The sequence below is a fragment of the Microbacterium sp. Gd 4-13 genome, from assembly GCF_003095395.1.
Taxonomy (GTDB): Bacteria; Actinomycetota; Actinomycetes; order Actinomycetales; family Microbacteriaceae; genus Microbacterium.
In genome coordinates this window covers 568,016-624,209 of the sequence record NZ_QEIJ01000001.1, presented here as the reverse complement: position 1 = coordinate 624,209, position 56,194 = coordinate 568,016, and the positions used below count along the sequence as shown (strand labels likewise).

Genomic DNA, 56,194 nt, shown 5'->3' with positions numbered 1-56,194 from the left:
CCGCCGAGGAAGACCACGATCGACTCGAAGCCGAGCACGACCGAACCGAGCGACTCCTGCGCGCCGCGCTGACGCCGCACCCGCGGCGTGCGCTCGCGGGGGCTCATTCCTGCCACCCGTTCTTCCAGTCCTCTGCTTCGGAGAGGCGCAGCGCCTCGCCGGCCAGCACGACGGAACCGGCGATGACCACGGCCCGGCGATCGGATGCTGCGGCCCACTCGCGTGCGGCCTCCGCCGCGTCGTCGAGCCCCGGGTGCACCGAGACCGTCGCGCCGCGAGCCTCGGCGAGGTCGGCCACGAGGTCGGGGTCGCTGGCGCGTTCAGATTCCGGGGCTGTCGCGAACACGCGCGCCGCCACCGGCGCCAGCGCATCCACGATGCCGGCGGCGTCCTTGTCTCCGAGCACGCCGACCACGACGCCCCACTCGTCGACGTCGAACGTCTCGCGCAGGCCCGCGACGAGCGCCCGCGCGCCGTGCGGGTTGTGGGCGGCGTCCGCGACGACGATGGGGTGCGATCCGACGAGCTGCAGGCGCCCCGGCGATGTCGCCTGGGCGAGTCCGTCGGTGACGACCTCGGCGCCGATGCTTCCGAAGAGCGACTCGACGGCGGCGATCGCGAGAGCGGCGTTCGCGCCCTGATGGAAGCCGTAGAGCGGGAGGTACTGCTCATCGAAGGTGCCGGACAGACCGCGCACCGAGATGAGCTGTCCACCGACCGCGAGCCGCTGGGACGAGAGGCCGAACTCCTCGCCCTCGAAGGCGATCGTGGCCCCGCGGGCAGCAGCAGCGGCGCGCAGCACGGCTGCCGCCTCGGGTTCCTGGCGGGCGGAGACCACAGCCGCACCGTCCTTGACGATCCCCGCCTTGACGGTCGCGATCTCGCGGATGGAGGAGCCGAGGCGGTCGGCGTGGTCGAGCGCGATCGGGGCGAACACGGCGACGTCTCCATCGGCCGTGTTGGTCGAGTCCCAGGCACCGCCCATGCCGACCTCGAGCACGAGGACGTCCACCGGCGCATCGGCGAAGACGACGAAGCCGAGAACCGTCAAGAGCTCGAAGAAGGTGAGTGCGGCGTCGCCCGCCGCGGCCAGCTCGGCGTCGACGAGCTCGACGAACGGTGCGATCTCATCCCACGCATCGGCGACGGCCGCGTCGGAGACGGGCTCGCCATCGATCATGATCCGCTCGGTGAAGCGCACGAGATGCGGGCTCGTGAACAGACCGGTGCGCAGCCCGGTCGACCTGACGAGACTCTCGATCATGCGGCTGGTCGAGGTCTTGCCGTTCGTCCCCGTAACGTGGATCACCCGGTAGGTGCGCTGGGGGTCTGCGAGCATCTCCAGCACCCGCCGCGTCCGCTCGATGCGGGGCTGGACCCACTGCTCGCCCTGCCGCGTCAGCAGGGCCGCATACACGGCATCGGCGCGGTCGCGGTCGCTCATTCGCCACTCTCCTCGTTCAAACGGGTCACCGAGACGGTGAATGCGCCGGCGTTGGCGAAGGTGCCCTTCGCGAACTCGGCCTGGTGTTCGGGCGTCTCCGACGGCGTGCCGCGCAGCGTACCCCTCGACAGGGTGGTCGCGCCGTCGGATCCGACGATCGCGGCTTCTCGGGCGAGGGTCTCCCCGGCGACGTCCGCGATGTCGAACGCGGCCGATACCGCCGCTGCGTCATCCTCGTCGCTGAAGCTCAGCATCAACCGGATGCGATCGCTCACGTCGAATCCTGCCGCCTTGCGGGTGTCCTGCACCGCGCGGACGACGTCGCGCGCGAGACCCTCCGCCTCGAGCGCGTCGTCGGTCGTCGTGTCGAGGAGCACGAACCCGCCACCGGCGAGCACGGCGAGCGCTTCACCGTCGGGGCGACCGGACGTCTCGACCACCAGCTCGTACTCTCCGGTCTGCAGTTCCACGCCACCCGCGACGACGACGCCATCGGTCTCCGACCAGTCTCCGGCGCGCGCGGCCTGGATGACCTGCTGCACCTGCTTTCCGAGACGGGGTCCCAGGACGCGTGCGTTCACCGTCAGGCGATGCGAGATGCCGTACGAGGCCGACGCCCCGTCGACGAGTTCGACCAGTTCGACCGACTTGATGTTGAGCTCGTCACGGAGGATGTCTTCGAACTGGCCGAGGGCGGCAGCATCCGCCACGACCACCGTGAGACGGGGAAGCGGCAGCCGCACGCGCTTGCCCTCGCGCTTGCGCAGCGCGTTGGCGACGCTCGACACCTCACGAACGGCGTCCATCGCGACTCGGATGTCGGCCGACGTCGGGAAGGCGTCGGCATCGGGCCAGTCGGTGAGGTGCACGCTGCGTCCACCCGTAAGCCCCTGCCACACCTGCTCGGAGACGAGAGGGATGAGGGGGGCGGCGACGCGCGTGAGGGTCTCGAGCACGGTGTAGAGCGTGTCGAACGCCTCCGTCGACGACGCGTCGTCGTCGCGCACTCCGACCCAGAACCGGTCGCGCGAGCGACGGATGTACCAGTTGGTCAGCACCTCGGCGAAGTCGCGAAGTCGCTCCGCGGCGGTGGTCGAGTCGAGACCGTCGAGGTCGGCGGCGACGCCGCGCACGAGATCACCCGTGAGGGCGAGGATGTAACGATCCAGCACGTCGGTCGAGTCGGTGCGCCAGGATGCGTCGTATCCCGACTCCGCACCCGCAGACCGACCGGTGGTAGCCCGCGCGGCGTTGGCGTAGGTCGAGAAGAAGTACCACGTGTTCCACAGGGGAAGCAGGAACTCGCGCACGCCCGCTCGAATGCCCTCCTCGGTGACCACGAGGTTGCCACCGCGCAGCACCGAGCTCGACATGAGGAACCAGCGCATCGCATCGGATCCGTCGCGGTCGAACACCTCGCGCACGTCGGGATAGTTGCGCAACGATTTCGACATCTTCTGACCGTCGCTGCCGAGCACGATCCCGTGCGCCGAGACAGCGCGGAACGCCGGGCGGTCGAACAGCGCGGTCGACAGCACGTGCATGACGTAGAACCAGCCCCGCGTCTGGCCGATGTACTCCACGATGAAGTCGGCGGGCGCGTGCTGCTCGAACCAGTCGTGGTTCTCGAACGGGTAGTGCACCTGGGCGAACGGCATCGAGCCGGAGTCGAACCAGACGTCGAGCACGTCCTCGACGCGGCGCATCACGCTCTGCCCCGTCGGATCGTCGGGGTTCGGGCGGGTGAGGTCGTCGATGAACGGACGGTGCAGGTCGACCTCGCCCTCGGTGTTACGCGGCAGTCGACCGAAGTCGGCCTCCATCTCGGCCAGCGAACCGTAGACGTCCAGACGCGGGTACTCCGGGTCGTCGCTCTTCCACACCGGGATCGGCGAGCCCCAGTAACGGTTGCGGCTGATCGACCAGTCGCGGGCGCCCTCGATCCACTTGCCGAACTGGCCCTCCTTGACGTTCTCGGGAACCCAGGTGATCTCGGCGTTGCCCGAGATCATGCGTTCCTTCACGTCGGTGACGCGGATGAACCAGCTCGAGACAGCCTTGTAGATGAGGGGGTTCCGGCATCGCCAGCAGTGCGGGTACGAGTGCTCGTAGCTCGCCATGCGCAGCAGGCGTCCGTTCTGGCGCAGGATACGGATGAGCGGGGTGTTCGCGTCGAGCCAGAGCTCTCCCGCCACATCGCTCACGTCGGAGAGGAACCGGCCGCCGTCATCGAGCGACAGGATGGTGGGCAGGCCCGCAGCATCCGCCAGCCGCTTGTCGTCCTCGCCGTAGGCGGGCGCCTGGTGCACGATGCCGGTGCCGTCGCTGGTCGTGACGTAGTCGTCGACGAGGATGCGCCACGCGTTCTGCGTGCCCCACTCGTCGGCGTCGGCGTAGTAGTCGAACAGACGGTCGTACGCGACGCCCTCCAGCTCGGAGCCGAGGACCGTCTGCTGCACGGCGTCGCGGGCGGCGTCGGCCGACTCGTACCCGAGATCCTTGGCGTAGCCACCCAGGAGGTCTTCGGCCAGGAGGTAGCGGTGAGCGGTGGCCTCGATCGCGTCGTCGGCGAGCCCATCGGGAGTGTGGTGCACGTCGGCGGCGCCCGCCGGCCCGCCGGGGACGACGACGTAACGGATGGCGGGGCCGACAGCGAGCGCGAGGTTCGTCGGCAGGGTCCAGGGCGTGGTCGTCCAGGCGAGCGCACGCACGCCCGTCAGTCCGAGCGCTTCGGCCTTGGCGCCCACGAGCGGGAAGGTGACGGTGACCGACGGGTCCTGACGCATCTTGTAGACGTCGTCGTCCATACGCAGTTCGTGGCTCGACAGCGGCGTCTCATCACGCCAGCAGTAGGGCAGCACGCGGTAGCCCTCGTAGGCGAGCCCCTTCTCGTGCAGGGTCTTGAAAGCCCACAGCACCGACTCCATGTAGGTGGTGTCGAGCGTCTTGTAGCCGTTGTCGAAGTCGACCCACCGCGCCTGGCGGGTCACGTAGTCCTGCCAGTCGCGCGTGTACTCGAGCACCGACTCGCGGGCCTTGGCGTTGAAGGTCGCCACGCCCATGCGCTCGATGTCGTCCTTCTCGGTGATGCCGAGCTGCTTCATCGCCTCGAGCTCGGCCGGCAGACCGTGCGTGTCCCAGCCGAAGACGCGGTCGACCTTCTTGCCCCGCATGGTCTGGAAGCGGGGGAAGACGTCCTTGGCGTAGCCCGTGAGCAGGTGACCGTAGTGCGGCAGGCCGTTCGCGAACGGAGGTCCGTCGTAGAACACCCACTCCTCGGCGCCCTCACGCTGGGCGATGGACGCGCGGAACGTGTCGTCGGAGGCCCAGAACGCGAGTGTCTGCTCTTCGAGCGAGGGGAAGCGCGGGCTCGGAACGATTCCGGGCGCCGCGCTCGCCGACGCATCGGCAGCGGGTCCGAACGAGGACTTGGGGTAGGTCATGTCACTCCAGCAGGTCGAGGATCAGCCTGCGAGGACGACTCCATCGAGCCGCGGTACCACCCCGCGTGACGTCTCGGGCCCTTCGACAGGCTCACGGACCGAGTCGTCCACTTTCACAGCGGCTGTGACGGGCCTGCCCCGCCCGGTTCTACTGACGCGACTCGGGAGTCGACGCGTTCTTCCGGGAGCTCCCCGGTGATGGCCGGATCGAAACTCGTCCTCGAAGTCTACGCGTCTCGCCCTGCCGCGGCATCCCGCGGCAGGGCGGCCGCGAGCAGCTCGCGCGTGAACGGGTGGCGCGCGGCGCCGAACACCTCCGCCGTCGGTCCCGCCTCCACCACGGAACCGTCCTGCATGACGAGCACGTCGTCGGCGATCGCCGCGATGACGTCGAGGTCGTGCGAGACGAACACCATCGTGAGTCCGCGATCGGCCTGCAGCCGGCGGAGGAGGGCGAGGATGCGCTCGCGCACCGTCGGATCGAGGGCCGAGACGGGCTCGTCGAGCACGAGTACGTCGGGGTCGGTGGCGAGAGCACGCGCGATGGCGGCGCGCTGACGCTGCCCGCCCGACAGGCGAGAAGGGCGCCGACGCCCAAGCGCACCCGAGAGCCCCACCTCTTCGAGGAGCGCCGCGGCCGCCGCCGAGCGACCGGCACGCGGCACGCGCCCTGCCGCGAGTGCTTCGCGCAGCGATCGATCGATCGACCAGCGCGGGTCGAACGCGGCCAGCGGGTTCTGATGCACGAGCTGCACGCGGCGACGAAGACGCGCCTCGTGCGCGCGCGTCCATCCGACGCCGTCGATCTCCACGGTTCCGCCGTCGGGCCGCTCGACGCCCACGATCATCCGCGCGAGCGTGGTCTTGCCCGATCCCGATTCGCCGACCACGCCGAGCGTGCGGCCTCGGTGCAGCGCGAACGACGCGTCTCGCACGGCCGGTCGGTCGAAGGTCTTCGACAGACCGCGCGCGACCAGGAGCGCGGGGGCGCCGGTCACCGGGGTCGCGACCCGCGACTCGTGGCCCGACGCCGCGACGAGCTCGCGGGTGTACGGATGCTGCGGGGAGTCGAGCACGTCGACGACGGCTCCCTCTTCGACGAACCGTCCGTCGCGCATGACGGCGACGCGATCGGCGACCCGTCGTACGGCGGCGAAATCGTGGCTCACGAAGACCACCGCGACGCCCTCGTCGGCGATGCGCCGGAGAAGATCGAGCACCTTCGCCTGCACCGTGGCATCGAGCGCGGTCGTAGGCTCATCGGCCACGATCACCACCGGGTTCGCCGCGAGCGCGGAGGCGATGAGCGCACGTTGCCGCAGCCCGCCCGACAGCTCGTGCGGGTACTGGTGCGCGCGTCGGTCTGGATCGGGCATCGCGACCCGCGAGAGCAGTTCGGCGACCCGCGCACGGCGGGCGGCCCGCGGCATCCGGTGCTCATGGATCTGCAGTGCCTCGCCGACCTCGGAGCCGACCCGCCGCAGGGGGTCGAGCGAGACGAGCGCATCCTGTGAGACGAACGCGATCCGAGCTCCTCGGAGGCGGCGCCACCCGCGCTCGCCGAGGCGGCGCGCATCGACGCCGTCGACGGTGAGTTCGTCGGCGTCGACGCGGGCGCCCTCGGGCACGAGGCCCAGGAGCGCCCGGGCCGTGAGCGACTTGCCGGCTCCCGACTCGCCGATGATGGCGAAGCACTCGCCCGCCGCGACCGTCAGGTCGACCCCCTCCACGACGGGGGCGTCACCGAAGGCGATCCGCAGACCCGCCACCCGCAGAACGCTCATGAGGTCCTTCCCTCCGCGCGTGCGCGCACGATGCGTCCGACCACGCTCGCGGCGAGCACGGTGAGGGTGATCGCCGCGCCGGGGAAGACCGCGACCCACCAGGCCTGGCCGATCACGTTACGGCCGCCGGCGAGCATCAGTCCCCATTCCGGTGTCGGCTCGGTCGGCCCCAGCCCGAGGAAGCTGAGCCCGGCGGCGGCCAGGATGCTGGAGCCGATCCCGATCGTGGCGAGCACGCTCAGGGAGCCGACCACGCCCGGCACGACGTGGCGGGTGAAGGCCAGCGGCGCCGGCACGCCCAGGATCCGCGCGGCCTCGACATGCTCGGCGCCCACGAGGGTGCGGGTCCGGGAGCGGGCCTGCCGCACATAGACGGGCACGGCTGCGATCGTCACGGCCACCGCCACGTTCGCGGAACCGGGGCCGAGGACGGCGACGACGACGAGGGCGACGAGGAACTCAGGAAAGGCGAGCAGCACGTCGGTGACGCGCATGGCGACCGCGTCGACGGCCCGGGGGGCGATGCCCGAGAGCGAACCCGCCACGACCCCGACCACGAACGCGAGGCCCGTGGCGAGAAGGGCGATGCTGACGGAGGCCGCGGCTCCGTACACGACACGGGAGTACACGTCGCGCCCGCTCTGATCGGTGCCGAACCAGTGATCGGTGCTGGGGGGCAGAAGAGCGGACCGCACGTCGGTGAGCACCGGATCGTGAGTGGCAAGCAGGTGGGGGGCGAGCGCCGCCACCGCCACCGTCGCGAGCATGACCACCGCCGCGGCGAGGGCCACGCGGCGCGCGCGGCTCACGCGGTCACCTCGGGGCGTCGCGCCCGCACCGACGGCGTGCGTCGCAGCCGCGGGTCGATCAGCGGATACGCGAGCTCGACGAGGAGGTTGACGACGACGAAGACCGCCGCGCTGAGCAGGATCACACCGGTGACGACGGGGAGATCGCGGTCGGTGATCGCGGTCAGTGTGACCCGGCCGATCCCCGGCCGGGCGAAGACCGTCTCGACCAGCACCGCGCCTCCCAGCAGCGACCCCACGAAGTAGGCAGCGAGGGTGATGGCGCCGCTCGCCCCGTGGCGCAGGGTGTGGCGCAGGGTCAGTCGGGTCCACCCTGCCCCGCGCGCGCGAACGGTGGTGGCGAACGGTTGCCTCTCGGCGTCTTCCATCCCGTCCCGCAGCACCTGCCCGAGCAACGCCGCGACGGGGAGAGCGAGCGTGACGGCGGGGAGCACGATCGTGGCCGGATCCCTCGATCCCGAGACGGGGAACCATCCGAGCCCGAACGCGAAGATCGTCAGCAGCAGCAGCCCGATCCAGAAGACCGGCGACGACAGCACCACCAGCTCGACCGCCGCGGCGGCCGTGCGCGCGGGCACGGAGCGCGCGAGGAGGGCGACGGCGAGGGCGAGCACGATCGCGAAGACCAGCGCGAGCGACGTGAGCTGAACCGTCGCGCCGAGCTGGCGGCCGATCACCTCGGTCACGGGCATCCGCAGCTGATAGGACTCGCCGAGATCACCGCGCAGAAGCTGCCCGAGATAGGTCAGGTACTGCTCCAGAACGGGGCGATCGAGGCCGAGATCGGCTCGCAGGGCGTCTTTGACCGCGTCGCTCACCTGCGCCTGCGGGCCGAGCATGACGTCGACGGGGTCGCCCGGGATCAATCGAAAGGCCACGAAGGCCACCGTGGCCGCGCCCCACAACACGAGCACCATCGAGACGACGAGGCCGCCCGCGCGCAGCAGGATGCCGCGCGCGGTGCGCGATCGTGCGGTCATCGTGTCCCCCGCGCCCGGTCGGGGCGCCCGATCAGCGGACGGTGACGTCGAAGAACAGCGGACGTCCGTACAGGTCGTAGCTCAGCCCTGACACCGTATCGCCGACGGCCGTGATCAGCGCGGGGCTGTACAGCGGCACGATCGCAACGTGCTCGCCGTTCCACTGCTGCAGTTCGCCGTACACCGCCGCCCGCGCGTCAGGGTCGACCGTGGCCACACCCGTCTCGAGCAGCTCATCGATCGCAGGATCGGAGACCTGCGAGGCGTTCTGGAAGCCATCCGTGTGCAGGTGGCTGCGCAGCAGGTCGGGATCGACGCCCGAGAACCCCCAGTCGGTGAGGTCGAAGGTCTTCGGGCCGTACTGCTCGTTGTATGCGCCCGGTTCGAGCACCTCGCGTACCAGATCGAAACCCACGGCTTTCAGGTCGGACTGGATGGTGTTCGCCAGCGCTGTCCGGTCGTCGGGAACGGGCGTGTACGCGATCCAGCGTGCCGACAACCGCTGGCCGTCCTTGGTGCGGTAGCCGTCAGCATCCCGCCCGGTCCATCCCGCCTCGTCGAGCAGCTGGTTGGCGACGTTCGGGTCGAAGGGCCACGTGCCCTCGAGAGACGCGTCGTACCCCGGTGTCGTCGCACCGAGGATGCTCCATGCGCGCGGGAACTGCCCGTAGAAGATCTCCTCGACCGCCGTATCGATGTCGATCGCACGGCTGAACGCCTGGCGAACGCGCTCGTCGGCGAAGACCCCGTACTTCTCGTTGAGGTACAGCGAGTACGGCAGACCCGGGTACTCCTTCGCCTCGACGGTCAGCGGTTCGCCGAGGTCCTTGGCCAGGTTGGGGGGCAGGTTGCTGGCGAGATCGGCCTCGCCGCTCTCGACGACCCCGGCCCGAACGGTGGCTTCCGGGAGGATCTCGACCCGCAGCGTGTCGAACCCCGGCGCCCCATGACTCTCCGGGGCCCACGCGTACGCATCGTTGCGCGTGTAGACGATCTCCTGGTCGGGGGTGTACTCGGTCAGCTCGAACGGCCCGGTGCCGACGGTCACATCCGGGCCGCCGGCTTTGAGCAGATCAGCCGAATCGGAGAGCACCGCGGGCGAGTAGAACCCGAGCAGCGCCGTGCTGGCCGCCTGGAGGAACGGTGCGAACGGCTGAGTGAAATCGACGCGAACGGTGTACTCGTCGACGACCTCCGTACCGGCATAGAACTCGCCGCCCAACATCGTCGCCGCCTGTGCCGACGCCGTCGCCGGGTCGGCGATGCGGTCGAAGTTCGCCTTCACGGCGGCGGCGTTGAACGGCTCGCCGTCATGGAAAACGACATCGTCGCGCAGGCGGAACGTGTAGCTGGTGCTGTCGTCGGAGATCTCCCACGACTCGGCGAGCCAGGGCGAGTACGACCCGTCCGGTTCTTCGAACACGAGCGAATCGAGCACGACCCGCTGCACCATGGCCGACACGTCGAGCTGGCTCGTCTGCGGGTCCATGTGGCCCGCCGACAGATTCGCCCCTTCGATCGCCCAGACGACCTCGCCGCCCGCCGCTTCGTCGTCACCGGGCGCTGCGCAGGCGCTGAGCGCCAAGCCGGGCACGAGCGCGATCGCCGCAAGCGCGACAAGCCTGCGGGAGAAGGAAGAAGGCATGCAGGACCTCGGTCTCGATTCGGAGGGGAAGAGGCAATTCTATCCAGTTCTTGGACTGGGTGGATTAACGCCCGACGTCGACCGGGTCGTTCTGCGCCGTGACGCGCCGCTCTATCGTCGGAGGATGACGCGCCCTCTGCCCGCCACCGACCGGCTGCTCCTTCGCGAGATGGGCCCCGACGACCTCTCGTCGCTCACGGCCATCATGGGTGACGCCGAGACGATGACCGCCTACGAGGGGCCGTTCGACGCGACCGAGATCGCCACCTGGCTCGCTCGATCGCAACAGCGCTACGCCGACGACGGGTTCGCACTCTGGGCGGTGACTCTGCGGGAGACGGGCGAGATGATCGGCCAATGCGGACCGACCCGCCAGCTCATCGACGGGCGATCCATGGTGGAGATCGGCTATCTCTTCGACCGCCGTTGGTGGCACCGCGGATTCGCGCTGGAGGCCGCCCGGGCCTGCCGCGACTGGGCTTTCCGCAACCTGCCGGTCGACGTGGTGTGCTCCAAGATCCGCGACACGAACCTCGCCAGCATGAACGTCGCGATCCGCAACGGCATGTCGGTGCGTCAGCGCACCGTGACCCACTACCGCGGCGTCGACATGCCCCACCTCGTCTTCGAGATCACGCGGGACGAATGGATGCTGCAGCTGAGGCCCGACCCCTGACACCGAGCGGGAATGACTCCTGCGCACCCGCCGGTAGACTGGCGGCGACCCACACTCAGGCACGCTCACACAGTGCCGCACATACCGAGGAGCTCTCGATGTCCGACGCGCAGATCCCCGACAAGCCCGTACTCGAAGGCCTCGAAGCGAAGTGGGATGCGGCATGGACCGCAGCCGGAACCTACGACTTCGATCGCGCGAAGGCCGCCGAGGTCGGACGCGCCGGCGTCTTCTCGGTAGACACTCCCCCGCCCACCGCATCGGGGAGTCTTCACATCGGTCATGTGTTCAGCTACACGCACACCGACGTCAAGGTGCGCTTCGAGCGCATGCGCGGGAAGACCGTGTTCTACCCGATGGGCTGGGACGACAACGGTCTGCCGACCGAGCGGCGTGTGCAGAACTACTACGGCGTGCGGTGCGACCCGTCGCTGCCCTACGACGCCGACTTCACTCCCCCGTTCGAGGGCGGCGACAACAAGAGCACGAAGGCAGCCGACCAGCGCCCGATCAGCCGCCGCAACTTCATCGAGCTCTGCGAGAAGCTGACCGCCGAAGACGAGAAGGCGTTCGAGGCGCTCTGGCGCGATCTCGGCCTCAGCGTCGATTGGACGCAGACCTACCGCACGATCTCCGGCGACACGATCCGCACCAGCCAGTCCGCGTTCCTTCAGAACCTCGACCGTGGCGAGGCGTACCAGGCGCTCGCTCCCACCCTCTGGGACGTCGACTTCCGCTCGGCTATCGCGCAGGCTGAGCTCGAGGATCGCGATCAGCCGGCCGCCTACCACCGCCTCGGCTTCCACAAGGTCGACGGCTCGGGCGATGTCCACATCGAGACCACCCGTCCCGAGCTGCTCGCCGCCTGCGTCGCGCTCGTCGCACACCCGGATGACGAGCGTTACCAGCCGCTGTTCGGCACGACGGTGCGCACCCCGCTGTTCGACGTCGAGGTGCCGGTGCTCGCACACCCGCTGGCCCAGCCCGACAAGGGCTCCGGCATCGCCATGATCTGCACCTTCGGCGACGTGACCGACATCATCTGGTGGCGCGAACTCGATCTGCCCAACCGCACGATCATCGGCAAGGACGGCCGCATCGTCGCCGAGGCCCCCGACGCGATCGAGACGGATGCCGCGAAGGCCGCCTATGCCGAGCTCGCCGGCAAGACCGTGTTCAGCGCCAAGAAGCGTGTGGTCGAGCTGCTGCAGGAGTCCGGTGAGATGGAGGGCGATCCCCGCCCGTTCACGCACGCCGTGAAGTTCTTCGAGAAGGGCGACCGTCCGCTCGAGATCGTCTCGACCCGTCAGTGGTATCTGCGAAACGGCGCCCGCGACGAGTCGCTCCGCGATCGCCTCCTCGGACTCGGCCGCGAGATCTCCTGGCACCCCGACTTCATGCGCGTTCGCTACGAGAACTGGACCAACGGCCTCACCGGCGACTGGCTCGTGTCGCGTCAGCGGTTCTTCGGGGTGCCGATCCCGGTCTGGTACGCGCTCGACGAGAACGGTGACCGCGACTACGCCCGCGTGCTGACGCCCGATGCTGCGTCCCTGCCGGTCGATCCCACGACCGACGTCCCCCCGGGGTACACCGAAGACCAGCGAGGCGTGCCGGGTGGTTTCGACGCCGAGCGCGACATCTTCGACACGTGGGCGACGTCGTCGCTCACCCCGCAGCTCGCCGGCGGCTGGCAGCGCGACGAAGACCTCTGGAAGCTCGTCGCCCCGTTCGACCTCCGCCCGCAGGGGCAGGACATCATCCGCACCTGGCTGTTCTCCACCCTGCTGCGCAGCGCGCTGCAGGACGACCGCTCACCGTGGTCGGACGCCGCGATCTCCGGCTTCATCGTCGACCCCGACCGCAAGAAGATGTCGAAGTCGAAGGGCAACGTGGTCACCCCGGCCGACGTCCTCCACCAGCATGGTTCGGATGCCGTGCGCTACTGGGCGGCGTCGAGCCGCCTGGGCACGGACGCCGCCTTCGACCCACAGAACCCGACCCAGATCAAGATCGGGCGGCGCCTCGCCATCAAGATCCTGAACGCGGCGAAGTTCGTGCTGTCGTTCCCGGTGCCCGATGACGCCGAGGTCACGCATGCCCTCGACGCGTCGATGCTCGCGACGCTCGACCAGGTGGTGCGTGATGCGACGAAGGCCCTCGAGGCCTACGATCACGCCCGCGCCCTGGAGATCACCGAGTCGTTCTTCTGGACCTTCTGCGACGACTACCTCGAACTGGTGAAGGAGCGCGCGTACGACCAGACCGACGTCGGACAGGCATCGGCCGCGCTCTCGCTGAGGGTCGCGCTCTCGACGCTTCTGCGCCTGTTCGCGCCGGTCGTGTCGTTCGCCTCGGAGGAGGCCTGGTCGTGGTTCAACGAGGGCTCGGTGCACCACGCCGAGTGGCCAGTACCGGTCGGCTCCCCGGGCGACCCGGCAGTACTGAGCGCCGTCGGCGAGGCGCTCATCGGTATCCGCCGGGCCAAGACCGAGGCGAAGGTCTCGCAGAAGACCGTGGTGGCCGTCGCCACGGTCGCCTCCCCGCATACCGCTGCGCTGAAATCGGCCGAGGGCGACCTCAAGGCCGTCGGCCGCATCGAGACGATCGTTTTCGAAGACGCCGAGACGACCGCCGTCACGGGCATCGAACTCGCCCCCCAGGAGGCCTGATATGCAACTCGGTACACGCTGGACCTCAGGATCCACTCCCCCGTCGGCGGTCCCGGCCAGCCTGCATGCCCAGATCGCCGCGGTCGAGAACTCGCTCCCGGCCGACCAGTTCGGCCAGCCGGCACCGCGGTGGACGCTCACCTGGCTCGAGGGGCGTCCGGTCGTCGAGCTCGATACGGGCATCATCGTCACGCTGGATCGTTCGGGTGAGGCGGTCGTCACGCACGACGAGCACGAGCAGTTCTCCGACCGGGACTACTCCGGACAGGACTGACCGTCGGGCCGAGGTTCTGGCACGATGGCGGCATGGCCAGCATCCCCGACCCGCGGCTCGATGAGCTGACGCGGCTTCGAAGGGTGCGCGACCGTATCGACCGCGAGCACGGCCGCCCCCTCGACGTCGAAGCCCTCGCTCGCGGGGCGAACATGTCGGCGGGCCACCTCAGTCGCCAGTTCCGTCTCGCCTACGGCGAATCGCCCTACGCGTACCTCCTGACACGGCGCATCGAGCGCGCCATGGCGCTGCTGCGACGCGGCGACCTCTCGGTGACCGAGGTGTGCTTCGCGGTGGGTTTCTCCTCGCTCGGCACGTTCAGCACGAGGTTCACCGAGATCGTCGGCACGTCGCCGAGCGTCTACCGCCGCGAAACGGCGGGGATCGCTGCGGAGCTGCCCAGCTGCGTCACGCGATTCGTCATGCGACCGGTCAGGAATCGAGAAGCGTCCGTCGTGCCGGCGCTCTAGCGTGAGCGACATGGACATCACGATTCGCGAGTCATACCTGCCGCACACCGATCCCGAGGCGTCTGTGCGGTTCTACCGCGACCTCCTCGGTTTCGAGGTGCGTACCGACGTCGGGTACGAGGGGATGCGGTGGCTCACCGTCGGTCCGGCCGGACAGCCGGACACCGCGATCGTGCTGCACCCGCCGACGGCCAACCCCGATCTCACCGAGGAAGAGAGCCGGATCCTGCTCGACCTCATCGCCAAGGGAAGCTACTTCGGCATCAACCTCGCGACGCCCGACCTGCTGGCGACCTTCGAGACGCTGGAGGCATCGGGGGTCGAGATCGTGCAGGAGCCGACCGAGCAGCCTTACGGCATCTTCGACTGCGCGGTGCGCGACCCCGCAGGCAACATGGTGCGCATCCAGCAGCCCGGCTCCTGATCAGCCCGGCCGAGAGCGCCGCCACGGCGGGATGTCACCGCGGCATCCGCTGCATGGCGACCGAGCCGCGTGTTCGCGGTGGACAGGATCACCGCATCGCGCCACTCGGCCGTTTCCGCGTCGATCCCGCGTTCGGAGAATTCCGCCAGCTGCTCGTGACGGTTGCGGAGAAACTCGCTCATCACCATCTGGGAGACGGCCCTCCGCTGCGTGTGCGCATCTTCGACATGCCCGCAACGGCGGTCATCGACCTCCGACGTAGGGTGGACGAATGGCTGCTGATAACCCCTTGCTGCGCCCGCCCACCCTTCCCTTCGGGCTTCCCGACTACGGGTCGATCGACACGGATCACTACCTCCCGGCTTTCGCGGAGGGGTTCTCCCGGCACCGCGGCGAGGTCGAGCGCATCGCCACGAACACCGATGCGCCGTCTTTCGAGAACACGATGGTCGCCCTGGAAAAGAGTGGAGAACTCCTTGGACGGGTGGCCAGCGCCTTCTATACGATCGCCTCCGCGGATGCCACGGCTGCAGTGCAGGAGATCGAGGAGGCCCTCGCGCCCCAGATGTCTGCCCACCACGATGCGATCGAACTCGACGTGCGACTGTTCGATCGCGTGCGTACCCTTCACGATCAGCTCGGCGATCTCGACCTCTCCGGAGAGCAGCGCTACCTCGTCGAGCGTCGCTTCCGCGAGATGTCGCGTGCCGGAGCCGGCCTCGGCGAGACCGACAAGACGCGGCTCACGGCCGTCAACGAACGGCTCGCCATCCTCACCACCACGTTCGAGAAGAACCTTCTCTCCGATACGAACGCTCTCGCCGTCGTCTTCGACTCCGCCGCCGAGCTCGACGGACTCAACGCGGGCCAGTTGTCGGCCGCCTCGCAGGCGGCGTCGGATCGCGGCCTCGACGGTCGGTACGTCGTGACACTCCCCTTGTTCACCGGACACCCCTACCTCGCGGCCCTGACGAACCGCGAGAGTCGTCGCCGCATTCTCGACGCATCCCGGTTGCGCGGCCGCCGCCCGGGCGCGCATGACAACCGTCCCGTGCTCCTCGAGATCGTGCGGCTCCGCGCCGAGCGGGCGGCGCTGCTCGGTTTCGACAGCCACGCCGCCTACGTGACGGCGGATGAGACGGCCGGCTCACCTGCTGCGGTGCACGACCTGCTGCGCCGCCTCGCCGCTCCCGCCGCGCGCAACGCGCAGGTCGAACGCGAGAAGCTGCGGGCCATCGCCGCCGCCGACGGCGTCGAGGTCGAAGCCCACGACTGGGCGTTCTATACCGAAAAAGTGCGTCAGGCCGAGTACGACCTCGACACCGCTGCGCTTCGACCGTGGTTCGAGGCAGAGCGCGTTCTGAAGGACGGCGTCTTCTTCGCGGCCGAGAAGCTCTACGGCATCACGATCTCCGAGCGCCACGATCTCGCCGCCTATCACCCCGAGGCCCGGGTCTTCGAGGTGACGAACCCCGCCGGTTCCGCTCTCGGCCTGTTCATCCTCGACCTCTACACCCGCGACACCAAACGCGGCGGGGCCTGGATGAACTCGATCGTGGTCCAGTCCGTCCTGCGGGGCACCTCGCCCGTCGTCGTGAACAACCTCAACGTCAACCGCCCTGCCGCCGGCCAGCCCACTCTGCTCTCGCTCGACGAGGTCACCACGCTGTTCCACGAGTTCGGGCACGCTCTGCACGGGCTGTTCGCGACGGTCACCTATCCGTCGTTCGGCGGTACTGCTGTCTTCCGCGACTTCGTCGAGTTCCCCAGCCAGGTCAACGAGATGTGGATCTTCTGGCCCGAGGTGCTGGCGAACTACGCCCGCCACCACGAGACGGGCGAGCCGCTCCCTTCCACTGTGGTCGCCAAACTCGCGGCGACCGAGGCCTTCAACCAGGGCTTCGCGACCAGCGAGTACCTCGCCGCATCCTGGATCGATCAGGCGTGGCATTCCCTGTCGGCCGCGGAGTCGTCGCGAGAGATTGATGTGGCTGACTTCGAACGAGCGGCTCTCGCCGATATCGGCCTCGACGAGCCGACCGTGCCACCGCGCTACTCATCGACCTACTTCGCGCACGTCTTCTCGGGCGGCTACAGCGCGGGCTACTACTCGTACATCTGGAGCGAGGTGCTCGATGCTGACACCGTCGAATGGTTCCGTGAGAACGGTGGGCTGACGAGGGAGAACGGCGACCGCTTCCGCGACCGCCTGCTCGGCGTCGGCGGGTCGAAGGACCCGCTCGAGGCTTACCGCGACTTCCGTGGGCGAACCGCCGAGATCGCGCCGCTCCTGAAGCGCCGCGGCCTGGAGGACTGAAAGTGAAGAGCGGCCGGGAATCCCCCGGCCGCTCTCATCTTCGCGATGTCGTCAGGCGCTCTTGCGCTTCTGCTCGAGCACCATCGTCGGGGCGGCGCCGTCCTCGACGCAGGCCCGCGTGATGATGACCTTCGAGACATCGTCGGACGACGGCACGTCGAACATGATCGGTCCGAGGACGTCTTCGAGGATCGCGCGGAGACCGCGTGCACCGGTCTTGCGCCCGACGGCGCGGTCAGCGATGGCGAGCAATGCGTCGCGCTCGAACTCGAGCTCGACCCCGTCGATCTCGAACATGCGCTGATACTGCTTCACGAGCGCATTCTTGGGCTCCGTGAGGATTTCCATGAGCGCGTTCTGGTCGAGCGGCGATACCGACGCGACCACGGGAAGACGCCCGATGAACTCGGGGATCAGTCCGAACTTGTGGAGGTCTTCGGGCAGCACTTCGCTGAAGAGGTTCAGGTCTTCGCCCTTGCTGTGCAGGGGGGCGCCGAAGCCGACACCGTGCTTGCCCACGCGCGCCGAGATGATGTCTTCGAGACCGGCGAACGCACCCGCCACGATGAACAGGACGTTCGTCGTGTCGATCTGGATGAACTCCTGGTGCGGATGCTTGCGGCCGCCCTGCGGGGGCACCGACGCAACAGTGCCCTCGAGGATCTTCAGCAGTGCCTGCTGCACGCCCTCGCCCGAGACGTCGCGGGTGATCGAGGGGTTCTCGGCCTTGCGGGCGATCTTGTCGACCTCGTCGATGTAGATGATGCCGGTCTCAGCGCGCTTGGTGTCGAAGTCTGCGGCCTGCAACAGCTTCAAGAGGATGTTCTCGACGTCTTCGCCGACGTAGCCCGCCTCGGTGAGAGCCGTCGCATCGGCCACGGCGAACGGAACGTTGAGTCGTTTCGCCAAGGTCTGCGCGAGATAGGTCTTGCCGGTACCGGTCGGCCCGAGGATGAGGATGTTGCTCTTGGCGATCTCGATCTCGTCGGCGCGCTGCTCGGCGGGCTGGATCGTTCCGTGCGCGCGGACACGCTTGTAGTGGTTGTAGACGGCGACAGCCAGGGAGCGCTTGGCATCTTCCTGCCCGACGACGTATTCCTCGAGGAACGCGAAGATCTCGCGCGGCTTGGGCAGATCGAAGTCGGAGACCACGCCGGCGGACGACTCGGCCATGCGCTCTTCGATGATCTCGTTGCACAGCTCGACGCACTCGTCGCAGATGTACACGCCGGGTCCAGCGATGAGCTGCTGCACCTGCTTCTGGCTCTTCCCGCAGAAGGAGCACTTGAACAGGTCGGCGCTCTCACCGATACGTGCCATTGCGGCTCCTCCTCGCCACCACGGGAGCCACTCCCCCGTGCGCACTCACGAGCCTAACCTCTGCCCGCGACATCGGATGGCATTGGAGATCGACTGTTCCTCCCGCCGTCGGCGAACACGACGAAGCCCCCGCCGCGAGCTGCGACGGGGGCTTCGAAGCATCCGATCAGGAGGTGAGTGCCGCCGGAGTGCGCTTGCGCGTGGTCAGCACCTGGTCGATGAGGCCGTACGCCACGGCCTCCTCGCCCGAGAGGATCTTGTCGCGGTCGATGTCTTTGTTGACCTCTTCCGGCGTCTTGTTCGAGTGCTTGGAGAGGGTGGCCTCCAACCAGGTGCGCATGCGGAGGATCTCCGCGGCCTGGATCTCGATGTCGGATGCCTGCCCGTGACCCGACTCGCCCACGGCGGGCTGGTGGATGAGGATACGGGCGTTCGGCAGCGCGAGACGCTTGCCGGGCGCACCCGCGGCGAGGAGCACCGACGCCGCCGACGCCGCCTGGCCGAGCACGACCGTCTGGATCTGCGGCGAGACGTACTGCATCGTGTCGTAGATCGCCGTCATGGCCGTGAACGAGCCGCCGGGCGAGTTGATGTACATGATGATGTCGCGGTCGGGATCCTGGCTCTCGAGCACGAGCAGCTGTGCCATCACGTCGTCGGCCGACGCGTCGTCGACCTGCACGCCGAGGAAGATCACGCGGTCTTCGAACAGCTTGTTGTAGGGGTCCTGGCGCTTGTACCCGTAGGCCGTGCGCTCTTCGAACTGCGGCAGGATGTAACGGCTGCCGGGCATCTGGATGCCCTGGCCGGCCGCGGCTCCGAAGGTGGGGGTGTGCATGTGGGTTCTCTCTCTTTCGCCTTCGGGTGCGTTACTCGGCGGTCGTTCCGCCGCCGCCGGTCACGTCGAGCGCGCTGGAGCGGATGTGGTCGACGAAGCCGTACTCGAGTGCTTCCTCGGCCGAGAACCAACGGTCGCGGTCGCCGTCGGCGTTGATCTGCTCGACGTCCTTGCCCGTCTGGCCCGCCGTGATCTCGGCCAGGCGACGCTTCATGTCGAGGATGAGCTGGGCCTGGGTCTGGATGTCGCTTGACGTGCCGCCGAACCCGCCGTGCGGCTGGTGCAGGAGCACGCGCGCGTTGGGGGTGATGTACCGCTTCCCCTTTGTGCCGCTGGTGAGCAGCAGCTGGCCCATCGAGGCCGCCATGCCGATACCGACGGTCACGATGTCGTTCGGCACGAACTGCATCGTGTCGTAGATCGCCATACCCGCGGTGATCGATCCGCCGGGCGAGTTGATGTACAGGAAGATGTCCTTTTCCTGGTCTTCGGCGGCGAGCAACAGGATCTTGGCGCAGATCTCGTTGGCGTTCTCGTCACGCACCTCTGAGCCCAGCCAGATGATGCGGTCTTTGAGGAGCCTGTCGAAGACGCTGGTTGCCATTAGTGGTTCGGCCATGAATACTCCTGATTCCTCGGGGTCGGCTTCGAATCTACCGGCGCGGTTTCAGGCCCGAGGTCGTGTTCGCCGTGGGCAGATCAAGCGTGTCCATTCACGATCTCCTCGGCGTAGCCCCGCACTGACCGCGTGTAACGCGGGAGGTGCGGGGCGAGCGCACGAAGCGCGACGGATGCCGCGCGGTCGGCCTGCCCCGCCGAGACCAGCGCCAGTGCGTAGAACGCCGCGGCGGCGTCGTTCATCGGCGTGCCGGGGGCGCGTTCGTACTCCTCACGCAGAAGGGCGAGTGCCTCCGGCACCTGACCGAGATTGCGGATCGTGCTCGCGAGCTGGATGGTCGCGCGTGCGCGGCGCTCATCATCCAGCCCGAGCTCGAGCGCGCGCCGGTACAGCGTCTCGGCCTCGGACTCCCGGCCGGCCGAGTCGCGGGCACCGGCTCGCTCGAACAACGCCACCGGGTCGTCCTCCGGCCGTTCGGAAGCGAGCGCGTCGATCGCCGTGATCACGTCGTCGGGGGCGAGGGTGTCATCCGCCCACACCGCGTCCACGCGGTCCTGCCAGCTCTGCTCGCTCATCGCCCTGCTCCTTCGGGGGACGAGAAAGGGGCGGATGCTGCTGCATCCGCCCCTTTCTCGAAGGGTCTTACTCCTTGGCCGCAGCCTTCTTCTTGGCGGGGGCCTTCTTCTTGGGCTTCTCTTCGGCTTCGACCGTCACGGCGTCGGAAGCGTCTGCCGCAGCATCCGCGATCTCTTCGGCTTCTTCGACGACCTCGGCCTCGGCCTCGGGCTCGTCCTCGATCGCGACGAAGCCGCTCAGGTCGACGGGAGCGCCGTTCGAGTCGACGACGGTGACGCGGCCGAGCGCGACGGCCAGCGCCTTGTTGCGGGCGACCTCGCCGACGAGCGCGGGCAGCTGGTTGCCCTGCTGCAGCGCCTCGACGAACTCCTGCGGAGCCATACCGTACTGGGCGGCCGACTGGATGAGGTACTGAGTCAGCTCTTCCTGCGAGACCTGGACGTTGCCGTCCTCGGCGATCTTGTCGAGGATCATCTGCGTGCGGAACTGCTTCTCGCTCGCTTCGGTGACCTCGGCGCGGTGCTCGTCGTCCTCGAGGCGGTTCTCGCCCTCGAGGTGGTTGTGAACCTCGTCTTCGATCAGCTGCGGGGGAACGGGGATCTCGACCTGCGAGAGCAGCTCCTCGATCAGCTTGTCGCGAGCGGCGGAGCCCTGCGTGAAGGTCGACTGCTGGGCCACGCGCTCCTTGAGGCTGTCGCGCAGTTCGGCGATGGTGTCGAACTCGCTCGCGATCTGCGCGAAGTCGTCGTCGGCCTCGGGAAGCTCGCGCTCCTTCACGGCGGTGATCTTGACCGAGACCTCGGACTCCTCGCCGGCGTGGTCGCCGCCGACCAGCTTCGAGCGGAACGTGGTGTCTTCGCCCGCGGTGAGCGACTCGATAGCCTCGTCGATGCCCTCGAGCAGTTCGCCGGAGCCGACCTCGTACGACACGCCCTCGGCGCGGTCGATCTCGGAGCCGTCGATCGTGGCGACGAGGTCGAGCTCGACGAAGTCGCCGGTGGCCGCGGGGCGGTCGACCGTGACGAGGGTGCCGAAGCGGGCGCGCAGGCTGTCGAGCTCAGCGTCGATGGCCGCCTCGTCGACCTCGACAGCGTCGACGGTCAGCGTGATGCCCTCGTAGGCGGGCAGATCGAACTCGGGGCGCACGTCGACCTCGACATCGACGATGAGGTCGCCGGAGTAGTCCTTGAGCTCGGGGAGTTCGACGACCTCGGCGTTCGGACGACCGATGACGCGGAGGCTGTGCTGCTCGACGGCCGCACGGTAGAACCCGTCGAGGCCCTCGTTGACGGCGTGCTCGACGACGGCGCCACGGCCGACGCGCTGGTCGATGATGGGGGCGGGCACCTTGCCCTTGCGGAAACCGGGGATCTGCACGTCCTGCGCGATGTGCTCGTACGCGTGAGCGATGCTCGGCTTGAGCTCCTCCGGCGAGACAGTGATGTGCAGCTTCACCCGGGTCGGGCTGAGCTTCTCGACGGTGCTGTTGACCATGCCTGTTCGTTCTCCTCGTGATGGACCGCGCACAGCGCGGCGTTCGGAAGGGTCTGGGGTCTGCGGGGCTCGTTCGTCGGGGCGACAGGATTTGAACCTGCGGCCTCCCGCTCCCAAAGCGGGCGCTCTACCAAGCTGAGCTACGCCCCGGGCGGTGCACGCGGACGTGCGACGATACGGCCCCGAGAAGTCTAGACGATGGGGCCGCCACCACCCGCCGGACGGGGCGGATGTGCAGAACGGGCGTCCGGAACCGGTAGACTTTCGGATGCTGCGGCTGAGCCGCGGATAACTGAAAATCGCGGGGCTGTAGCTTAGTGGTAAAGCCTTAGTCTTCCAAACTAATGATGCGGGTTCGATTCCCGTCAGCCCCTCCAAAGATCATCCATTCGGTTGATGCGCCGCCTCTCCCCCTCGGGTTGGCTGGGGGAATGGACGTTTTCGCCCTCTTCCACCCGACGGCTTCCGACGCGCGCGACGAGTGGCAATCGAAACAGGAGCTCCCCGCTCCCGCGCCCACTCCCGGCGATGGTCCGGGGGTCATCCACGGCGGGCGCATCGTCATCGAACTCGGCTGACGCGGCGATCCGCGTCACTCCGGCCGGTCGCCGATCACGTCGGCCGCCGCGCGGTGCTCGTCCAGCCTTGCCCGGTAGACCTCCGCGTTGCGGAGGATCTTCGCCTTCTCATCGTCGGTGAGTTCGCGACGCACCTTCGCGGGGACGCCGGCCACGAGCGATCCCGGAGGGATCACGGCCCCTTCCCGTACGACCGCTCCCCCGGCCACCAGGCACCCTTCGCCGATCACGGCGCCGGAGAGCACCACGCTCCCCATCCCGATCAGCGTCCCGTCACCGATGGTGCACCCATGGACGACCGCGTTGTGGCCGACCGACACGTTCTCACCGATGCGCACAGGATGCCCCTTGTCGACGTGCACGGAGACGTTGTCCTGAAGGTTGCTGCCGGCCCCGATGACGATGGTGTCGCCGTCGGCCCTGAGCACCGCGTTGTACCAGACGCTCGATTCCCGTTCGAGCGACACCGCCCCGATCACCCGGGCGCCCGCGGCCACGAAGGCCGATTCATGAACGAAGGGGACCGCCTCGCCGAGGCGGAGAACACTGGCATCGTTGGCGCTGGTCATCCATCGACCCTACTGACAGACCCCGACGAAGCTCGGCCGCGTCGTGCGATGAGCCGTCCGCATCCGCTCACCGCGTCATGGCATCTCTCAGCGCCGCGGTGATCTGAGGTGCGAGCGAATCGGCGAACGTCACGGTCACGTGGTCCTGGTCGCGATAGATGTTCGCGCCTCCGACCACGGGATGACAGACCTCGTCGTCGCAGTACACGTCGGTGAAGTCGAGGAGCGTGACGAGGTCTTGCCCGTCCGCCGCGCCGCGCAGGGGGTCGTTCTCGACGAGGACGTCGGCCCGGGCACCCGCGCATTCCGCTGCGTCACGCGTGCGCAGGCACTTGTTCGGGTCGGTCTCCCAGACCGGATTGTCGACCACCGTCACCACGGGGATCCCGCGATCGGTCATGGTCGACCAGGCCTCTCTGTACCCGGCCACCGCTGCGTCGTACGACGAGTCATAGCCGGCCGACGAGTACGGTGTCGTCGCGATCGCCGCGGTGAACACGGCGTCGAACTCCTGCGAATCGAGGCTCTGCTGCACGCCGGCGCGCCAATCGGAGCACGCGTCTCCGAACGCTCCCGGCGTCGACAGGGGCGTCGCGTTCCAGGGGCACGCGCCCTTGAAGAAGGTCGTCAGGTGCCATCCCTCGGCATCCGCAACGCGCTGCATCGTCGAGAGGAGCTGGAAGGCGTGGCTGTCCCCCACGAGAGCGATACGCGGGGCGTCGGGTGCGTCGGAGCCGAAATCGCACTGCTGGGCGCGTGAATCGTTCAGCTGGATGAAGCACTGCTCGTCACCCGGCCGATCGACGCCGGCGAAGCCCGGGGCGGGGAGGATGCTGTCGCCGAAATCCGCGGTCTCGCACCCCTGTTCGAGCACCGACGCCGCTCCGAAGCAGTCGGGCGGGTCTTCGCGCAGTTGCGCGAGGGTGGTGACCCCGTCGCGGTAGGTGGTCGCGTTGACGGCCCATGCCCCACCGGCGGTGAGAGCGACGACGAGCATCGCCGCGAGCGAGGTCCACAGCGTCACCTTCGCGGGCCGGGAGGTGAGCACCTTCCAGCTGCGCGTCGGATCTTCGACGAACCTCTTGGTCAACCAGGCGAGCACGAAACAGATGCCCAGAAGGGCGACGCGGTGGTAGATCGTCAGACCCCAGAACGGAACAGACGGGGCGATGACGATCAGGGGCCAGTGCCACAGGTAGAGCGAGTAGGAGATGTCGCCGATGAACTGAGCCGGACGGAGGGACAGCACCCGCGTCGGGTACCACCAGCGGTCGGTGTTCGATGCAGCGATGATGGCCGCGGCGCCGAGCGTCGGGAGAGCCGCCATGTAGCCGGGGAACGGTGTCTGACCGTCGAAGCGGAAGGCGACGAAGAGAAGAACGACGACCCCGCCCCAGCCGAGGACGAAGCTCAGCCATCGATTGCGCACGCGCAGTATCGGCACGAGGGCGATCATCGCGCCGACCCCGAACTGCCACATGCGCGTGAAGGTGACGAAGTAGGCCGGCGCAGGGTTCGTGAGGGTGAAGACGACACAGAAGACGAACGAGGCCACCGAGACGGCGCCGAGCGTGATGAGCACCGTGCGGCGCACGTTTCCGCGGATCCACTTCACCGCGACCCAGGCGGCGAGCAGCATGAGGAGCGGCCAGACCACGTAGAACTGCTCCTCGAGCGACAACGACCAGTAGTGCTGGACCGTTGTCGGTTCGCCGCCGTGGTTGAGGTAGTCGGCCGACGTGAAGGCGAGGAACCAGTTCTGCACGTAGAACGTGGAGGCGACGATCTCCTGCACCTCGTTCGGGAGCGCCGACGTGGGGGTCAGATAGGGGGACATCGCCACGAGCGCGCAGACGAGGAGGACGAGCAGCGATGCTGGCAGCAGACGCCGCGCGCGGCGCGCCCAGAATTGGCCGAGCTTCACCGTCCCGGTCGCGGCGAGTTCCCGCATGAGGTGACCGGTGATGAGGAACCCGGAGATGACGAAGAAGATGTCGACACCGACGTAACCGCCCGGAAGACGAGCCGGCCAGAAGTGATACAGCACGACGAAGAGCACCGCGATCGCCCGGAGCCCCTGCACGTGCGGCAGGAAACGAGACGGCTCCGCATGCTCGGGCGAGCGGTCGGACCGAAGCCTCGCCCGCGTGGCGACGGGCTCACCGAGGTTCTGCGGTCCGGAGCGGGAGTCGGCGCCGGAGCGAGAGTCAGCGGAGTGCACCCCTCGACGGTAGTCGACGGCGCACACAGACCCGGGAACGACGCGTGTTTACACGGGCGTAAGCCGAGCCTCAGCTTGCTTGCGGAATGCGGGGGGCTGAGTAGCGTTGGCATCCATAGGGGCACGATGTGCCCAGCATGGAGGCGAAAATGACTGACATCCACACCACTTCCGAGACCGCGACGGTCGCCGACCCCACGATGGCCGCCGCCACCGCCCAGTTCCTCTCCCCCGTCGTCCTCGGCCTCGAGGCACTCGTCGTCAACGGCAAGCAGGCGCACTGGCATGTGCGCGGCGCGAACTTCATCGGCGTCCACGAACTGCTCGACACGATCGTGAGCCACGCTCAGGCTTGGTCCGACCTCGCCGCCGAGCGCATCGTCGCCCTGGGGCTGCCCATCGACTCGCGCCTGCAGAGCGTCGCGTCGAAGGCGAAGCAGACCAGCGTCCCCGCCGGGTTCGCCCCGTCCGACGTCATCATCCGTGCGGTCCTCGCCGACATCGACGCCGTCCTCGGAGACCTGCAGGCCGCTGTCGACGGACTCGACGAGACCGACCTCACCAGCCAGGACGTCGCGATCGAGATCAAGCGGGGCCTCGACAAGGACCGCTGGTTCCTTTTCGCGCACCTCGCCGCGTAACCACGCACTCTACGACGAAGGGCTCCGGGTCGATCCCGGAGCCCTTCGTCGTATCACGTGCGGTGCGTCATCCGCCCGCCCAGCAGCGTCGCCGAGACCTGCATGCCGCGCAGTTCGAGTTCGGACGCGCCCAGCGGGTCGTTCTCGCAGAGGGCCAGATCAGCCAGTGCCCCAGGCTCGATGCGCGCACCGCCGCGCGAGCCACCGGCCGTCGACGCGGCCAGCGCGACCGCCGCGTTGATCCGTTGCTCGGGCCGCCAGGGTGTTCTGCCGTCCCGGGTGCGGTACACCGCGCCCGCGATGGCGGCCCAGGGATCGAGCGGCGAGACCGGTGCGTCCGACCCGAGGACGAGGTTGACACCGGCGTCGGCGAGAGCCCGCAGCGGGTAGGCCGTCGCGGTCTGGGACGCCCACATCTCGTCCGTGACGTCGCGGTCGTCTATCGCGTGCTCGGGCTGAACGCTCGCCGTGACGTCCAGACGGGCGAACCGCGGGACGTCGGCCGCGGCGACCAGCTGCGCATGCTCGATCGTTCCGACCGCGCCGGTCGCCGCGAACGCATCGAGGGCGTGGGAGTTCGCGACGTCTCCGATCGCGTGGATCGCGCACTCCAGCCCCGCACCGGTCGCACGCATCATGAGATCGGTGAGGGTTGCGGGATCGACGGTCAGCACGCCCCGGTTGTGCGGGTCGTCGGAGTACGGGTGCCCGCACGCTGCCGTCCGCGTACCGAGCGAGCCGTCGGTGATCACCTTCAGCGGCCCGGTGCGGATGAGGCTGCCCGCCGAACCTCGAACCGGATCGCCCGTCCGCAGCCCCTCGGCGATCGCGCGGTCGAGATGCTGCGGGTAGATGCCGTAGCGCACGCGCAGCACGTCGAACCCCGCGGCCGCGCGCCGCATCCACGGCTCGTCGTTCCACGTCATGTCGAGGTCGACCATCCCGACGACGCCGCGGGCCGCAGCCGCTCGCGCGGCTTCCTCTACCAGCCGATCGCCCCCGAGCGGATCCGCGGCGTTCAGCCGGCGCGAGATCTCGAAGGCATCCTCCTCCCGGAGGAACCCCGAGGGGTCAGCGGGGAATCCCTCCCGGGCGAAGGCCGCAGTGTTGAGCCACACGCTGTGGACGTCGGCATTGATGAGGTAGGCCGGCTGGTCACCGGTCGCCTCGTCGAGCAGCGCGAGCGACGGCTCATCGGGCCACAGCGCGTCGCGGAACCCGACGCCGATGCGGCGTCCGTCGATCGGCGTCGATGCCGCCATGATCGTGACCGCCTCGCGCGCGGTCGTCGCATGACCCAGGTCGATCCGCCGGGAGACCAGAGCCCACTGCAGCGCGTGCACGTGGTGGTCCCACAACCCGGGGATGAGCCACGAGCCGTCTGCATCGACGACCTCGCCCACCGCACGCAGAACCCCGGTGGGCGCGATGTCGACGATGCGTCCGGCGGCGATGAACACGTCGAAGGCGCCGTCGTGCGGCAGCACCTCCCGTCCCGCTCCGGCGATGCGGGCAGCACGGATCGTGCCGATCTGCGCCCCGATCATCGCTGCACGCGCGCGTCCGCCGCGCGCCGCATCTCGGCGGCGAGCTCGGGCTGCGCGTACGCCCCGGCGCCGCTGAGCTCGGCGATGATGGTCTCGACCACATCGGGCGTCTTGTTCTGACTCAGCTTCCGCTTCGCGACGATCCTCGTGGGCGTCATCCGGAATCCGACGGTTCCTCTTTCGAGCCGCTCGACGAAGGTGTCGTCGTTCGGTCTCTGCCACAGCATCCGCGGCTCGGGCACCCGCCGCTCGAAGTGCTCGACCAGTCGGTCGAGCACGCGCAGGTTCTCTTCCGGCGCGAGGATCTCGGGGACGCCCGTGAGGTGGGCCGACACGAAGTTCCAGGTGGGGACGGCGGCCGCGCCGCCGTACCAGGACGGCGAGATGTATCCGTGCGGGCCCTGAACCACGAGCATCAGCTCGCGCTCACCGAGCCCGAGAATCAGGTCGTCGGGCTTGCCGACGTGCCCGACCACGGTGAGGTCGTCGCGATCCTCGTCGAGCAGGACCGCGTAGTGGGAGGCGACGAGACCGTCGTCCGTACTGCTCACGAGGGTCATCCAGGGGTTCAGCTCGATGAGACGACGCAGCTCGCCCACATCGGTCATCGCGAAGCTCGGGTTCTGCCGCATCCGCTCAGCCTAGAGCCGTCACGCCTGGCACCGGGGACACCAGTACAGCTTCCTCCCGGCCGCTTCCTCGACGATGATCGACGTCCCGCAGACCCGACACGGCAGGCCCGCACGGTGGTAGACCCAGTGGCGATCGTCGCGGCTGGCCATGGCCGCGCGATACGCCTGGGGGTCGAGGTCGTCCATCGTCATCATCTGGCCGGCCTCGACACCGATCGCGAGGAGCCGCACCCAGTCGCGCCACAGGCCGCGCACGATCTCCTCGGGCACGTCGCGCCCGGGCGTGTGGGGGTTCTGACGCGCTCGGAAGAGCATCTCGGCTCGATACACGTTGCCGATCCCGCTGATGACGCTCTGATCCATGAGCAGCAGGCCGATCGCCGTCGGCTTGCGACGAACGACGGAGACGAAGCGCTCCTCCCCCTCGACGACATCGTCGACGAGCGGGTCGGGTCCGAGCTTGGCGATCGTCGAAGCGACCTCATCGGGTGTCTGGATCTGGCATGCCGTCGGCCCGCGGAGATCGGCGCACGTCAGTTCGGTGAGCAACCGGAGCCGCACCTGGCCCACGACGGGCGGGGGCCATTCGGTCTCCTCCTCGAGCCCTCGCGTCTGCTCCGACATCCGAACACGACCCCGGGCGCGCCGGGGAGCCCCGATCGACGACAGGGAGTTCTCGCCCGCCGCATCCATGATCGGCTCGTCGTTGTCGTCATCGACGACCGTGCCGCGCTGATTCGTCTGACCCATGCGCCCGTTCGACGAGGCGATGGTGGGATCGACGATGATGTCGCCGGCGAAGTCCCAGGCGCCGTACATGCCGAGGTGCACGCGCAGCCAGACGTCATCGAACTCCAGGAACATCTGCTTGCCGACCGCGCGCACCGATGTCGCCTCACGACCATCGAGAATCGAGGCACCGTCGGCGAAGCGCCCCTGGGGGCTGGATGCTGCGACGCGGCGCCCGACGATGTTGCGGTCGAACTGGCGGGCGATGCGGTGGACGGAGTGTCCCTCCGGCATCAGCCTGCTTCCGGATCGAAGGCGTCGATGTCTTCCCCGCCCCGGATCGCCGCACGGGGGTCGGGCAGCAGCGAACCGTCGTTCTCGAACGCGGCGAGCTGGGCGATGCGCCGCGCGTGGCGTTCCTCATCCGAGAACGGCGTAGCGACGAAGCGGTCGATGAAGGCGACGGCCTCGTCGAACGTGTGCTGGCGCGCCCCGATCGCGATGACGTTGGCGTCGTTGTGCTCGCGGGCCAGTTCGGCGGTCGCCATATTCCACACGAGCGCCGCTCGCACCCCGCGCACCTTGTTCGCCGCGATCTGCTCGCCGTTGCCCGAGCCTCCGAACACCACGCCGAGGGTGTCGATGCCGGCGGCCTGGTCGCGGACCACGGCCTGCGCTGCCCGGATGCAGAACGCCGGGTAGTCGTCGACCGGGTCGTACTCGATGGGGCCGTGATCGACGACCTCGTGGCCCTGTGCCGCGAGGTGGTGCTGGAGCTGGGTGGAGAAGTCGAGACCCGCGTGGTCGGTCGCGATGTGGATGCGCATGGCACTCATCCTAGAAGTGCGTCGGGACAGAAGTCGGGATCAGGGAAGCACACCGGATGCCGCGGGCTTGAAACCCGCTCGCACGTTCTCGCAGCAGCCCGGCCGGCAGACGTCGAACCACGGCCCGAGCTTCGTCTCATGGGGGCGCTCCGAGGCGGGCGTGCCGTTGAGGCGCTCCTCGATGAGGTCGACGAGACCGGCGACGTAGGCCGGATCCACGCCCGGCGTCGGTGTGCGCACCGCGCGGATGCCGACCTCCTGCGCCGACTCCATCGCCTCGGTGTCGAGGTCCCACAGCACCTCCATGTGGTCGCTGACGAAACCGAGCGGCACGATCACGACGGCTTCCACGCCACGGCCCGGCAGCTCGGCGATCACGTCGTTGACATCCGGTTCGAGCCACGGCTGCGTGGGCGGGCCCGAGCGCGACTGGTAGACGAGCTCCCAGTCGAGCACGCCCTCCGACCCCGGGACGGCGGCGTACACGGCGTCCATGACGACCTCCGCGACGGCTCGGTGCTGGGCCGCGTACGCGCCGCCCTCGCCGAAGTCGACGTCGCGGGGGCCGGAGCGATCAGCGTCGGCGGTGGGGATGGAGTGCGTCGAGAACAGCACCTGGATGGCGGAGGGATCGACGTCCTGAGCGACGAAGGCCTGCACCGCGTCACGGACTCCGGTGACGAAGGGCTCGACGAAGCCCGGGTGGTCGAAGAACTGGCGCACCTTGTCGATGGTGACCGACGCTCCCGCTCCGGTCTCGGTCAGCACGCGCGCGAAGTCCTCGCGGTACTGCCGGCAGCTGGAGAAGGAGCTGTAGGCGCTGGTGGCCACCGCCAGCAGTGTCGTGTCGCCGGCCGCGGCGGCATCCGACACGGCCTCCTCGAGGTACGGCGCCCAGTTGCGGTTGCCCCAGTAGACGGGGAGCCCGAGGCCGCGGCGGGCGATCTCGGCCTCCAGCGCCGCCTTCAGCGCGCGGTTCTGGGCGTTGATCGGACTGATGCCGTCGAAGTGGCGGTAGTGGTGGGCGACCTCTTCGAGACGCTCATCGGGGATGCCGCGACCCCGCGTGACGTTGCGCAGGAACGGGATCACGTCGTCCTGCCCCTCCGGGCCGCCGAATCCGGCGAGGAGGATCGCGTCGTACGCGACCGGTGTCTCGACGTGAGGAGCACCTGACGACGCGGCGGGCGATGCGAAGAGCACGGTCGCGGGGGCGTCGGCCGGGGCTGGCTGGAGGGATTCGTTGGCGGTCACGCCGTCGATTCTTCCATTCCCGACGCCTCGCTTCGCCGGGTTAGCTCGATGGTGTAACGAACCACCCCTCCGCGCCGATCGGCCCCGGAGATAGGGTGGGACGGTTGTCGTCGGCGCCAGCCGCGTCGCGCAGCATCCGACCCCTCTACCCCTGGGAGAACGTCAGTGCCTGGAGAGAACCTCACCCGCAGCGAAGCGCAGCAGCGCCGCTCCGTCGTCGACCCGGCCGCGGGCGGTGGCATCGAGTACGAGATCGCGCTCGACCTGACGCGAGGTGCGGAGGTCTTCGGTTCTCGTACCGTCGTCCGTTTCTCCGCGGTCGAGGGCGCCGACACCTTCGTCGACCTCATCTCGGGCTACGTTCACTCGATCACGCTGAACGGCCGCGACGTTCCGGTGTCAGCGCACTCCGACTCGCGCATCGCCCTGAGCGGCCTCGAAGCACGGAACGAACTCGTCGTTGTCGCCGACTGCAGCTACACCAACACCGGCGAGGGCCTGCACCGTTTCGTCGACCCGGTCGATGGCGAGGTGTACCTCTATACGCAGTTCGAGGTTCCCGACTCCCGCCGCGTGTTCGCGGTGTTCGAGCAGCCCGACCTCAAGGCGACGTTCCAGTTCACGATCACGGCCCCCGAGACCTGGGTCGTCGTGTCGAACTCGCCGTCGCCCGAGCCCGCCGGTCAGGGCGAGGGGGTCGCCACGTGGACCTTCGAGCCGACCCCGCGTATCTCCTCGTACATCACGGCCCTGATCGCCGGCCCCTACGAGTCGACCTTCTCGGAGCTCACGAGCGCCTCCGGCCGCGTGATCCCCCTCGGCGTGTTCGCGCGCAAGAGCCTCTGGGAGCACCTCGACGCCGACTACGTCTTCGAGAAGACCCGGCAGGGCTTCGCGTACTACGAGGAGAAGTTCGACTACCCGTACCCCTTCGCGAAGTACGACCAGCTGTTCGTCCCGGAGTTCAACGCCGGAGCCATGGAGAACGCGGGCGCGGTCACGTTCACCGAGACGTACGTCTTCCGCAGCAAGGTGACGGATGCGGTGAAGGAACGCCGCGTCGTCACGATCCTCCACGAGCTCGCCCACATGTGGTTCGGCGATCTCGTCACGATGAAGTGGTGGAACGACCTCTGGCTGAACGAGTCGTTCGCCGAGTGGGCCTCGACGATCGCGACAGCCGAGGCCACGGAGTGGACCGAGGCCTGGACGACCTTCAACGCCATGGAGAAGACCTGGGCCTACCGCCAGGACCAGCTTCCCTCCACCCACCCCGTGGTCGCGGAGATCAACGACCTCGAAGACGTGCAGGTGAACTTCGACGGCATCACCTACGCCAAGGGTGGCTCCGTGCTGAAGCAGCTGGCGGCGTGGGTCGGCATCGAGCAGTTCTTCGCCGGCGTCGCCGCCTACTTCGCCAAGCACGAGTGGTCGAACACCGAGCTCGGCGACCTGCTGACCGAGCTCGAGGCGACGAGTGGCCGCGAGCTCGGCGCGTGGTCGCGAAAGTGGCTCGAGACCGCCGGCGTGAACACGCTCTCCCCCCTGCTGGAGGAGTCGACCGACGGCACGCTCTCGCGTTTCGCGATCGTGCAGACGGCCCCGGCCGACTACCCCACCATCCGCCCGCACCGCCTCGCGGTCGGCTTCTACTCGCTGAAGGGCGGCTCGCTGCAGCGCGTGCACCGCATCGAGCTCGACGTCGACGGCGACCGCACCGACGTGCCCGAGCTCGTCGGCGTCCGGCGCCCCGACCTCGTGCTCCTCAACGACGAAGACCTCGCGTACGCGAAGATCCGTCTCGACGAGCGGTCGCTGGCAACGGCCATCGCGCATCTGAAGGACATCAGCGACCCGCTGGCCCGCTCCATCGTGTGGGGAGCAGCCTGGGACCAGACGCGCGACGCCGAAGCATCCGCCACCGACTACGTCGACCTCGTGCTGCGCAACATCGGCTCCGAGACGGAGTCGACGACCGTGCGCACGACGCTCGCCCAGCTGCAGCTCGCAGCGAATTCCTACGTCTCACCCGAGAAGCGCGACGAGACCCGGGCCAAGGTCGCTGACGCGATGTGGGAGCTGGCACGAGCCGCAGCCCCCGAGAGCGACAGCCAGCTGCAGTTCGTCACCGCCTTCGCCTCCGCCGCCGCCACCGACGCGCAGTGGGCCCGGGTGCGCGCGCTCCGCGACGGCGACACGACGCTCGACGGTCTCACCGTCGACACCGACCTGTCATGGCAGCTGCTGGTCTCGCTCGCCGCCGGCGGTGCCGTTGCGGCGAAGGACATCGACGACGCCCTCGCCGCCGACAACACGGCGAAAGGCGGCGAGTTCGCGGCGCAGGCGAAGGCCGCACTCCCGACGGTCGAGGCGAAGCGGGCCGCGTGGGACTCCCTCGTGGTCAAGGACGACGCCCCGAACACGATCGTGCGCGCGGCGGCAGCCGGACTCGTACACCCCGCCGGCGTGAGGGTGCTGCGTGACTTCGTCACGCCGTACTTCGACATGCTGCTGCCGATCTGGAACTCGCGCAGCTACCAGATCGCGCAGTACCTCATCGTCGGGCTCTACCCGGCGGCTCTCGCCGATACCGCGCTGCGCGACGCGACGCGCGCATGGCTGGCCGAGAACGCCTCGGCGCCCGCAGCGCTGCGTCGTCTCGTGAACGAGAACCTCGCCGGCGTCGAGCGCGCCCTGTCGGTGCAGGAGCGCGACGCCGAGTAGCACACGGACCCACTCGAACGCCTCGGAGCCCAGCCGGCTCCGAGGCGTTCGTCGTTAACATGGGAGGGATGCCCTCCTTCCACGCCGCGCCCTCCCCGGAACCCACCGACCCGCCCAACCCCGGCGTGGTCCTCACCCCCGAGTTCTGGCAAGCGGTACTGGACTGGCTGCGGGCAGCCGGCATGAACCTGCTCGGCGTCGCCGGCATCATCGTCGTGGCTCTCGCGGTGTCGTGGCTTCTTCGCTCGGTCATCCGTCGAGTGGTCGGCCGCGTGGTCTCCGGCGCGAAGAACAAAGCGAACGTCGACGACACGCAGGCACTGGAGCGATCGCCGCTCGCGGCCGTGCGGCTCGTCCAGCGCACGCGCACGCTCGGCACGATCCTGCAGAACATCCTCAGCGTCATCATCGTCGTCGTCGCGCTCGTGCTCATCGTCGGTGTCGTCGCCCCCGACGTGCTCGCCTCGCTGACGCTGCTGACCGCCGCCGTGGGTGCGGGTCTCGGCTTCGGCGCGCAGAACATCGTGAAGGACGTCCTCAACGGCATCTTCATCGTGGCGGAAGACCAGATCGGCATCGGAGACGTGGTCGACCTCGGGCTCGCCACCGGCGTCGTCGAGTACGTGAGCGTGCGCGTCAGCCACGTCCGTGACGTGAACGGCACGCTGTGGTACGTCCGCAACGGCGAGATCCTGCGCATCGGCAACATGTCGCAGGGGTGGTCGAGGGTCATCATCGACCTCGCGGTGCCGGCCAACGCCGACATCCCGGAGGTCGAGGCAGCCATGCTCGCCGCGGCGAAATCGCTCACCGACGAGCCGAAGTGGCGCTCCCGCATCATCGAGCAGCCCGAGGTCTGGGGTCTCGAGTCGGTTTCCGGCGACGCGCTCGTCATCCGCCTCGTCATGAAGACCCGCGCCAACGCGAAGGACGACGTCGCCCGGGAGCTGCGGATGCGGTTGAAGAACGCGATCGACGAACTGGGTCTCACCCTTCCTCAGCTGAACTCGATCACCCTCAGCGGACTCGAGGGCGCGCAGCGGGTGCGCGGGGCGAATCCTCCCCGCACCCGGCCCAACCCGGTGACCGTCGAGCATCGGCCGGTGTGGAAACCGCGCAAGCGATCGAAGACGAACGACCAGGGCCGCGAAGCCCGCGAGCAGAAGACACCCCCCGCCACCAAGGCGAAACCCGATACCGGCGAGGAAGACCAGTGACCGAGCAGACGAGCTTCTACGACGAGATCGGCGGGATGCCCACGTTCCGGCGACTCGTCGACACGTTCTACCGGGGAGTGGCGGGTGACGAGGTGCTCAAGCCCATGTACCCCGAAGAGGACCTCGGTCCTGCCGCCGAGCGATTGACACTCTTTCTCGCGCAGTACTGGGGCGGCCCCACCACCTACAGCGAGCAGCGCGGTCACCCGCGGCTGCGGATGCGGCACCAGCCGTTCCACGTGAACCCCGACGCCCGCGACCGGTGGCTCTCTCACATGCGCGCTGCCGTCGACGAACTGGAGCTCTCCCCCCTGCACGAGGCCACGCTGTGGGATTATCTGCAGAGGGCGGCACTGGCGATGGTGAACACCTTCGAGCCGACCGGCATCGGAACCCCTTCCGACGGGCGTTCGGCCCCGGGGCTGCCCGTCTCGAGCCGGAGCGACAGCGCCGACTGACATCGCACGACGACGAAGGAGTCGCCATGTCCGCTCGCATCTACGACACCGACGTGCTCGTCGTCGGGTGGGGGTTGGCCGGGCTGGTGGCGACGCGCGAGGCGCTCCTTGCGAACAAGCGCGTGGTGATCGTCGACCAGGAGCCCCGCACGAACCTCGGGGGCCAGGCGTGGTGGTCGTTCGGCGGCCTCTTCCTCGTCGACTCTCCGGAGCAACGCCGTCTCGGTGTGAAGGACTCGCTCGACCTCGCGCGGCAGGACTGGTTCGGCAACGCCGGCTTCGATCGTGCGGAAGATGCGTGGCCCCGCCGGTGGGCCGAGGAGTATCTGCACTTCGCCGCCGGTGAGAAGCGCTCCTGGTTGCGCGGGCTCGGCCTGGGCTTGTTCCCCGTGGTGGGATGGGCCGAGCGCGGCGGATACGGCGCGATCGGCCCGGGCAACTCGGTGCCTCGGTTCCACATCGCGTGGGGAACCGGTCCGGGCGTGCTCGCTCCGTTCCTGCGCGCGGCCGATGAGGCCGAGTCGGACGGGCGCCTCCTGGTGCTCCCCCGACACCGCGTCTCGGAGCTGGCGGTCCATGACGGCGTGGTCACGGGCGCGGTGGGCGATGTCCTGGCACCGAGCCTCGCCGAACGGGGCGCCGCCACGAACCGCGACGTGATCGACCGCTTCGACGTGCGTGCGCGTGCCACGATCGTCTCGTCCGGCGGAATCGGGGGCAATCACGACCTCGTGCGGGCGATGTGGCCCGAACGCCTGGGTACCGCGCCCGCCACGATGCTCTCGGGGGTGCCCGCCTACGTCGACGGCTCCATGCTCCCCGTGGCCGAAGCCGCCGGAGGGCACGTGATCAACGCCGACCGGATGTGGCACTACGTCGAAGGCATCCAGAACTGGTCGTCGATCTGGCCCGATCACGGCATCCGCATCCTGCCCGGGCCGTCCTCGCTCTGGCTGGACGCGACGGGACGGCGGCTTCCCGTGCCCCTCTTCCCCGGCTTCGACACCCTCGGCACACTGGCTCATCTGCGCAGTACCGGTCACGACCACTCCTGGTTCGTCTTGTCCTCGCGCATCGTCGAGAAGGAGTTCACCCTCTCCGGCAGCGAGCAGAACCCCGACCTCACGGGCAAGGACGTGCCGCTCCTGGTGCGCTCGCGTCTCGGAAAGGGCGCGTCCGCGCCCGTGCAAGCGTTCCTCGACAACGGCGCGGACTTCGTCGTGCGCGACAACCTCGACGACCTCCTCGCCGGTATGCGGGCGCTCCCCGGCGGCGATCTGCTCGACGTCGAGCGCGTCCGGGCGGAGGTCGAAGCGCGCGACCGTGAGATCGTGAACGACGTCACCAAGGACGCGCAGATCGCGATGCTGCGCTCCGCGCGCGCCTTTCGCGGCGACCGTTTGGTCCGCACGGCCGCACCCCACCGCATCCTCGATGCCGCAGCGGGGCCTCTCATCGCCGTGAAGCTCCACGTGCTCACCAGGAAGTCGCTCGGCGGGCTCCAGACGGATCTACAGGGACGGGTCCTCGACGCCGGGGGTCACCCGGTGCCGGGTTTGTTCGCCGCCGGTGAGGCCAGCGGCTTCGGGGGCGGCGGCATGCACGGCTACCGGGCCCTCGAGGGCACGTTCCTCGGCGGTTGCCTCTTCTCGGGGCGCATCGCCGGACGCGCGGCGGCGGCGGTCTAACCCGCGGCGCCCGTGGAACGCACGGCCGTGAGCCCGTTGCGGACGGTGGTCCTCACCAGCACATGCCCCCGTCGCAGCGAAAGCCGACGCCACGGGCCGGCTTCGCGCACCTGGGCCTGCTCCTCGCCCGAGATGAACCCGAGAGCGAACGCCGCGAAGGCGGCGCCCAGTGGCAGACCGTCGAGGAGGGGCTCGGCCGCACCCCATACGCCCGCCCGGACGCTCTGCACGATCTCCTCGCCCGCATCGCGCGGGACGGTCTGCGCGACGCTGGCGATACCCGCCTGCGCACGCGAGGCGAGAACGGATGCGGCGACCTCGCCGACGGGTCGCCATCCCGCGCGCGGCGGCGAGATCCCGGCCCACGTCGCCGTCACGGCGGAATCGGGCAGGACGACCTGCGACGCATCGTCGGAAGCGACCGCGAGAGCGCTGCCGGGCAGCACGAGATCGCAGACGAGCTCAGGATCGATCGCGGTGGCGCGCAAGCCGAGCACCGTCGGGGTGGCGTCGAGCAGGTCGCGCGGCGCGAGCGGGGCGGACGTCATCACGAGAGTCCCCTCTGCGGCGCGCAGCCGCACGGCGCCGTCGCCAAGCTGAGCGGCGCGGGAGGCGAACGTCACGACGTCGGCGGCGCCCTGCGGATCGGGGAACACGAGGCGAGCGGACACCCGCCCTAAACTACCAAGTGGCGGGCGGATGCTCGTCGGAACGGGAGAATCACGTGCCTCACGCCCTCGATCCCGTCGCCTCGCTGCTCGCGGTGCTCGATCTCCGCGACGTGGGCGCGCGCACGACAGAGGACATCTTCACGGGTGTCTCGCAAGCGATGCCGGGCGGGCGCGTCTACGGCGGACAGGTGCTCGCTCAGTCGGTCGTCGCTGCATCCCGCACCCTCCCGGCCGAGCGCGCGCCGCACTCCATGCACGGGTACTTCCTCCGGCCGGGCGACGCCAGCGCCGACATTACGTTCTCGGTCGATCGCATCCATGACGGGCGCTCGTTCTCGACGCGGCGCACCCAGGCCTATCAGTCGGGCGTGCCGATCTTCTCGATGATCGCGTCGTTCCAGGACGCGGATCCCGGCCTCGAGCATCAGGCGCCCATGCCCGACGGGTACCCCGACCCCGATGAGCTGCCCGACATCGAGAGCGAGATCGTTCGCGCGCACCCGCACTCCGGGCGGATCTTCCGCGAACGCCCCATAGACGTTCGACACGTGCCGTCACCCATCTACGTCGAGGTCGACGAGCCCGTGGCCCGGCAGGCGGTGTGGATGCGCGTGAAACGCACTCTGCCCGACGACGCGGGAATCCACCGCGCAGCCCTCGCGTACATGAGCGACATGACCATTCAGGAGTCGATCATGCGCGCGCACGGCATCGCGTGGACGACCCCCGGGCTCAAAGTTGCGAGCCTCGATCACGCCTTGTGGTGGCACCGCCCCGCACGTGTCGACGAGTGGCTGCTCTACGTTCAAGAGTCGCCCAGCGCCCGAGGCGGCCGCGGGCTGTCGAACGGGCGGATCTACTCGCGGGACGGCTCGCTCGTCGCCAGCATCGCGCAAGAGGTCATGGTGCGGGTGCGTCAGGACGCGGAGCCCCGCCGGTAGTCGATGGGCGCTGCGATGAACGGCGCCCACGCTGCGCGCTCCAGCTCGCTCCAACGGGTCGGCCGGCCGCTCGCGGTGTCGACGATCACCACGACCGCCGTCGCGCGAGCGTAGATCACCGGGGTCTCGTCACCCAGGGGGCTGTAGACCTCGAAGCAGATGTCGGCGCTCGATCCGCCCATGCGCCCGATCCACATCTGCACGTCGAGCGGTCGCTGTCCGTAGGGGACGGGCCGGTAGTACTCGATCTCCTGGCGCGCGATGAGCGTTGCACGCGACCCGCCGCTCTCGAGCACGTCCATCTCGAAGACCGCGGTGGGAAGAGGATCGGCCTCGCCGTCGCCCTTCCAGAACGCCCGGAGCCGAGCCTCCTCGAGCAGCTTCAGCATCGAGGTGTTGTTGACGTGCCCGAGCGCGTCGAGGTCGCCCCATCGCAGATGGATGGGCACGTGGATGCGGGGGCGCGCAGCATCCGGTTCGATGGCGCTCCCCCGCTCCGAGGACGTCTCAGTCACGCGTGAGCTTGCGGTACGACGAGCGGCTGGGGTTGGCGGCGTCCGGACCGAGCCGCTCGACCTTGTTCGCCTCGTACGCCTCGAAGTTGCCCTCGAACCAGTACCACTGATCGGGGTTCTCGTCGGTTCCCTCGTACGCGAGGATGTGCGTCGCGATGCGGTCGAGGAACCACCGGTCGTGGGTGATGACCACGGCGCAGCCGGGGAATTCGAGCAGCGCGTTCTCGAGCGAGCTCAGCGTCTCGACGTCGAGGTCGTTCGTCGGCTCGTCGAGGAGGAGGAGGTTGCCGCCCTCCTTGAGGGTGAGCGCCAGGTTGAGACGGTTGCGCTCTCCACCGGAGAGCACGCCCGCCTTCTTCTGCTGGTCGGGTCCTTTGAAGCCGAACTTCGACACGTAGGCGCGCGAGGGGATCTCGACCTTGCCGATCGTGATGATGTCGAGTCCGTCGGACACGACCTCCCACAGGGTCTTCTGGGGGTCGATGTTCGACCGGTTCTGATCGACGTAGCTGATCTTGACGGTTTCGCCGATCTTGACCTCGCCACCGTCGACGGGCTCGAGCCCCACGATGGTCTTGAAGAGCGTCGTCTTTCCGACACCGTTCGGACCGATCACGCCCACGATTCCGTTGGGCGGCAGGCTGAAGCTCAGGTTCGAGATGAGCGAGCGCCCGTCGAAGCCCTTCTGCAGCTTCTTCGCCTCGATCACGATGCTGCCCAGGCGCGGGCCCGGCGGGATCTGGATCTCGTCGAAGTCGAGCTTGCGCGTGCGGTCGGCCTCGGCGGCCATCTCCTCGTAGCGTGCGAGTCGAGCCTTCGACTTGACCTGGCGGCCCTTGGCGTTGGAGCGCACCCACTCGAGCTCCTCGGAGAGGCGCTTGGCGAGCTTGGCGTCCTTCTTGCCCTGCACCTCGAGGCGCTGGCCCTTCTTCTCGAGATAGGTCGAGTAGTTGCCCTCGTATCCGATGAGGCGACCGCGGTCGACCTCGGCGATCCACTCCGCGACGTTGTCGAGGAAGTACCGGTCGTGCGTGATGGCGATGACGGCGCCGGCATACTTCTGCAGGTGCTGCTCGAGCCACTGCACGCTCTCGGCATCCAGGTGGTTGGTGGGCTCGTCCAGCAGCAGCAGGTCGGGCTTCTGGAGGAGCAGCTTGGTGAGCGCGACGCGTCGCTTCTCACCACCGGAGAGGTTGGCGATCGCCGCATCGCTGGGCGGGGTGCGCAGCGCCGACATGGCCTGCTCGAGCTGTGAGTCGAGATCCCACGCGTCGGCGGCGTCGATCTCTTCCTGCAGGGTGCCCATCTCGGCGAGGAGTGCGTCGAAGTCGGCGTCGGGGTCGGACATCAGCGCCGAGATCTCATTGAAGCGGTCGACCTTCGCCTTGATGGCGATGCCCTCCTGGATGTTCTCCAGAACGGTCTTGGTCTCGTCGAGTTCGGGCTCCTGCATCAGGATGCCGACCGAGAAGCCCGGACTGAGCTTCGCCTCGCCGTTGGATGGCGTGTCCATCCCCGCCATGATCTTCAGGATCGTCGACTTCCCGGCACCGTTCGGACCGACCATTCCGATCTTCGCGCCGGGGAGGAACGACATCGTGACGTCGTCGAGGATCAATTTGTCGCCCACGGCTTTTCGCGCGCGGACCATCTGATAGATGTACTCAGCCATATCGTTCCCAGTCTAGGGGCGCGAGCCGGGCCGTCCGAGGCGCGGGGTCACCAATCGATCGGGCGGGTGTTGCCAACGAGGCACCGACCGGCCGCGAGTCCCGGCATGACCACGGCCACGGGCTGTCCTGTCGAGGGGCCGACCTGCCCGATCAGGCACTCGTCTCCCCACCGCACCGAGAACTGCATGCTCTCTGCCGCATTGCCGACCGTCGACTGGTTCTCGGTCACCTGCATGGCCGCCTTGTCGAACCCCGCGGCGACCAGGGCATCGACGTATGCACGCCCGGTGTCGGGTCCGGCAGCGACCGACTGCACGATCTGCGCGAAATACGGGAGGTTCGCCGAAGCATCGCCGTCCGGAACGAGAGTCGGCGCCTCGGCCGTGGGCGGCGCCTCGGCCGTCGGGGTGAGCGAGACCGTCGCGGTCGGCGCGGGCTCGGACGTATCGGTGCACCCGACCAGAGCGGTCGCCGCGGCGACGGCGAGCACGACGAGGCCGGCACGGCGGGAGGCGGTGGATCCGATCACGCTGCGAGTCTACGGGCGCACCTCAGAATGGAGTGTCGGCGAGCTCGGCCTCGGGCGCGAGGTCAACCGTCGCGGCCGGAATGCCCCACCCGCCGGCGTCGGTCGCGGCGACCGGCGAGGCTCCCACGGCGACGGGCGCGGGCCCCGACGACTCCGCGACGGCCCCGACCTCAGGGCCCGACGCTCCGGGCTCGACGGCGGCGCGGTTCTTGTGGAAGGTCGTGCGCCCCCGGAGCAGATCGTGCCCGACGGCGTCCGCCTCGACCTCGACGGCGAGACCGCGCTTGGTGCCGTTGTCCCACTCGCGCAGACGCAGGCGGCCCGTGACGATCACGCGATCCCCCTTGTGGAGCGAAGCGTAGGCGTTCTCGCCGAGCGCGCGGTACGCCGACACCTGGTACCAGTTCGTGTACACATCGACCCATCGCTCGGTCGACTTGTCGAACCGGCGGTGCGTGGACCCGACGCGGAAATTGGTGACGGACACGCCGCCTCCGAGAATTCGTTGTTCCGGCTCTGCAGCGAGATTGCCCGTGAACGTGATGGTGTCGGTCATTTCGGTTCCTTTCCGTCGGGGATGCTCCGGCACCCGAGTGCCCGTCGGGCGCCGGAGCGCATCCAGCTTCGCCGTGGGGCCGACGCGGGGCGGCGCACGATGTGCTTCTGGGGATGACCACGCCGCCGTCACCCGGTGGGGAGGAGCCGATCGGCGAACCGCTGGCCCCGGGGCGCGATGTCGGAGGTCGGACATATCTTCGAACTCGGACGGAGGAACGATCATGCAGATTCTGGAGCGAGACACCCCGACATTCGACCTCCCACCGTGGGTGCGCCTCACCCGCGCGGCGCCGACGCTGTGGCGAGTGGCAGACGCTGACGGAAGACCGCTCGGCCATGTGCGTGCCATAGCGAGCGGCGACGAGTGGAGCTTCCGGGCGGAGCGCTACCACGGCGGCACGCGTTCGTTCCGCTCGCTCGGCGAATTCTGGGCCGTCTCCGACGCGTTCGACTGCCTCCGCTATCAGCGGTGACGTTCAGACCACGGCGTCGAAGCTGTCGACGAGCGCGCGAGGCGCACCGTCGTGCACGGTCGGCCAGACCTGCTCCAGGATCGACACGGCGCTGACGAGGCTTGCCGCCGGGGCCGTGAAGGGCACGCGCAGGTGGCGGTCGTAGCCGCCCTCGACCGCGAAACGTGAACCGGCCGAGAGGTACAACCCCCGCGCTCGCGCGGCCATGACCAGCCCGGAACTCAGCGGGGCATCCAGTTCGACCCACAGCGAGACTCCTCCATCGGCGGCGGGCACCCGCCACTGAGGAAGCCGATCGCGCAGCGCCGCTGAGACGGCATCGCGCCCCTGTCGCAACAGGTGGGCGCGTTGATGGGCGATCTCGTCGAGACGCGGCAGGAGCGCCTCCGCGACCGCCTGTTCGATCTCCGGCGTGCCGAGGTCGTGCACCGCCCGCGCCGAAACCAGGCGACGAATGAGCTCCACCTCCGCGCGGATCCAACCGATCCGCAGGCCACCCCACACCGTCTTGCCGAGCGACCCGAGGCGGATCAGGTCCTCCCCCCGACCGAACGGCTCCGGCTCGACCGCTCGGTCGATGTTGAGATCCGACGTGGTCTCGTCGACGACGACGAGCGTGCCCGAACGGTCGGCGGCGGCAGCGATGATCGCACGCTCCTGCGCCGTCATCGTGCGACCCGTCGGATTCTGGAAATCGGGCATCAGGTAGGCGAGCACCGGGAGGGTTCGCGCGAACGCCTGCTCGGCGCGATCGAGGTCCCATCCATCCGACGTCGTCACCGGAACGCCGACCATGCGAGCGCCGGCTCGGCGGAAGGCGTCGGCCGCGTGGGGGTAGGTGGGCGTCTCGATGAGCACTCTGTCGGCGCGGCCCAGCAGCACCGACGCGATGAGGTGGATCGCGCTCTGCGCCCCTGTCGTGATCATCACCTCGTCGGGCGACGTCGGAATCCCCCGAGCCGTGTAGCGGGCGGCGATGGCATCTCGCAGACCGGGGCGGCCGACGATGTCGTAGCCGACCGTGGAGACGAGCGTCGCAGCGCCGGCGGCCACCTCGGTGATGACGCCGGCGAGTCCCGGCCACGCCGGTGGACTCGCCTGCTGAAGGTCGATCGTCTCATCGCCGGTGGCGCGATGCCCCGGATCCGTGCGCCGCAGCGGCAGAGTGATGCTGCCGGAGCCGCGAACGCTCTCGATGTGCCCGGTGTCGCGCAGGCTCCGGTACGCGGCCGCCACGGTCGTGCGGCTCAGGCGCAGCTCGGCGGAGAGTTCGCGCTCTGCCGGAAGCGCCGTGCGCGGTGCGATCCGATTGTCGAGGCACAGGAGTCGGATGCCATCCGCCAGGGCCTCGTACACCGGCTCCTTCGACCGCCACCCTCCCAGAGAGGCAGCGAGGGAGCGGGCCGATATCCGTGAGTCCATGAATCCACATTACCGGGATTGGACTGTTCAGTGTGATCCAATTGCCTGATTGGATATTCGCATGGCTCGACGCATCCTCCAACTCCTCATCGGCCTGGTGCTGTACGGCGCAGGATGCGCCCTGACCGTCCGCGCCGGGTGGGGTGTCGACCCGTGGACCGTCTTCGCCGAGGGCATCTCGATCCACACCGGCATCGGCATCGGCTGGGTGACGAACATCCTCGGCGGGCTCGTGCTCCTCGTCTGGATCCCGCTCCGACAGAAGCCCGGAATCGGCACCATCGCGAATGTCGCGCTCGTGGGCACCTCTCTGCAAGCGACACTCGCGCTCGTACCTGCCGCACCGGACCTCTGGGCGGGCGGCGCGATGCTGGCCGGCGGGATTCTGCTGGTCGCGTTCGCCTCCGGCCTCTACCTGGGAGCCGCTTTCGGCCCGGGACCGCGAGACGGCCTCATGACCGGCCTGCACCGCCGTCTCGGGTGGCCGATCTGGGTGTGCCGACTCCTCGTCGAGAGCACAGTGCTCATCGCCGGCTGGCTGCTGGGCGGGACCGTCGGCGTGGGCACCGTGGTCTTCGCGATCTGCATCGGTCCGCTCGTGCACCACGCGCTGCCGCTGTTGGACGTGAAAGAACGGCGCCGGGTCCGGGTCGACGCCTGACCGCCCGGCACTCCTGTCTTAGTGCTCGCGGAACTCGGGGCGCTCAGACCCCGGCTTCAGATGCGCGGTGAGGGCGGATTTGGCGATCTCCATGGTCGGGTACCGCCCGAGTTCCTCGTCCGCACCCGCCATCTGGACGACGTACGACTCGTCGTCGGTCTGAATCTTGCCCACGGCACCCGCCGGCCCATAGGCCACCCACAGCCTGCGCGTCTTCGCTTCGGTCATCATCGACTCCTTACGCCTGTCGTTCCGACGCTACGCCTGGCGCGGAGCGTGCGCCAGTGCGTGCCGGTGCGACCCCCGGTACTCTGGTCGTCGGCCCCCAGTAGCTCAGTGGATAGAGCAACGGCCTTCTAATCCGTTTGTCGCACGTTCGAATCGTGCCTGGGGGACTCCACATCCTGTGTCGACGGCCGTCATTAGACTGAGGCGCATGGTGGCTGCCTCCGAGAACGATCGACTTGTCTGGATCGACTGCGAGATGACGGGACTCGATCTCGACGTCGACGAACTCGTCGAGATCGCCGTCGTCGTCACGGATTTCGATCTCCGCATCCTCGACCCCGGATTCTCCATCGTCATCAAACCCGACGATTCGGCCCTGGCGTCGATGAGCGAGTTCGTCACCGACATGCACCGCTCCTCCGGACTGCTCGAAGAGATCCCCCACGGCGTGAGCCTCGCCGACGCCGAGTTCCAAGCGTTGGAGTACATTCAGCGGTTCGCACCGGTCGAGGGCAAGGCGCCGCTGGCGGGCAACACGATCGGCACCGACCGCATGTTCCTCGCGAAGTACATGCCCCGCGTCGATCGCTGGCTGCACTACCGCAACATCGACGTCTCGAGCGTGAAAGAGCTCTCCCGCCGGTGGTTCCCGCGCGCATACTTCCACGCCCCGGCGAAAGACGGCGGGCACCGCGCGCTGGCCGACATCCGTGAATCGATCCGCGAACTCGCCTATTACCGCCAGGCGGTGTTCGTGCCCGAGCCCGGGCCCACCAGCGATGCGGCGAAGGCAGCCGCGGCCTCCACCGTGTCGTCTTTCACGGCAGGAGTGTGAGAGAATCGTTGGGTTGCCCGCGCGAGCGGGAGACATGGTGGGTATAGCTCAGTTGGTAGAGCGCGGCCTTGTGGTGGCCGATGTCGCGGGTTCGAGCCCCGTTACTCACCCCAATGCTTGATCTGAGTTCCGACGCGTTCGAGAGACTCGTCGTGGACGAGCTCGATCGACTCCCCGACGAGATGATCGACGGTCTCGACAATGTCGTCTTCGTCGTCGAAGACAGAGCGGAAGACGGCAGTCTCGACCTCCTCGGCCTCTACGACGGCTGGGCGTTGACCGAGCGGGAACGCTACGGCGTCGGCGAACTCCCCGATCGGATCATCCTCTACCGCGAGGCCCATCTCGCCGTATGCGACGACGAAGAAGAACTGCGCGACGAGGTGCACACGACGCTGGTACACGAGATTGCGCATTTCTACGGCATCGACGACGAGCGCCTGCATGAGTTGGGATGGGCATGATGGTCTCACTCACGCTTGTCGACGCCCAAGAGCACCTCGACACGGATCGGCTCGGCGACGACGCCTGGCAGACCGTGGTCTGGAACGACCCGGTGAACCTCATGAGCTACGTGGCACATGTCTTCCGGGAGTACTTCGGCTTCGACGCCGAGACGGCATCCCGTCTGATGCTCGCGGTGCACCACGAAGGGCACGCGGTCGTCGCCCACGGACCGCGCGAACAGATGGAACTGCATACCCAAGCCATGCACGACTACGGCCTGTGGGCGACCGTGCGAAATGGAGCATCGTCATGACCGACAAGATCGTCGTCCTCGAGATCTCGGCCATCGAGGCCGTGCACCTCTCGGGAATGGTGAGGCAGTTCGTCGAACTGCTCGAAGCGACGTCCGTCGAGGGCGCCACTCCCCCCGACCCCGCCGTCGCGCGCCTCCTCCCCGACGCCTATGCCGATGACGCCGCCGCCTCCGCCGAGTTCCGCAGGTTGACGGGTTCCGACCTGCTCGACCGACGTCAGCATGACGCCGACGTAGTGCTCGCGACGCTCTCGACCGGCGGGCCCGAGCTCGACATCGCGACGGCCGAAGAGTCTGAGCTGACGCGCGCCTTCGTGCTCACCCTCGACGACGAAGAAGCGGGGGCATGGATGCGTGTGCTCGCCGCCATACGCCTCGTGCTCGCATCGCGACTCGGAATCGAGACGGAAGACGACCACGACGAGGATGACCCCCGCTTCGGAATCTACGAGTGGCTGGGTTTCCGCCTCGACGGTCTCGTGCAGGCGCTAGAGGCCTCTCGCTGACTCACGGCACCGCCAGAACGAGCGTGGCGTGGCTGGTCGGGTCGTCCCGGACGATGTGCGCTTCCTCTTGCAGCGCCCAGCGATCCCAGTGCGGCTCATACGTCTCACCGTCGCGAGCGATGCCGCGTCGACGTCTCTGCGGCGCCGGAGACTCCAGCCACACTCTGACATCGCCCAGACGCGCCGTGGCCGGGGTGAGGAGTCCGGAGCCTTCCACGATCAGGGGGAGCGAGGGGTCGACGGCGTGTGCTTCGGCGCGGGCCTCCTCGACCCAATCCCACCGATGCCACACTCCGATCATTCCGCGCGCATGCGGCATGAGGATGGCCCCGCGTGCGTATTCGACGCCGGCCTCGAGCCCGTCCCATCCGGGGTAGAGGGAATCCAGCGCCACCGACTGAACCCGGCCCGGCACGGGCCATCTCTCGACGACACGCTGCGCGAGGGTGGTCTTACCCGCGCCGCTCTGCCCGTCTATCAGGATGACGGGGTTCGCGGCCTCGACCCCGATCACAGCATCGAGGATGCGCGCGACAGCCGTGTCGAGTGCGCGAGCGACCGGGTCGACGCTACTTCTTGAGTGCGCGGATGACACGGCTGAGCGCGCGTCCGACCACCCACACGAGCGGGATAGCGACGGCGGCGAAAGCGACGATGTTCGGTTCGAACCGCAGATCGTCACCGCGACGAATGTAGGCACCGAGCGGCAGGGAGTACCCGCCGCCACCGCCACCGCCGTTGCCGGACTCGTCAGAACCGCCCCCGAAGCCGGTCCAGGTGAGAGCCACCGGGATGAGGCGGACCCCGTCGACGTCCTGCTGCTCGCCGTAGGAGGACGTCACTCCGAAGGAGGCGGACTGCTCACCGAGCTCTAGTGCGATATTGGGCATGACCCCACCGTACCCGCCGGACTTCCGGGTTCCCAGGCCTTGACGGCGGCGAGACGGTCGGATCAGCGCTCGTGAGACGACGGGCGGGGATGCGACGGCAATGCCCCCGTGTCGCGCATCGGTCCGAGCAGAGCTGCCCTCGTGATGACGCCTTTGCCGAAGCGCGCGGTCGCGTCGTCGAGCGCACCCTCGACCCGGCGCCACTCCTCGTCGTCATCCCAGAGGGCGAAGCCCGACGTGGGGGCGCGGAGCTTCTCGGCACGAACTCCGACCAGCCGCACGGGCAGTGGGCGCTCGATGGCGTCGAAGAGTTCGATCGCCGCTTCGCCGATGCGCTGGCCTACGGCCGACGGCTCGGCGAGCGTGCGCGACCTGCTGAGCGTGGTGAAATCCGAAAAGCGCACTTTGATGGCGATCGTGGACGCCTCGACCCCGTGGCCGCGGAGCCGTGAACCCACCCGGTCGGCAAGACGACGCAGCTCGACGTGGAGAACCTCGGTCGAGGAGATGTCGTCGGAGAAGGTCTCTTCATGGCCGATGCTCTTCTCGACGCGGGTTGTGTCGACCTCGCGCACATCGATGCCTCGCGCGAGGTTCCAGATGCGTTCCCCCATGGCCGCGCCGAGGGCTCGATCGAGCACATGGCGAGGCGTGCCGAGCACGTCACCGACCGTGCGGATGCCTCGGGACTCGAGTGCCTCCGACGCCTTGGGGCCGACGCCCCAGAGCGCACGGACGGGTCGTGGCGCGAGGAACGCCGCCGTCTCGTGCTCGGCCACGATCAACAGCCCATCGGGTTTGCTGATGGTCGACGCCATCTTGGCCACGTGCTTCGTCGCCGCCGCGCCGATGCTGCACGTGAGACCGGTCTCGTCGCGCACGCGTTGACGGAGAGCGCGCGCGATCACGCCGGGACTCCCCCACAGACGACGCGCGCCGCGCACGTCGAGGAATGCCTCGTCGATCGAGAGGGGCTCCACCAGCGGGGTGACGTCGGAGAAGATCGACATCACCTGCTTCGACAGTGCGACGTAGCGGTCGAAGTGAGGACTGACCACTGTGGCCATCGGACACAGGCGCAGCGCCTGCCCCATCGACATCGCCGACCGCACGCCGTATCGACGTGCCTCGTACGACGCCGCCGACACCACGCCGCGACCCTCGGTGCCGCCGACGATGATGGGCTTGCCGCGCAACGACGGGTCGTCGAGCACCTCTACCGACGCGTAGAAGGCATCCATGTCGACGTGCAGGATTCCTGCGCCGGTGTCGTCCGCCGCATCCGACGAGACGAGGCGCCCCGATCCGTCAGCTCGACCCATGGCTCGATTCTCGCTCTCCCCACCGACATCGCGGCGAGGAGATCATCACTGGGCGGCGCGCTCGAGGATCAGTTCGCGCACGCGCGCCGCGTCGGCCTGACCCTTCATCGCCTTCATCACGGCACCGATGATCGCACCGGCGGCCTGCACCTTTCCGTCGCGGATCTTCGCCATGACATCCGGCTGAGACGCGAGCGCCTCGTCGATCGCGGCGATCAGGGCACCGTCGTCCGAGACCACCGCGAGCCCGCGCGCGTCGATGACCTCCTGCGGCGTGCCCTCCCCCGCGACGACGCCCTCCAGAACCTGGCGGGCGAGCTTGTCGGTGAGCGTTCCGGAGTCGATGAGCTTCTGCAGCGCGGCGACGTCGGCCGGAGCGATGAGATCGGATGCTTCGCGATCGGCGGCGTTGGCGATACGGCTGATCTCGCCGGTCCACCACTTGCGCGCCGATGCCGGGCTCGCGCCGGCAGCCACGGTCGCCTCCACCTCGGCGAGGAGACCGCCGTTGGCGACGTCCTGGAACTCGAGGTCGGTGAAGCCCCAATCGGCCTTCAACCGGCGACGACGCACCGCCGGCGGCTCGGGAAGCTGCGCGCGCAGCTCCTCGATCAGCTCGATCGAGGGCGCGACGGGAAGAAGGTCGGGCTCGGGGAAGTACCGGTAGTCGTCCGCATCGGACTTCGGCCGTCCCGGCGAGGTCGTCCCTGTGTCCTCGTGCCAGTGACGGGTCTCCTGAGTGATCGTGCCGCCCCCGGCGAGGATCGCCGCCTGCCGTTGGATCTCGTAGCGCACGGCGCGCTCGACCGAACGCATGGAGTTCACGTTCTTGGTCTCGGTGCGGGTTCCCAGCGGCGCCGGCGCCTCGCCCTCGGCGCTGCGCGGGCGGAGGGAGACGTTCGCGTCGCAGCGGAGGTTTCCGCGCTCCATTCGCGCCTCGGAGATGCCGAGCGACAGCACGATGTCGCGGATCGCCTGAACGTAGGCCTTGGCGATCTCGGGCGAACGGTGCTCGCCCCCGTAGATCGGCTTGGTGACGATCTCTACGAGCGGGACCCCCGCGCGGTTGTAGTCGACGAGGGAGTACTCCGCGCCCTGGATCCGCCCGGTCGCGCCGCCGACGTGCGTGAGCTTGCCGGCGTCCTCCTCCATGTGAGCGCGCTCGATCGGTACGCGAACCAGGGTGCCGTCCGCCAGCTCCACCTCGACCTCGCCCTCGAACGCGATCGGCTCGTCGTACTGCGAGATCTGGTAGTTCTTCCCGAGGTCGGGATAGAAGTAGTTCTTGCGCGCGAAACGGCTCGACGGGGCGATCGAGCATCCGAGCGCGAGGCCGAGACTGATCGAGTAGCGAACCGCTTCCGCGTTGACGTTGGGGAGCGCCCCCGGCAACCCCATGTCGACAGGAGCCACGAGGGTGTTCGCCGCGGCGCCGTGATTGGCCTCGTTGGCGGGGTTCGGCGCGCCCGAGAACATCTTCGTCGCGGTGTTCAACTCCACGTGGACCTCGAAACCCATCACGGGTTCGAAGCGCTCGAGCGCCTCATCGAAGTCCATCAATGCACTCTTGGCCATCACGCCACACCTTCCGTTGCCTGAGCCTGTCGAAGGACCGGCGCCCGGTCGAGCAGGGGGCCGCCCCAGGAGTCGACGAGCAGAGCTTCGAGCGCGGCGCCGACGCGGTAGAGGCGGGCGTCCTCACGAACCGGCGCGAGGAACTGGATGCCGACGGGCAGGCCGTCTTCCTCGGCGAGTCCGGAGGGGATCGAGATCCCCGGCACACCGGCGAGGTTCGCGGGAATCGTGGTCACGTCGTTCAAGTACATCTGCAGCGGGTCGTCGATCTTCTCGCCGATGCGGAACGCGGTGGTCGGCGCCGACGGAGTCGCGATGACGTCGACGGCCGAGAACGCGGCGGCGAAGTCCTGCTGGATCAGCGTCCGCACCTTCTGCGCGCTTCCGTAATAAGCGTCGTAGTAGCCGGCCGACAGGGCGTAGGTGCCCAGGATGATGCGGCGCTTCACCTCGTCGCCGAAGCCTGCTTCGCGCGTGGCGGCCATGACCTCTTCGACGGTCGCGCCTCCGGGAGGCGTCACGCGCAGGCCGAACCGCACGGAGTCGAACTTCGCGAGGTTGCTCGACGCCTCCGCCGGGAGAATGAGGTAGTAGGCCGCCACCCCGTACTCGAAGTGGGGAGCGCTGATCTCGACGATCTCGGCGCCCTGCGCTTCCATGGCCGCCAGCGACGCGCGGAAAGACGCGGAGACTCCGGCCTGGAACCCGCTGTCGGGCAGTTCCTTGACAACTCCGACCTTCAGACCGCGCAGCACGTCGCCCCGGGCGCCGTCCCTCGCCGCGTCCGCGAACGACGGCCAGGCGTCGGTCAGCGATGTCGAATCGTGCGGATCGTGCCCGCCGATCACGTCGTGCAGGAGGCCCGCGTCGAGCACCGTGCGAGTGACGGGGCCGACCTGGTCGAGGCTCGAGGCGAGCGCGATCGCTCCGTAGCGGCTGACGCCCCCGTAGGTCGGCTTCACGCCGACGGTGCCGGTGACGTGCGCGGGCTGACGGATCGAGCCTCCGGTGTCGGAACCGAGCGCGAGAGGGGCCTCGAAGGCGGCCACCGCGGCGGCTGAGCCCCCGCCGGAACCGCCCGGGATGCGGTCGAGGTCCCACGGGTTGCGCGTCGGCCCGTACGCCGAGTGCTCGGTGGATGACCCCATGGCGAACTCGTCCATGTTGGTCTTGCCGAGGGGAACGAGACCCGCGGCGCGCGAGCGCGCAACGACCGTCGCGTCGTAGGGCGACATGTACCCCTCGAGGATCTTCGAGCCGCTCGTGGAGGGCATGTCGGTGGTCACCAACACGTCCTTGATCGCAAGCGGCACGCCCGCGAGGGGGCCGAGCTCCTCGCCCGCGGCCCGTCGCCGATCGATGTCCTCGGCGACAGCGACCGCGTGGTCGCTGACGTGCAGGAAGGCGTGGACGTCGCCGTCGACGGCCGCGATGCGGTCGAGGTGCGCGCGCGTCGCCTCGACGCTCGACACCTCGCCGCGAGCAAGCGCCGACGCGAGGTCGGCGGCATTCAGACGAGTGAGGTCGCTCACTGTTCCTCCCCCAGGATCGCTGTCACGCGGAATCGGTCTTCGGTCGCATCGGGCGCGTTCTGCAGCACCTGCTCGCGACTCAGCTCCCCGCCAGGCACGTCGGCTCGGAAGACGTTCTCCAGCGCCACCGGGTGGCTCGTCGCGACGACGTCGGGAGTCGCGACTCGCGACACCTTCGCGATGTTGTCGACGATCGCGTCGAGCTGGCCGGTCAGGCGCTCGACCTCCTCGTCGTTCAGCTGGATCCGGGCGAGCACGCCGAGATGGCGCACGAGATCGGGGGTAATTTCAGACACTCCCCCAGTCTAGGTCTGCACGGCGACGCACCTCGGTGCCCGACGCATCGCTGGCTAGGCTGTGCGCGTGACGACCTACGACCCGCCGCGCCCCTGGATCGCCAGCTACGCGGAAGGGGTGCCGTCCGATCTCGAGGCCGTGTCGGGTTCGCTCGTCGACATCGTCGACGCCTCGGCGCGGGATTATCCCGATGCCCCCGCCCTGCAGTTCTTCGGCCGGGTGACCAGCTATCGCGACCTCGACGAGCAGATCGCCCGCGCCGCCGAGGGGCTGCGCGCTCTCGGAGTGAAGGCCGGCGATCCGGTTGCGATCGTGCTCCCGAACTGTCCGCAGCACATCGTGGCGTTCTACGCCGTCCTTCGACTCGGCGCTGTCGTCGTCGAGCACAACCCTCTCTACACGCCGCGGGAGCTGCGCAAGCAGTTCGAGGATCACGGTGCGAAGCACGCGATCGTCTGGAACAAGGTCGTGCGCACCGTCCAGGAGTTCCCCGCAGACCTGCGCGTGCATGCGCTGGTCTCGATCGACGTCACGCGGGCGATGCCCGCCGCCACGCGGTTGGCCCTGCGCCTCCCCATCGCGAAAGCCCGCGAGTCGCGTGCGGCCCTCACCGAGAGGGTGTCGGGCACCGTGCCGTGGGAGAAGGTGCTTGCTGGCCCCTCGCTCTCGCCCTCGCACCCTCGTCCTGCGACCGACGATCTCGCGATCATCCAGTACACGAGTGGAACGACCGGGGTACCCAAGGGCGCGTCCCTGACCCATCGCAACCTGCTCGCCAACGCCGCCCAGTCGCGGGCGTGGGTGCCGCAGATCGTTCGCGGCGAAGGGTGCGTCGTCTACGCCGTCCTGCCGATGTTCCACGCGTACGGCCTGACGCTCTGCCTGACCTTCGCCATGTCGATGGGCGCCCGGCTCGTCCTGTTCCCCCGCTTCGATCCCGACATGGTGCTCGCGGTGACGAAGAAGCATCCGGCGACGTTCCTTCCTCTCGTGCCGCCGATCGCCGACCGTCTGCTGAAGGCATCTCTCGAGAAGGGGGTTCCGCTCACCGGCACCGACATCGCCATCTCCGGCGCGATGGCGCTGCCGCACGACCTCGTCGTGCCCTTCGAGGCGGAGTCGGGCGGATTCCTGGTCGAGGGCTACGGCCTCAGCGAATGCTCGCCGGTGCTCATGGCGAACCCGGTCGCCGCGAACCGGGTGCCCGGCACCGTGGGCCTGCCGCTTCCCGGCACCGAGTGCCGCGTCGTCGACCCCGAGAACCCCACGGCGGACGTCGCCCCCGGGGCAGCGGGCGAGCTGCTGGTGCGGGGTCCGCAGGTCTTCGGCGGCTACTTCGGTCGCCCCGAAGAGACCGAGGCGGTCTTCGTCGACGGATGGTTCCGCACGGGCGACATCGTGACGATCGATGATGCGGGGTTCGTCCGTATCGTCGACCGCATCAAGGAGCTCATCATCACGGGTGGTTTCAACGTGGCTCCGACCGAGGTCGAGAACGTGCTCCGGCAGCATCCGTTGGTCGAGGACGTCGCAGTGGTCGGCCTTCCCGATGAGCACAGCGGTGAAGAAGTGGTCGCCGCGGTCGTGCTGGCACCCGGAGCAGCCCTGGACGAGGAGGCCATCCGCGCCTTCGCGCGTGGCATTCTCACGCCCTACAAAGTGCCGCGCCGGGTCGTCGTCGTCGACGACCTGCCGAAGTCGCTGATCGGCAAGGTGCTGCGCCGTCAGGTGCGTGATCGCCTTCTCGCGAGTGCGGCCGAGTAGCGGCATCCTCAGGCACGGAACGTGCCGGGTCTCGGCTGCAGCGAGCCCGCCAGCGAGTAACCGGGCTGACCTGGGAAGTGGCCTCCGTCATCGTCATAACTGAGTTGCAGGAGTCCGACAGACGCCTGGGCGGGGCGCTGGTAGAACCTGTTCGCCGCGAACGCGATCTCACCGGGGTTGGGCACCCGCTCGACGAGTACCCGTCGTCGCCCGTGTGAGAACTCCAGAAGTTGGCCCTCCGTGAGATCGCCCCCTTCCCGAACTCGTTCGGCGACATCGTTGAGCAATCGACACGAGTCGGCCGGGCCAAGACCGAAGACGAGCACTTCGGGATGACCGATTCCGAAGAGCCCCACGGTATAGGCGAACGAGGTGAGCTCATCGGACGGGGCGGCATCTGCCCTGGCGCCGTCGACGCCTGTGCCGCAGGCCGCGCAGCAGGCGTCGACGCCGACATAGACGATCTCGACGCCATACCTGCGGATCACATCAGCGGTACGACGGTCTTCTTGATCGAGCCACGCTCGGGTGGCTGAGTCGATGGTGGTCATCGGTGTTCCTCTCTCGATGCGACGAGAGTAGAACAAAGGTACGACACTCGGGCTCACCGATCAGTCGCCCGAGTCACCTCGCGGAGGGAGCGCGCTCGGGCCTTCGGTGACGAGCACATGGAACTGGGCCGCATCGATGATGCGCAGACCCAGTTCTTCGGCCTTGGCGAGCTTCGAGCCGGCACCGGGGCCCGCCGCGACGAAGTCGGTCTTCTTCGACACGCTCGAGGCGGCCTTGCCACCGGCCTGCAGGATCGCCTCCTGCGCTCCCTCGCGGCTGTAGCCCTCCAGGGAGCCGGTCGCGACGACCGTGACACCTTCGAGCACGCCCCCGACACCCGCCGCGGCGCCCGGACCGGGATGCCCGGGTGTGGCGAACCTCACGCCGGCGTCGCGCCATCGATCGACGATGTCCCGATGCCAGTCGACGGCGAACCAATCCACCAGCGAGTCGGCGATGATGCCGCCGACGCCTTCGACGGCCGCCAGCTCGTCGCGCGACGCCGAGCGGATGGCGTCGAGCGAGCCGAACCAGTGAGCGAGCGCGCGGGCGGCGACGGGGCCCACGTGGCGGATGTTCAGGGACACCAGGAGCCGCCACAGGTCTTTGGTCTTGGCCTTCTCGAGCTCGGCGATGAGCTTGATCGCCTGCTCCGACGGCAGCACCTCTCGATGATCCTTGCGGATTCCGGCTCGTCGGCGCTCGGCGGCGTCGAGCAGTTCGGCGCCGGGCGGGTAGGTCGCAGGCCCGAGTTTCTGGAACGGAGTGCGCCGTACGTACTCGCCGGTGACCTCATCAATCCGGGGTTGCCCCGTCTCGGAGTCGCGGACGACGACCTGGATCGGCACGAGCTCTTCGAGGGTGAGATCGAACAGACCCGCCTCGGTGTCGAGAGGCGGATGCTCGGGAACCTCCGGCTGGGTGAGCGCCGCCGCGGTCACTTCGCCGAGCGCTTCGATGTCGAGAGCGCCCCGCGAGCCGATGTGTTCGACGCGACCGCGCACCTGCGCGGGACACGACCGCGCGTTGGGGCAGCGCAGGTCGATGTCGCCCTCCTTGGCCGGTGCGAGCGGTGTGCCGCACTCGGGGCACCGCTCGGGCATTACGAAAGCACGCTCGGTTCCGTCGCGCAATTCGGCGACCGGACCGAGCACCTCGGGAATCACATCGCCCGCTTTGCGTAGCACGACCGTGTCGCCGATCAGCACGCCCTTCGCCTTCACGACGTCTTGGTTGTGCAGCGTGGCCTGCCTCACGACGGAGCCGGCGACGCGCACCGGCGCCATCACCGCGAACGGCGTCGCTCGCCCGGTGCGCCCGACCGACACCACGATGTCGAGGAGCTTCGTGTTGACCTGCTCGGGCGGGTACTTGTAGGCGATCGCCCATCGCGGCGCGCGGCTGGTCGCTCCCAGCTCGTCGTGGAGATCGAGTTCATCGACCTTGACGACGATGCCGTCGAGCTCGTGCTCGACGTCGTGACGGTGCTCGCCGTAATGGGTGACGTAGCCGAGCACGCCGTCGACGTCGTCGAACGTGCGGTAGTAGGGGCTGGTCGGCAGCCCCCAGGAGGCGAGGAGCTCGTAGACCTCGCTCTGCGACGCCACCGGCGGGTGCGGC

53 protein-coding genes, 4 tRNA genes and 1 pseudogene (2 of these 58 cut by a window edge) are annotated in these 56,194 nt (G+C 68.7%); 23 read left to right on the top strand and 35 right to left on the bottom strand.

Going from position 1 to position 56,194, the window contains the following annotated elements:
* The 7 genes from DEA06_RS02970 to DEA06_RS02940 all read right to left on the bottom strand — a co-directional run.
* Positions 1 to 107 carry the 5' end (the start) of a DUF4233 domain-containing protein gene (locus DEA06_RS02970; protein WP_116646433.1) on the bottom strand. It extends 301 nt beyond the left edge of the window, so only the first 107 of its 408 coding nucleotides appear in the window; the start codon lies at positions 105 to 107; its stop codon lies off the left edge, out of view.
* The gene (locus tag DEA06_RS02965) at positions 104 to 1,444 is read right to left on the bottom strand and encodes a Mur ligase family protein (protein ID WP_116646432.1); all 1,341 of its coding nucleotides are present in this window, start codon (positions 1,442 to 1,444) and stop codon (positions 104 to 106) included. Before DEA06_RS02965 ends, DEA06_RS02970 begins: the two co-directional genes overlap by 4 nt.
* Positions 1,441 to 4,887: an isoleucine--tRNA ligase gene (gene ileS, locus DEA06_RS02960; protein ID WP_116646431.1), complete on the bottom strand. Its 3,447-nt coding sequence runs from the start codon at positions 4,885 to 4,887 to the stop codon at positions 1,441 to 1,443. The genes DEA06_RS02965 and ileS overlap by 4 nt, the downstream gene beginning before the upstream one ends.
* 227 nt (positions 4,888 to 5,114) lie before the next feature.
* Positions 5,115 to 6,671, bottom strand: coding sequence for an ABC transporter ATP-binding protein (locus DEA06_RS02955; RefSeq protein ID WP_116646430.1), 1,557 nt, complete (start codon positions 6,669 to 6,671; stop codon positions 5,115 to 5,117).
* Positions 6,668 to 7,480: an ABC transporter permease gene (locus tag DEA06_RS02950; RefSeq protein ID WP_240606781.1), complete on the bottom strand. Its 813-nt coding sequence runs from the start codon at positions 7,478 to 7,480 to the stop codon at positions 6,668 to 6,670. The genes DEA06_RS02955 and DEA06_RS02950 overlap by 4 nt, the downstream gene beginning before the upstream one ends.
* On the bottom strand, positions 7,477 to 8,460 hold the full coding sequence (locus DEA06_RS02945; protein WP_116646429.1) for an ABC transporter permease: 984 nt from the start codon (positions 8,458 to 8,460) through the stop codon (positions 7,477 to 7,479). The genes DEA06_RS02950 and DEA06_RS02945 overlap by 4 nt, the downstream gene beginning before the upstream one ends.
* Before the next feature lie 31 nt (positions 8,461 to 8,491).
* Positions 8,492 to 10,105 carry an ABC transporter substrate-binding protein gene (locus DEA06_RS02940; RefSeq protein WP_116646428.1) on the bottom strand — a complete coding sequence of 538 codons (1,614 nt, stop codon included), beginning with the start codon at positions 10,103 to 10,105 and terminating at the stop codon, positions 8,492 to 8,494.
* A 124-nt stretch (positions 10,106 to 10,229) separates the two neighbouring features.
* Here DEA06_RS02940 and DEA06_RS02935 point away from each other — a divergent pair, with 124 nt between their 5' ends.
* The 6 genes from DEA06_RS02935 to DEA06_RS02910 all read left to right on the top strand — a co-directional run bounded on the left by DEA06_RS02935 (position 10,230) and on the right by DEA06_RS02910 (position 16,938).
* Positions 10,230 to 10,781, top strand: coding sequence for a GNAT family N-acetyltransferase (locus DEA06_RS02935; RefSeq protein ID WP_116646427.1), 552 nt, complete (start codon positions 10,230 to 10,232; stop codon positions 10,779 to 10,781).
* A 98-nt stretch (positions 10,782 to 10,879) separates the two neighbouring features.
* On the top strand, positions 10,880 to 13,453 hold the full coding sequence (gene valS, locus DEA06_RS02930; RefSeq protein ID WP_116646426.1) for a valine--tRNA ligase: 2,574 nt from the start codon (positions 10,880 to 10,882) through the stop codon (positions 13,451 to 13,453).
* Between the two features lies 1 nt (position 13,454).
* Entirely contained in the window at positions 13,455 to 13,727 is a 273-nt protein-coding gene (locus DEA06_RS02925) for a hypothetical protein (protein ID WP_116646425.1), read from the top strand.
* 32 nt (positions 13,728 to 13,759) lie between these two features.
* Entirely contained in the window at positions 13,760 to 14,197 is a 438-nt protein-coding gene (locus tag DEA06_RS02920) for a helix-turn-helix transcriptional regulator (protein ID WP_116646424.1), read from the top strand.
* A gap of 10 nt (positions 14,198 to 14,207) precedes the next feature.
* Positions 14,208 to 14,621 (top strand): VOC family protein, encoded by a 414-nt coding sequence (locus tag DEA06_RS02915; protein ID WP_116646811.1) that lies wholly within the window; start codon positions 14,208 to 14,210, stop codon positions 14,619 to 14,621.
* Between the two features lie 271 nt (positions 14,622 to 14,892).
* Positions 14,893 to 16,938, top strand: coding sequence for a M3 family metallopeptidase (locus DEA06_RS02910; protein ID WP_116646423.1), 2,046 nt, complete (start codon positions 14,893 to 14,895; stop codon positions 16,936 to 16,938).
* Between the two features lie 51 nt (positions 16,939 to 16,989).
* On the opposite strand, the gene clpX is transcribed toward DEA06_RS02910, so the two are convergent.
* The 6 genes from clpX to DEA06_RS02880 all read right to left on the bottom strand — a co-directional run bounded on the left by clpX (position 16,990) and on the right by DEA06_RS02880 (position 21,935).
* The gene (gene clpX / locus DEA06_RS02905) at positions 16,990 to 18,258 is read right to left on the bottom strand and encodes an ATP-dependent Clp protease ATP-binding subunit ClpX (protein ID WP_116646422.1); all 1,269 of its coding nucleotides are present in this window, start codon (positions 18,256 to 18,258) and stop codon (positions 16,990 to 16,992) included.
* A gap of 166 nt (positions 18,259 to 18,424) precedes the next feature.
* Positions 18,425 to 19,096, bottom strand: coding sequence for an ATP-dependent Clp protease proteolytic subunit (locus DEA06_RS02900; RefSeq protein ID WP_116646421.1), 672 nt, complete (start codon positions 19,094 to 19,096; stop codon positions 18,425 to 18,427).
* 31 nt (positions 19,097 to 19,127) lie between these two features.
* Positions 19,128 to 19,715: an ATP-dependent Clp protease proteolytic subunit gene (locus DEA06_RS02895; protein ID WP_116646420.1), complete on the bottom strand. Its 588-nt coding sequence runs from the start codon at positions 19,713 to 19,715 to the stop codon at positions 19,128 to 19,130.
* Between the two features lie 80 nt (positions 19,716 to 19,795).
* On the bottom strand, positions 19,796 to 20,290 hold the full coding sequence (locus DEA06_RS02890; RefSeq protein WP_116646419.1) for a tetratricopeptide repeat protein: 495 nt from the start codon (positions 20,288 to 20,290) through the stop codon (positions 19,796 to 19,798).
* Between the two features lie 67 nt (positions 20,291 to 20,357).
* Positions 20,358 to 21,785 carry a trigger factor gene (gene tig / locus DEA06_RS02885; RefSeq protein ID WP_116646418.1) on the bottom strand — a complete coding sequence of 476 codons (1,428 nt, stop codon included), beginning with the start codon at positions 21,783 to 21,785 and terminating at the stop codon, positions 20,358 to 20,360.
* A gap of 76 nt (positions 21,786 to 21,861) precedes the next feature.
* A tRNA-Pro gene (locus DEA06_RS02880) sits at positions 21,862 to 21,935 on the bottom strand.
* Positions 21,936 to 22,088: 153 nt separating this feature from the next.
* Here DEA06_RS02880 and DEA06_RS02875 point away from each other — a divergent pair.
* Positions 22,089 to 22,162: transfer RNA gene (locus DEA06_RS02875), tRNA-Gly, on the top strand.
* A gap of 54 nt (positions 22,163 to 22,216) precedes the next feature.
* Complete coding sequence (locus DEA06_RS16450; RefSeq protein ID WP_165817904.1) at positions 22,217 to 22,363, top strand: hypothetical protein; 147 nt, start codon at positions 22,217 to 22,219, stop codon at positions 22,361 to 22,363.
* A gap of 14 nt (positions 22,364 to 22,377) precedes the next feature.
* Here DEA06_RS16450 and DEA06_RS02870 read toward each other — a convergent pair whose 3' ends face one another.
* Positions 22,378 to 22,932 carry a gamma carbonic anhydrase family protein gene (locus DEA06_RS02870; RefSeq protein ID WP_116646417.1) on the bottom strand — a complete coding sequence of 185 codons (555 nt, stop codon included), beginning with the start codon at positions 22,930 to 22,932 and terminating at the stop codon, positions 22,378 to 22,380.
* 67 nt (positions 22,933 to 22,999) lie between these two features.
* A complete protein-coding gene (locus DEA06_RS02865; protein ID WP_116646416.1) occupies positions 23,000 to 25,153 on the bottom strand; it encodes an acyltransferase family protein in 2,154 nt (717 codons plus the stop codon).
* Between the two features lie 149 nt (positions 25,154 to 25,302).
* On the opposite strand from DEA06_RS02865, the gene DEA06_RS02860 reads away from it, so the two are divergent.
* Complete coding sequence (locus tag DEA06_RS02860; protein ID WP_116646415.1) at positions 25,303 to 25,794, top strand: DNA starvation/stationary phase protection protein; 492 nt, start codon at positions 25,303 to 25,305, stop codon at positions 25,792 to 25,794.
* Between the two features lie 53 nt (positions 25,795 to 25,847).
* On the opposite strand, the gene DEA06_RS02855 is transcribed toward DEA06_RS02860, so the two are convergent.
* Genes DEA06_RS02855 through DEA06_RS02835 form a run of 5 tightly spaced genes read right to left on the bottom strand, consistent with a single transcriptional unit; the run spans position 25,848 to position 30,732 of the window.
* Positions 25,848 to 27,341, bottom strand: coding sequence for an amidohydrolase family protein (locus DEA06_RS02855; protein WP_116646414.1), 1,494 nt, complete (start codon positions 27,339 to 27,341; stop codon positions 25,848 to 25,850).
* Positions 27,338 to 27,973, bottom strand: coding sequence for an FMN-binding negative transcriptional regulator (locus DEA06_RS02850; protein ID WP_116646413.1), 636 nt, complete (start codon positions 27,971 to 27,973; stop codon positions 27,338 to 27,340). Before DEA06_RS02850 ends, DEA06_RS02855 begins: the two co-directional genes overlap by 4 nt.
* An 18-nt stretch (positions 27,974 to 27,991) precedes the next feature.
* Complete coding sequence (locus DEA06_RS02845) at positions 27,992 to 28,996, bottom strand: DNA-formamidopyrimidine glycosylase family protein (protein WP_116646412.1); 1,005 nt, start codon at positions 28,994 to 28,996, stop codon at positions 27,992 to 27,994.
* Positions 28,996 to 29,529, bottom strand: coding sequence for a ribose-5-phosphate isomerase (locus tag DEA06_RS02840; RefSeq protein ID WP_116646411.1), 534 nt, complete (start codon positions 29,527 to 29,529; stop codon positions 28,996 to 28,998). The genes DEA06_RS02845 and DEA06_RS02840 overlap by 1 nt, the downstream gene beginning before the upstream one ends.
* Positions 29,530 to 29,568: 39 nt before the next feature.
* On the bottom strand, positions 29,569 to 30,732 hold the full coding sequence (locus DEA06_RS02835) for a ferrochelatase (protein WP_116646810.1): 1,164 nt from the start codon (positions 30,730 to 30,732) through the stop codon (positions 29,569 to 29,571).
* A 216-nt stretch (positions 30,733 to 30,948) separates the two neighbouring features.
* Between DEA06_RS02835 and pepN the strand changes: the two genes are divergently transcribed.
* The 4 genes from pepN to DEA06_RS02815 all read left to right on the top strand — a co-directional run bounded on the left by pepN (position 30,949) and on the right by DEA06_RS02815 (position 36,870).
* Positions 30,949 to 33,507 carry an aminopeptidase N gene (gene pepN / locus DEA06_RS02830; RefSeq protein WP_116646410.1) on the top strand — a complete coding sequence of 853 codons (2,559 nt, stop codon included), beginning with the start codon at positions 30,949 to 30,951 and terminating at the stop codon, positions 33,505 to 33,507.
* Between the two features lie 182 nt (positions 33,508 to 33,689).
* Positions 33,690 to 34,724 carry a mechanosensitive ion channel domain-containing protein gene (locus tag DEA06_RS02825; RefSeq protein WP_240606814.1) on the top strand — a complete coding sequence of 345 codons (1,035 nt, stop codon included), beginning with the start codon at positions 33,690 to 33,692 and terminating at the stop codon, positions 34,722 to 34,724.
* A complete protein-coding gene (locus DEA06_RS02820) occupies positions 34,721 to 35,182 on the top strand; it encodes a globin (RefSeq protein ID WP_116646408.1) in 462 nt (153 codons plus the stop codon). The genes DEA06_RS02825 and DEA06_RS02820 overlap by 4 nt, the downstream gene beginning before the upstream one ends.
* 26 nt (positions 35,183 to 35,208) lie before the next feature.
* The gene (locus tag DEA06_RS02815; protein ID WP_116646407.1) at positions 35,209 to 36,870 is read left to right on the top strand and encodes an FAD-binding dehydrogenase; all 1,662 of its coding nucleotides are present in this window, start codon (positions 35,209 to 35,211) and stop codon (positions 36,868 to 36,870) included.
* On the opposite strand, the gene DEA06_RS02810 is transcribed toward DEA06_RS02815, so the two are convergent.
* A complete protein-coding gene (locus tag DEA06_RS02810; RefSeq protein ID WP_116646406.1) occupies positions 36,867 to 37,541 on the bottom strand; it encodes a hypothetical protein in 675 nt (224 codons plus the stop codon). The two genes, DEA06_RS02815 and DEA06_RS02810, sit on opposite strands and share 4 nt — an antisense overlap.
* A gap of 53 nt (positions 37,542 to 37,594) precedes the next feature.
* Here DEA06_RS02810 and DEA06_RS02805 point away from each other — a divergent pair, with 53 nt between their 5' ends.
* Complete coding sequence (locus tag DEA06_RS02805; protein WP_240606780.1) at positions 37,595 to 38,482, top strand: acyl-CoA thioesterase II; 888 nt, start codon at positions 37,595 to 37,597, stop codon at positions 38,480 to 38,482.
* On the opposite strand, the gene DEA06_RS02800 is transcribed toward DEA06_RS02805, so the two are convergent.
* From DEA06_RS02800 to ssb, 4 genes are read right to left on the bottom strand one after another with little or no spacing between them, the layout of a single operon-like run.
* Complete coding sequence (locus tag DEA06_RS02800) at positions 38,458 to 38,997, bottom strand: thioesterase family protein (protein WP_240606779.1); 540 nt, start codon at positions 38,995 to 38,997, stop codon at positions 38,458 to 38,460. The genes DEA06_RS02805 and DEA06_RS02800 overlap by 25 nt on opposite strands.
* Positions 38,990 to 40,669, bottom strand: a complete 1,680-nt coding sequence (gene ettA / locus DEA06_RS02795; protein WP_116646405.1) for an energy-dependent translational throttle protein EttA — start codon at positions 40,667 to 40,669, stop codon at positions 38,990 to 38,992. The genes DEA06_RS02800 and ettA overlap by 8 nt, the downstream gene beginning before the upstream one ends.
* Positions 40,670 to 40,716: 47 nt before the next feature.
* The gene (locus tag DEA06_RS16680) at positions 40,717 to 41,199 is read right to left on the bottom strand and encodes a hypothetical protein (RefSeq protein ID WP_240606778.1); all 483 of its coding nucleotides are present in this window, start codon (positions 41,197 to 41,199) and stop codon (positions 40,717 to 40,719) included.
* A 22-nt stretch (positions 41,200 to 41,221) separates the two neighbouring features.
* Positions 41,222 to 41,755: a single-stranded DNA-binding protein gene (gene ssb / locus DEA06_RS16445; protein WP_165817903.1), complete on the bottom strand. Its 534-nt coding sequence runs from the start codon at positions 41,753 to 41,755 to the stop codon at positions 41,222 to 41,224.
* A 223-nt stretch (positions 41,756 to 41,978) separates the two neighbouring features.
* Here ssb and DEA06_RS02780 point away from each other — a divergent pair, with 223 nt between their 5' ends.
* Complete coding sequence (locus tag DEA06_RS02780; protein WP_116646806.1) at positions 41,979 to 42,230, top strand: hypothetical protein; 252 nt, start codon at positions 41,979 to 41,981, stop codon at positions 42,228 to 42,230.
* Between the two features lie 3 nt (positions 42,231 to 42,233).
* Here DEA06_RS02780 and DEA06_RS02775 read toward each other — a convergent pair whose 3' ends face one another.
* Positions 42,234 to 43,652 carry a PLP-dependent aminotransferase family protein gene (locus DEA06_RS02775; protein WP_116646403.1) on the bottom strand — a complete coding sequence of 473 codons (1,419 nt, stop codon included), beginning with the start codon at positions 43,650 to 43,652 and terminating at the stop codon, positions 42,234 to 42,236.
* 61 nt (positions 43,653 to 43,713) lie between these two features.
* Here DEA06_RS02775 and DEA06_RS02770 point away from each other — a divergent pair, with 61 nt between their 5' ends.
* Positions 43,714 to 44,313 (top strand): hypothetical protein, encoded by a 600-nt coding sequence (locus DEA06_RS02770; protein ID WP_116646402.1) that lies wholly within the window; start codon positions 43,714 to 43,716, stop codon positions 44,311 to 44,313.
* Positions 44,314 to 44,331: 18 nt separating this feature from the next.
* On the opposite strand, the gene DEA06_RS02765 is transcribed toward DEA06_RS02770, so the two are convergent.
* Positions 44,332 to 44,541, bottom strand: a complete 210-nt coding sequence (locus DEA06_RS02765; protein ID WP_116646805.1) for a methyltransferase — start codon at positions 44,539 to 44,541, stop codon at positions 44,332 to 44,334.
* A gap of 94 nt (positions 44,542 to 44,635) precedes the next feature.
* On the opposite strand from DEA06_RS02765, the gene DEA06_RS02760 reads away from it, so the two are divergent.
* The 6 genes from DEA06_RS02760 to DEA06_RS02735 all read left to right on the top strand — a co-directional run bounded on the left by DEA06_RS02760 (position 44,636) and on the right by DEA06_RS02735 (position 46,642).
* A tRNA-Arg gene (locus tag DEA06_RS02760) sits at positions 44,636 to 44,708 on the top strand.
* A 41-nt stretch (positions 44,709 to 44,749) separates the two neighbouring features.
* Positions 44,750 to 45,376: an oligoribonuclease gene (gene orn, locus DEA06_RS02755; RefSeq protein WP_116646401.1), complete on the top strand. Its 627-nt coding sequence runs from the start codon at positions 44,750 to 44,752 to the stop codon at positions 45,374 to 45,376.
* 37 nt (positions 45,377 to 45,413) lie between these two features.
* A tRNA-His gene (locus DEA06_RS02750) sits at positions 45,414 to 45,489 on the top strand.
* Complete coding sequence (locus DEA06_RS02745) at positions 45,490 to 45,840, top strand: metallopeptidase family protein (protein ID WP_116646400.1); 351 nt, start codon at positions 45,490 to 45,492, stop codon at positions 45,838 to 45,840.
* The gene (gene clpS, locus DEA06_RS02740; RefSeq protein WP_240606812.1) at positions 45,840 to 46,136 is read left to right on the top strand and encodes an ATP-dependent Clp protease adapter ClpS; all 297 of its coding nucleotides are present in this window, start codon (positions 45,840 to 45,842) and stop codon (positions 46,134 to 46,136) included. The genes DEA06_RS02745 and clpS overlap by 1 nt, the downstream gene beginning before the upstream one ends.
* On the top strand, positions 46,133 to 46,642 hold the full coding sequence (locus tag DEA06_RS02735; RefSeq protein ID WP_116646399.1) for a DUF2017 family protein: 510 nt from the start codon (positions 46,133 to 46,135) through the stop codon (positions 46,640 to 46,642). Before clpS ends, DEA06_RS02735 begins: the two co-directional genes overlap by 4 nt.
* A 1-nt stretch (position 46,643) precedes the next feature.
* Here DEA06_RS02735 and DEA06_RS02730 read toward each other — a convergent pair whose 3' ends face one another.
* The 6 genes and pseudogenes from DEA06_RS02730 to gatC form a co-directional block, all read right to left on the bottom strand.
* On the bottom strand, positions 46,644 to 47,237 hold the full coding sequence (locus DEA06_RS02730) for a hypothetical protein (RefSeq protein WP_240606777.1): 594 nt from the start codon (positions 47,235 to 47,237) through the stop codon (positions 46,644 to 46,646).
* Entirely contained in the window at positions 47,212 to 47,532 is a 321-nt protein-coding gene (locus tag DEA06_RS02725) for a hypothetical protein (protein ID WP_116646398.1), read from the bottom strand. Before DEA06_RS02725 ends, DEA06_RS02730 begins: the two co-directional genes overlap by 26 nt.
* Before the next feature lie 62 nt (positions 47,533 to 47,594).
* Positions 47,595 to 48,866, bottom strand: a pseudogene (locus DEA06_RS02720) (DNA polymerase IV); the annotation flags it as partial.
* 33 nt (positions 48,867 to 48,899) lie between these two features.
* Positions 48,900 to 50,429, bottom strand: coding sequence for an Asp-tRNA(Asn)/Glu-tRNA(Gln) amidotransferase subunit GatB (gene gatB / locus DEA06_RS02715; protein WP_116646396.1), 1,530 nt, complete (start codon positions 50,427 to 50,429; stop codon positions 48,900 to 48,902).
* Positions 50,429 to 51,961, bottom strand: coding sequence for an Asp-tRNA(Asn)/Glu-tRNA(Gln) amidotransferase subunit GatA (gene gatA, locus DEA06_RS02710; protein ID WP_116646395.1), 1,533 nt, complete (start codon positions 51,959 to 51,961; stop codon positions 50,429 to 50,431). The genes gatB and gatA overlap by 1 nt, the downstream gene beginning before the upstream one ends.
* Positions 51,958 to 52,257, bottom strand: a complete 300-nt coding sequence (gene gatC / locus DEA06_RS02705; RefSeq protein WP_116646394.1) for an Asp-tRNA(Asn)/Glu-tRNA(Gln) amidotransferase subunit GatC — start codon at positions 52,255 to 52,257, stop codon at positions 51,958 to 51,960. The genes gatA and gatC overlap by 4 nt, the downstream gene beginning before the upstream one ends.
* Before the next feature lie 67 nt (positions 52,258 to 52,324).
* Between gatC and DEA06_RS02700 the strand changes: the two genes are divergently transcribed.
* The gene (locus DEA06_RS02700; RefSeq protein ID WP_116646393.1) at positions 52,325 to 54,022 is read left to right on the top strand and encodes a long-chain-fatty-acid--CoA ligase; all 1,698 of its coding nucleotides are present in this window, start codon (positions 52,325 to 52,327) and stop codon (positions 54,020 to 54,022) included.
* Between the two features lie 8 nt (positions 54,023 to 54,030).
* Here DEA06_RS02700 and DEA06_RS02695 read toward each other — a convergent pair whose 3' ends face one another.
* Positions 54,031 to 54,573, bottom strand: coding sequence for a DUF4262 domain-containing protein (locus tag DEA06_RS02695; RefSeq protein ID WP_116646392.1), 543 nt, complete (start codon positions 54,571 to 54,573; stop codon positions 54,031 to 54,033).
* 60 nt (positions 54,574 to 54,633) lie between these two features.
* Positions 54,634 to 56,194: the 3' portion of an NAD-dependent DNA ligase LigA gene (ligA, locus tag DEA06_RS02690; RefSeq protein WP_116646391.1), read on the bottom strand. Its footprint extends 824 nt past the window's final position; 1,561 of the gene's 2,385 nt are visible here — the last part of the coding sequence; the start codon falls outside the window, past its right edge — the gene reads right to left on this strand; the stop codon is at positions 54,634 to 54,636.

Coding starts and splice junctions, on each gene's coding strand:
- DEA06_RS02895 (WP_116646420.1), bottom strand. CDS start 19,715: ATGGCCGAACCACTAATGGCAACCAGCGTCTTCGACAGGCTCCTCAAA.
- DEA06_RS02920 (WP_116646424.1), top strand. CDS start 13,760: ATGGCCAGCATCCCCGACCCGCGGCTCGATGAGCTGACGCGGCTTCGA.
- ettA (WP_116646405.1), bottom strand. CDS start 40,669: ATGGCTGAGTACATCTATCAGATGGTCCGCGCGCGAAAAGCCGTGGGC.
- DEA06_RS02815 (WP_116646407.1), top strand. CDS start 35,209: ATGTCCGCTCGCATCTACGACACCGACGTGCTCGTCGTCGGGTGGGGG.
- DEA06_RS02910 (WP_116646423.1), top strand. CDS start 14,893: ATGGCTGCTGATAACCCCTTGCTGCGCCCGCCCACCCTTCCCTTCGGG.
- ileS (WP_116646431.1), bottom strand. CDS start 4,887: ATGACCTACCCCAAGTCCTCGTTCGGACCCGCTGCCGATGCGTCGGCG.
- DEA06_RS02840 (WP_116646411.1), bottom strand. CDS start 29,529: ATGCGCATCCACATCGCGACCGACCACGCGGGTCTCGACTTCTCCACC.
- DEA06_RS02780 (WP_116646806.1), top strand. CDS start 41,979: ATGCAGATTCTGGAGCGAGACACCCCGACATTCGACCTCCCACCGTGG.
- clpX (WP_116646422.1), bottom strand. CDS start 18,258: ATGGCACGTATCGGTGAGAGCGCCGACCTGTTCAAGTGCTCCTTCTGC.
- DEA06_RS02935 (WP_116646427.1), top strand. CDS start 10,230: ATGACGCGCCCTCTGCCCGCCACCGACCGGCTGCTCCTTCGCGAGATG.
- DEA06_RS02775 (WP_116646403.1), bottom strand. CDS start 43,652: ATGGACTCACGGATATCGGCCCGCTCCCTCGCTGCCTCTCTGGGAGGG.
- DEA06_RS02900 (WP_116646421.1), bottom strand. CDS start 19,096: ATGCACACCCCCACCTTCGGAGCCGCGGCCGGCCAGGGCATCCAGATG.
- DEA06_RS02745 (WP_116646400.1), top strand. CDS start 45,490: ATGCTTGATCTGAGTTCCGACGCGTTCGAGAGACTCGTCGTGGACGAG.
- orn (WP_116646401.1), top strand. CDS start 44,750: ATGGTGGCTGCCTCCGAGAACGATCGACTTGTCTGGATCGACTGCGAG.
- DEA06_RS02765 (WP_116646805.1), bottom strand. CDS start 44,541: ATGACCGAAGCGAAGACGCGCAGGCTGTGGGTGGCCTATGGGCCGGCG.
- DEA06_RS02735 (WP_116646399.1), top strand. CDS start 46,133: ATGACCGACAAGATCGTCGTCCTCGAGATCTCGGCCATCGAGGCCGTG.
- DEA06_RS02695 (WP_116646392.1), bottom strand. CDS start 54,573: ATGACCACCATCGACTCAGCCACCCGAGCGTGGCTCGATCAAGAAGAC.
- valS (WP_116646426.1), top strand. CDS start 10,880: ATGTCCGACGCGCAGATCCCCGACAAGCCCGTACTCGAAGGCCTCGAA.
- DEA06_RS16450 (WP_165817904.1), top strand. CDS start 22,217: ATGGACGTTTTCGCCCTCTTCCACCCGACGGCTTCCGACGCGCGCGAC.
- ssb (WP_165817903.1), bottom strand. CDS start 41,755: ATGACCGACACCATCACGTTCACGGGCAATCTCGCTGCAGAGCCGGAA.
- clpS (WP_240606812.1), top strand. CDS start 45,840: ATGGTCTCACTCACGCTTGTCGACGCCCAAGAGCACCTCGACACGGAT.
- DEA06_RS02940 (WP_116646428.1), bottom strand. CDS start 10,105: ATGCCTTCTTCCTTCTCCCGCAGGCTTGTCGCGCTTGCGGCGATCGCG.
- DEA06_RS02855 (WP_116646414.1), bottom strand. CDS start 27,341: ATGATCGGGGCGCAGATCGGCACGATCCGTGCTGCCCGCATCGCCGGA.
- DEA06_RS02945 (WP_116646429.1), bottom strand. CDS start 8,460: ATGACCGCACGATCGCGCACCGCGCGCGGCATCCTGCTGCGCGCGGGC.
- DEA06_RS02965 (WP_116646432.1), bottom strand. CDS start 1,444: ATGAGCGACCGCGACCGCGCCGATGCCGTGTATGCGGCCCTGCTGACG.
- DEA06_RS02925 (WP_116646425.1), top strand. CDS start 13,455: ATGCAACTCGGTACACGCTGGACCTCAGGATCCACTCCCCCGTCGGCG.
- tig (WP_116646418.1), bottom strand. CDS start 21,785: ATGGTCAACAGCACCGTCGAGAAGCTCAGCCCGACCCGGGTGAAGCTG.
- DEA06_RS02845 (WP_116646412.1), bottom strand. CDS start 28,996: ATGCCGGAGGGACACTCCGTCCACCGCATCGCCCGCCAGTTCGACCGC.
- DEA06_RS02890 (WP_116646419.1), bottom strand. CDS start 20,290: ATGAGCGAGCAGAGCTGGCAGGACCGCGTGGACGCGGTGTGGGCGGAT.
- gatB (WP_116646396.1), bottom strand. CDS start 50,429: ATGGCCAAGAGTGCATTGATGGACTTCGATGAGGCGCTCGAGCGCTTC.
- DEA06_RS02850 (WP_116646413.1), bottom strand. CDS start 27,973: ATGCGGCAGAACCCGAGCTTCGCGATGACCGATGTGGGCGAGCTGCGT.
- DEA06_RS02955 (WP_116646430.1), bottom strand. CDS start 6,671: ATGAGCGTTCTGCGGGTGGCGGGTCTGCGGATCGCCTTCGGTGACGCC.
- DEA06_RS02725 (WP_116646398.1), bottom strand. CDS start 47,532: ATGCCCAATATCGCACTAGAGCTCGGTGAGCAGTCCGCCTCCTTCGGA.
- DEA06_RS02870 (WP_116646417.1), bottom strand. CDS start 22,932: ATGACCAGCGCCAACGATGCCAGTGTTCTCCGCCTCGGCGAGGCGGTC.
- DEA06_RS02825 (WP_240606814.1), top strand. CDS start 33,690: ATGAACCTGCTCGGCGTCGCCGGCATCATCGTCGTGGCTCTCGCGGTG.
- DEA06_RS02915 (WP_116646811.1), top strand. CDS start 14,208: ATGGACATCACGATTCGCGAGTCATACCTGCCGCACACCGATCCCGAG.
- DEA06_RS02770 (WP_116646402.1), top strand. CDS start 43,714: ATGGCTCGACGCATCCTCCAACTCCTCATCGGCCTGGTGCTGTACGGC.
- DEA06_RS02860 (WP_116646415.1), top strand. CDS start 25,303: ATGACTGACATCCACACCACTTCCGAGACCGCGACGGTCGCCGACCCC.